39 protein-coding genes and 1 pseudogene are annotated in these 50,489 nt (G+C 61.1%); 25 read left to right on the top strand and 15 right to left on the bottom strand.

Annotated features, from left to right (window positions below; genetic code table 11):
* The first annotated feature begins 90 nt into the window (after positions 1-90).
* The 6 genes from recC to yfiB all read left to right on the top strand — a co-directional run bounded on the left by recC (position 91) and on the right by yfiB (position 11,659).
* Entirely contained in the window at positions 91-3,543 is a 3,453-nt protein-coding gene (gene recC / locus DYL61_RS22425; protein ID WP_135310141.1) for an exodeoxyribonuclease V subunit gamma, read from the top strand.
* On the top strand, positions 3,540-7,214 hold the full coding sequence (recB, locus tag DYL61_RS22430) for an exodeoxyribonuclease V subunit beta (RefSeq protein ID WP_135310142.1): 3,675 nt from the start codon (positions 3,540-3,542) through the stop codon (positions 7,212-7,214). The genes recC and recB overlap by 4 nt, the downstream gene beginning before the upstream one ends.
* Positions 7,211-9,259, top strand: a complete 2,049-nt coding sequence (gene recD, locus DYL61_RS22435; RefSeq protein ID WP_135310143.1) for an exodeoxyribonuclease V subunit alpha — start codon at positions 7,211-7,213, stop codon at positions 9,257-9,259. The genes recB and recD overlap by 4 nt, the downstream gene beginning before the upstream one ends.
* 69 nt (positions 9,260-9,328) lie before the next feature.
* Complete coding sequence (yfiR, locus tag DYL61_RS22440; RefSeq protein ID WP_135310144.1) at positions 9,329-9,904, top strand: regulatory sequestration protein YfiR; 576 nt, start codon at positions 9,329-9,331, stop codon at positions 9,902-9,904.
* Positions 9,901-11,163 (top strand): diguanylate cyclase DgcN/YfiN, encoded by a 1,263-nt coding sequence (dgcN, locus tag DYL61_RS22445; RefSeq protein ID WP_135310145.1) that lies wholly within the window; start codon positions 9,901-9,903, stop codon positions 11,161-11,163. Before yfiR ends, dgcN begins: the two co-directional genes overlap by 4 nt.
* A 4-nt stretch (positions 11,164-11,167) precedes the next feature.
* The gene (yfiB, locus tag DYL61_RS22450; protein ID WP_105700128.1) at positions 11,168-11,659 is read left to right on the top strand and encodes an outer membrane lipoprotein YfiB; all 492 of its coding nucleotides are present in this window, start codon (positions 11,168-11,170) and stop codon (positions 11,657-11,659) included.
* A 142-nt stretch (positions 11,660-11,801) separates the two neighbouring features.
* Here yfiB and DYL61_RS22455 read toward each other — a convergent pair whose 3' ends face one another.
* Positions 11,802-12,749, bottom strand: a complete 948-nt coding sequence (locus tag DYL61_RS22455; RefSeq protein ID WP_135310146.1) for a LysR family transcriptional regulator — start codon at positions 12,747-12,749, stop codon at positions 11,802-11,804.
* 132 nt (positions 12,750-12,881) lie between these two features.
* Between DYL61_RS22455 and DYL61_RS22460 the strand changes: the two genes are divergently transcribed.
* A complete protein-coding gene (locus tag DYL61_RS22460) occupies positions 12,882-14,399 on the top strand; it encodes a CoA-acylating methylmalonate-semialdehyde dehydrogenase (protein ID WP_135310147.1) in 1,518 nt (505 codons plus the stop codon).
* Between the two features lie 15 nt (positions 14,400-14,414).
* Positions 14,415-15,302 carry a 3-hydroxyisobutyrate dehydrogenase gene (mmsB, locus tag DYL61_RS22465; protein WP_135310148.1) on the top strand — a complete coding sequence of 296 codons (888 nt, stop codon included), beginning with the start codon at positions 14,415-14,417 and terminating at the stop codon, positions 15,300-15,302.
* A gap of 40 nt (positions 15,303-15,342) precedes the next feature.
* Here mmsB and DYL61_RS22470 read toward each other — a convergent pair whose 3' ends face one another.
* Positions 15,343-15,687 (bottom strand): cupin domain-containing protein, encoded by a 345-nt coding sequence (locus tag DYL61_RS22470; protein WP_105700132.1) that lies wholly within the window; start codon positions 15,685-15,687, stop codon positions 15,343-15,345.
* 374 nt (positions 15,688-16,061) lie between these two features.
* Between DYL61_RS22470 and kynB the strand changes: the two genes are divergently transcribed.
* On the top strand, positions 16,062-16,712 hold the full coding sequence (gene kynB, locus DYL61_RS22475; RefSeq protein ID WP_135310149.1) for an arylformamidase: 651 nt from the start codon (positions 16,062-16,064) through the stop codon (positions 16,710-16,712).
* Positions 16,709-17,566, top strand: coding sequence for a tryptophan 2,3-dioxygenase (kynA, locus tag DYL61_RS22480; RefSeq protein WP_135310150.1), 858 nt, complete (start codon positions 16,709-16,711; stop codon positions 17,564-17,566). Before kynB ends, kynA begins: the two co-directional genes overlap by 4 nt.
* Positions 17,567-17,709: 143 nt before the next feature.
* On the opposite strand, the gene DYL61_RS22485 is transcribed toward kynA, so the two are convergent.
* From DYL61_RS22485 to antA, 4 genes are all read right to left on the bottom strand, one after another.
* On the bottom strand, positions 17,710-19,113 hold the full coding sequence (locus DYL61_RS22485; protein WP_135310151.1) for an amino acid permease: 1,404 nt from the start codon (positions 19,111-19,113) through the stop codon (positions 17,710-17,712).
* A gap of 71 nt (positions 19,114-19,184) precedes the next feature.
* A complete protein-coding gene (gene antC, locus DYL61_RS22490) occupies positions 19,185-20,192 on the bottom strand; it encodes an anthranilate 1,2-dioxygenase electron transfer component AntC (RefSeq protein WP_135310152.1) in 1,008 nt (335 codons plus the stop codon).
* Between the two features lie 148 nt (positions 20,193-20,340).
* Positions 20,341-20,832: an anthranilate 1,2-dioxygenase small subunit gene (gene antB, locus DYL61_RS22495; protein WP_135310153.1), complete on the bottom strand. Its 492-nt coding sequence runs from the start codon at positions 20,830-20,832 to the stop codon at positions 20,341-20,343.
* Positions 20,832-22,223, bottom strand: coding sequence for an anthranilate 1,2-dioxygenase large subunit (antA, locus tag DYL61_RS22500; protein WP_135310154.1), 1,392 nt, complete (start codon positions 22,221-22,223; stop codon positions 20,832-20,834). The genes antB and antA overlap by 1 nt, the downstream gene beginning before the upstream one ends.
* 195 nt (positions 22,224-22,418) lie before the next feature.
* Between antA and DYL61_RS22505 the strand changes: the two genes are divergently transcribed.
* On the top strand, positions 22,419-23,405 hold the full coding sequence (locus DYL61_RS22505; RefSeq protein ID WP_135310155.1) for an AraC family transcriptional regulator: 987 nt from the start codon (positions 22,419-22,421) through the stop codon (positions 23,403-23,405).
* Here the strand turns inward: DYL61_RS22505 and DYL61_RS22510 are convergent.
* On the bottom strand, positions 23,402-24,277 hold the full coding sequence (locus tag DYL61_RS22510; protein ID WP_135310156.1) for a LysR family transcriptional regulator: 876 nt from the start codon (positions 24,275-24,277) through the stop codon (positions 23,402-23,404). The genes DYL61_RS22505 and DYL61_RS22510 overlap by 4 nt on opposite strands.
* A 114-nt stretch (positions 24,278-24,391) precedes the next feature.
* Here DYL61_RS22510 and DYL61_RS22515 point away from each other — a divergent pair, with 114 nt between their 5' ends.
* The 3 genes from DYL61_RS22515 to catA are packed head-to-tail and all read left to right on the top strand — an operon-like array spanning position 24,392 to position 26,793.
* A complete protein-coding gene (locus DYL61_RS22515) occupies positions 24,392-25,519 on the top strand; it encodes a muconate cycloisomerase family protein (RefSeq protein WP_135310157.1) in 1,128 nt (375 codons plus the stop codon).
* Between the two features lie 12 nt (positions 25,520-25,531).
* On the top strand, positions 25,532-25,822 hold the full coding sequence (gene catC, locus DYL61_RS22520) for a muconolactone Delta-isomerase (RefSeq protein ID WP_135310158.1): 291 nt from the start codon (positions 25,532-25,534) through the stop codon (positions 25,820-25,822).
* 41 nt (positions 25,823-25,863) lie between these two features.
* Complete coding sequence (gene catA, locus DYL61_RS22525; RefSeq protein ID WP_135310159.1) at positions 25,864-26,793, top strand: catechol 1,2-dioxygenase; 930 nt, start codon at positions 25,864-25,866, stop codon at positions 26,791-26,793.
* Positions 26,794-26,856: 63 nt separating this feature from the next.
* Here the strand turns inward: catA and DYL61_RS22530 are convergent, their stop codons facing one another.
* Positions 26,857-27,330: an Lrp/AsnC family transcriptional regulator gene (locus DYL61_RS22530; RefSeq protein WP_003176072.1), complete on the bottom strand. Its 474-nt coding sequence runs from the start codon at positions 27,328-27,330 to the stop codon at positions 26,857-26,859.
* A gap of 144 nt (positions 27,331-27,474) precedes the next feature.
* Between DYL61_RS22530 and kynU the strand changes: the two genes are divergently transcribed.
* Both kynU and DYL61_RS22540 read left to right on the top strand, forming a co-directional pair.
* On the top strand, positions 27,475-28,725 hold the full coding sequence (gene kynU, locus DYL61_RS22535; protein ID WP_135310160.1) for a kynureninase: 1,251 nt from the start codon (positions 27,475-27,477) through the stop codon (positions 28,723-28,725).
* A 49-nt stretch (positions 28,726-28,774) separates the two neighbouring features.
* A complete protein-coding gene (locus DYL61_RS22540; protein ID WP_135310161.1) occupies positions 28,775-30,181 on the top strand; it encodes an amino acid permease in 1,407 nt (468 codons plus the stop codon).
* Here the strand turns inward: DYL61_RS22540 and DYL61_RS22545 are convergent.
* On the bottom strand, positions 30,127-31,017 hold the full coding sequence (locus DYL61_RS22545) for a LysR family transcriptional regulator (protein WP_135310162.1): 891 nt from the start codon (positions 31,015-31,017) through the stop codon (positions 30,127-30,129). The genes DYL61_RS22540 and DYL61_RS22545 overlap by 55 nt on opposite strands.
* A 206-nt stretch (positions 31,018-31,223) precedes the next feature.
* Between DYL61_RS22545 and DYL61_RS22550 the strand changes: the two genes are divergently transcribed.
* The 4 genes from DYL61_RS22550 (at position 31,224) to DYL61_RS22565 (ending at position 35,270) form a co-directional block, all read left to right on the top strand.
* Entirely contained in the window at positions 31,224-31,988 is a 765-nt protein-coding gene (locus tag DYL61_RS22550) for a sulfite exporter TauE/SafE family protein (RefSeq protein ID WP_135310163.1), read from the top strand.
* 116 nt (positions 31,989-32,104) lie between these two features.
* Entirely contained in the window at positions 32,105-32,695 is a 591-nt protein-coding gene (gene mdaB, locus DYL61_RS22555; protein WP_135310164.1) for an NADPH:quinone oxidoreductase MdaB, read from the top strand.
* 30 nt (positions 32,696-32,725) lie between these two features.
* Positions 32,726-33,622 carry a LysR family transcriptional regulator gene (locus tag DYL61_RS22560; protein WP_135310165.1) on the top strand — a complete coding sequence of 299 codons (897 nt, stop codon included), beginning with the start codon at positions 32,726-32,728 and terminating at the stop codon, positions 33,620-33,622.
* A 202-nt stretch (positions 33,623-33,824) separates the two neighbouring features.
* The gene (locus DYL61_RS22565; RefSeq protein WP_135310166.1) at positions 33,825-35,270 is read left to right on the top strand and encodes a SulP family inorganic anion transporter; all 1,446 of its coding nucleotides are present in this window, start codon (positions 33,825-33,827) and stop codon (positions 35,268-35,270) included.
* A 114-nt stretch (positions 35,271-35,384) separates the two neighbouring features.
* Here the strand turns inward: DYL61_RS22565 and DYL61_RS22570 are convergent, their stop codons facing one another.
* Entirely contained in the window at positions 35,385-35,765 is a 381-nt protein-coding gene (locus DYL61_RS22570; RefSeq protein ID WP_135310167.1) for a lysozyme inhibitor LprI family protein, read from the bottom strand.
* Positions 35,766-36,013: 248 nt separating this feature from the next.
* Between DYL61_RS22570 and DYL61_RS22575 the strand changes: the two genes are divergently transcribed.
* From DYL61_RS22575 to DYL61_RS22590, 4 genes are read left to right on the top strand one after another with little or no spacing between them, the layout of a single operon-like run.
* Positions 36,014-37,363, top strand: a complete 1,350-nt coding sequence (locus DYL61_RS22575; protein WP_135310168.1) for a GntT/GntP/DsdX family permease — start codon at positions 36,014-36,016, stop codon at positions 37,361-37,363.
* Between the two features lie 12 nt (positions 37,364-37,375).
* Entirely contained in the window at positions 37,376-38,236 is an 861-nt protein-coding gene (locus DYL61_RS22580; RefSeq protein ID WP_135310169.1) for a MurR/RpiR family transcriptional regulator, read from the top strand.
* Between the two features lies 1 nt (position 38,237).
* Positions 38,238-39,701 (top strand): N-acyl-D-amino-acid deacylase family protein, encoded by a 1,464-nt coding sequence (locus DYL61_RS22585; RefSeq protein WP_135310170.1) that lies wholly within the window; start codon positions 38,238-38,240, stop codon positions 39,699-39,701.
* A 29-nt stretch (positions 39,702-39,730) separates the two neighbouring features.
* On the top strand, positions 39,731-40,093 hold the full coding sequence (locus DYL61_RS22590; protein ID WP_135310171.1) for a glyoxalase superfamily protein: 363 nt from the start codon (positions 39,731-39,733) through the stop codon (positions 40,091-40,093).
* A 613-nt stretch (positions 40,094-40,706) separates the two neighbouring features.
* On the opposite strand, the gene DYL61_RS31950 is transcribed toward DYL61_RS22590, so the two are convergent.
* The 3 genes and pseudogenes from DYL61_RS31950 to DYL61_RS22600 all read right to left on the bottom strand — a co-directional run bounded on the left by DYL61_RS31950 (position 40,707) and on the right by DYL61_RS22600 (position 48,487).
* Complete coding sequence (locus DYL61_RS31950; RefSeq protein ID WP_420825087.1) at positions 40,707-41,570, bottom strand: methyl-accepting chemotaxis protein; 864 nt, start codon at positions 41,568-41,570, stop codon at positions 40,707-40,709.
* A pseudogene (locus tag DYL61_RS31955) lies at positions 41,562-42,887 on the bottom strand (methyl-accepting chemotaxis protein); the annotation flags it as partial. The pseudogene DYL61_RS31955 and the gene DYL61_RS31950, both read right to left, overlap by 9 nt.
* Positions 42,797-48,487 (bottom strand): membrane-targeted effector domain-containing toxin, encoded by a 5,691-nt coding sequence (locus DYL61_RS22600; RefSeq protein ID WP_135310173.1) that lies wholly within the window; start codon positions 48,485-48,487, stop codon positions 42,797-42,799. The pseudogene DYL61_RS31955 and the gene DYL61_RS22600, both read right to left, overlap by 91 nt.
* Before the next feature lie 208 nt (positions 48,488-48,695).
* On the opposite strand from DYL61_RS22600, the gene DYL61_RS22605 reads away from it, so the two are divergent.
* Entirely contained in the window at positions 48,696-49,313 is a 618-nt protein-coding gene (locus DYL61_RS22605; protein WP_017477811.1) for a BamJ family beta-barrel-assembly machinery protein, read from the top strand.
* A gap of 181 nt (positions 49,314-49,494) precedes the next feature.
* Here the strand turns inward: DYL61_RS22605 and DYL61_RS22610 are convergent, their stop codons facing one another.
* Both DYL61_RS22610 and DYL61_RS22615 read right to left on the bottom strand, forming a co-directional pair.
* Positions 49,495-49,752, bottom strand: coding sequence for a PA4570 family protein (locus tag DYL61_RS22610; protein ID WP_017735021.1), 258 nt, complete (start codon positions 49,750-49,752; stop codon positions 49,495-49,497).
* A gap of 159 nt (positions 49,753-49,911) precedes the next feature.
* Positions 49,912-50,253, bottom strand: coding sequence for a zinc ribbon domain-containing protein YjdM (locus DYL61_RS22615; RefSeq protein ID WP_027617845.1), 342 nt, complete (start codon positions 50,251-50,253; stop codon positions 49,912-49,914).
* Positions 50,254-50,489: the final 236 nt, after the last annotated feature.

Below are 50,489 nucleotides of genomic sequence, written 5' to 3' on the forward strand. Positions count from 1 at the left end.
GCGAGAAAAGTGAGACAGTTCTCCGTCAACAGTCATCGCCCACAATGCTAAAGTCGCTCCCTCGATTTTGCTTTTCCCAAGGAAGCCGTTATGCCGGATGCGACGTCCCTCAGTGCTGGATTCATGGTGGTTCACGGTAACCGCCTGGACGAGCTGCGCAGCCTGGTGGTCAGTTGGATGCGTCGCTACCCACTGGCGCCCTTGGAAAACGAAATAGCTCTCGTACAAAGCAACGGCATTGCCCAGTGGCTCAAGTTGGCTCTCGCCGAGGACCCGGAAGAAGACGACATGGGCGGTTGCGGCATTGCTGCGGCAATCGATGTGCAACTCCCTGGCAGCTTTATGTGGCAGCTCTATCGTATGGTCCTGGGCCGTGACGAAATTCCGCCCAAGTCCCTGCTCGATAAGGCTCCATTGACCTGGCGTCTGATGCGTCTGCTCCCGGAGCTTATCGACCAACCCCACTTTGAACCGTTGCAGCGCTTCCTTACCCATGACAGCGACCTGCGCAAACGCTACCAACTCGCCGAACGCCTGGCCGACCTGTTCGACCAATATCAGGTCTACCGCGCAGACTGGTTGGAAGACTGGGCCGCAGGCCGTCACCAATTGCGCAACGGTCGTGGCGAGTCAAAACCGCTCAATCCAGCCAACTGCTGGCAAGCCGAATTATGGCGCGCACTGTTGCTGGATGTGGGGGAGGAGGGCATGGCCGAAAGCCGCGCCGGCGTACACCAGCGCTTCATCGAACGTATCAATGCTCTTGAGAAAGCACCGACGGGGTTGCCATCCCGGGTGATCGTTTTCGGCATATCTTCATTGCCTGCGCAGGCACTGGAGGCGCTCGCGGGGCTTGCCCGATTCAGCCAAGTCCTGCTGTGCGTTCACAACCCTTGCCGCCACCACTGGTCCGATATCGTGGCCGACAAAGACCTACTGCGTAACGAATACAAGCGCCAGGCGCGCAAGGCCGGTATGCCGGTCACTATCGACCCGCAAACCCTGCATCAGCATGCCCATCCGTTACTGGCCGCCTGGGGCAAGCAAGGTCGCGACTACATCAGCCTGCTGGACAGCTACGACGACCCCAATAGCTACCGCGCCGCTTTTCGTGATGGGCGCATCGACCTGTTCAGTGACAGTGAGCCCACCACGCTGCTCAACCAGCTCCAGGACGATATCCTCGAACTGCGCCCCCTCAACGAAACCCGCGACCTTTGGCCCGCCGTCGATCTGGAGCAGGACACCTCCATCCGTTTCCACATCGCCCACAGCGCCCAGCGCGAAGTGGAAATTCTCCACGATCAACTGCTCCAACGCTTCAGCGCCGACCCAACGCTGCGTCCTCGGGACATCATCGTCATGGTTCCCGACGTCGACAGCTACGCGCCGCACATTCGTGCTGTATTCGGCCAGCTGGAAAGAAGCGACCCACGCTTCATTCCGTTCACCCTTACTGACCAAGGCCAGCGCGGTCGCGACCCTTTGCTCATCGCCGTCGAGCACCTGCTTAAACTCCCGGACAGTCGTTTTCCGGTCAGCGAGATCCTCGACCTGCTCGACGTCCCAGCCCTGCGCGAACGTTTCGCCATCAAGGAGCGCGACCTGCCCACGCTGCACCGTTGGATCGAAGGCGCCGGTATCCGTTGGGGCCTCAATGCCGAGCAGCGCGCCGGCCTTGGCCTACCGGGTGAACTGGAGCAAAACAGTTGGCGATTTGGCCTGCGTCGGATGCTGTTGGGCTATGCGGTCGGCACCGGTGCCGCCTGTGACGGTATCGAACCTTACGACGAAATCGGCGGCCTTGATGCTGCGCTTATTGGCCCACTGGTCGCTTTGCTCGACGCCCTCAATGACGCACACCAAGCCCTGTCCCAACCCGCCGTGCCTCAAACCTGGGGCGAACGCTTGCAACGCTTGATGCAACTGTTCTTCCTGCCGAGTAGTGAGCATGACGACTACCTGCTCGGCCAACTCGAACAACTCAGGGAAACCTGGCTCGAAACCTGTGAGTCCGTGGGACTACAGGATGAGTTACCGCTCACCGTGGTCCGTGAAGCTTGGCTGGCGGGACTGGATCAAGGTCGTCTGTCCCAACGCTTCCTCGCCGGAGCTGTCAATTTTTGTACCCTGATGCCCATGCGGGCGATCCCGTTCAAACTGGTTTGCCTGCTGGGTATGAACGACGGTGATTACCCGCGCGCCCAACCCCCGCTGGACTTCGACCTGATGGGCAGCGACTACCGCCCAGGCGACCGCTCACGTCGAGAAGACGACCGCTACCTGCTGTTGGAAGCCTTGCTCTCCGCCCGCGATCAGCTCTACATCAGTTGGGTGGGGCGCAGCATCCGTGACAACAGTGATCGCCCGGCCTCGGTGCTGATCGGTCAACTGCGCGATCACCTCGCCAGTGGCTGGCACCCCACAAACAGTGATGAACCGCTGATCGAAGCCATGACCCAGGAACATCCACTGCAACCCTTCAGTGCCCGCTACTTCCACGAGGGCGATTCGTTGTTCAGCTACGCCCGCGAGTGGCAGTTGCTCCACGAAGCACAGGAAGCGACGCCACCTGACGATCAACTCCCGCAGCACCTGCAAGAGGAGCCCTTGACCCTGGGCCAATTGCAGGACTTCCTGCGCAACCCGGTCAAACATTTCTTCAGCCAACGTCTGAAAGTGTTCTTCGAGGCAGCCGAAGCGCCTTTGGCCGATGAAGAGCCTTTCGTCCTCGATGCCTTGCAACGCTACAGCCTGAGTGACAGCCTGCTCAACGCCGCATTGAGCCAGCCCGAACACCTCGATCAGGCCCTGAATGCCCAGGCCCGGCGCCTGCAAGGCAGTGGCCTGTTGCCCATGGTTGGCTTCGGTGAGTGCCTGCGCAACGAATTGATCGAGCCCTTGCCGGATCTGTTACAGCGCTATCAACACCTGCTTGCCCTCTGGCCAACCCCACACACAGGGGGCGAGCCGATCAGTTTTGAGCATCAGGGGGTTCAGCTGGAAGGCTGGATCAGCGGCCTGCATCAGCGCAGTGATGGAGGATTGCTCAGTGTGACCACCATCCCCAACAGCATTGGATCGATCAAGAGCCGCAAATGGCATCGCCTGATTCGCCCTTGGGTCAACCACGTGGTCGCCTGCGCCTGCGGTCTGCCGTTGAGCACAGGATTGGTTGCCAGCGACGACACATTGTTACTGTCCCCATTGGATAACGCCGTTGCGAAAGAGATCCTCGGCAACCTATTGCTGGCCTGGCATTCCGGGATGAACACGCCGCTGCCTGTGGCCGTTAAAACCGCCTTCGCCTGGCTCGGTCAAACCGATCCAGCCAAGGCACACGCTGCGGCCCAGAAAGCCTACGAAGGTGATGGGGTGAACACCGATGGCGAGCGCCGTGAAACCCCAGCGCTCACCCGCCAGTTCCCCGACTACGCGGCACTCATCGACAGCGAAGAGTTCGAAGGCTGGTGCGAAACCCTGTATCGCCCCCTGATCAACGCCCCTTGGCGATCACTGACTAGCGAGGAGGCCGGCGCATGAGCAGCAAACCCTTGGCGCTGGCCTTCCCGCTAAAAGGCAGCCAACTGATTGAAGCCAGTGCCGGCACTGGCAAAACCTTCACCATTTCGGCTCTGTACCTGCGTTTGGTACTCGGAAACGGCGGCGATGAGTCCGGTTTTGGCCGCGAATTATTACCGCCGCAAATCCTCGTCGTGACCTTCACCGACGCGGCCACCAAGGAGCTGCGTGAACGCATTCGCATCCGTTTGGCCGAAGCCGCGCGGTTCTTCCGTGGCGAAATCGAAAAACTCGACCCGCTGATCACCGACCTGCGCGACCAATATCCACAGGATCAATGGCCCGCCTGTGCCAACCGCCTGGACATCGCCGCACAATGGATGGACGAAGCCGCGGTCTCGACGATCCACAGTTGGTGCCAGCGTATGCTGCGCGAACACGCCTTCGACAGCGGCAGTTTGTTCACCCAAACCCTGGAAACCGACCACAGTGACTTGCTCGGCGAAGTGCTGCGCGACTACTGGCGGCTGTTCTGCTACCCGATGCACGACGATGCGCTGAACTGGGTGCGCAACAACTGGGGCGGTCCGGCAGCGTTGATGCCTCGAGTGCGCGCACTATTCGGCAGTGATCGGCCAACCGATGAAACCCGCGAACCGGCCGAGCTGATCAACGCTTGCCTGCAAGAACGCCGTGAAGCGCTGATACAACTCAAGGCCCCTTGGCTGCAATGGGCCGCCGAGCTGCGCGATATCTGCCTGCAAGCCGTGGCCGCCAAAGCCGTCGACGGGCGCAAGATGCAAGCGCGCTACTTCGAGCCCTGGTTCGAAAAAATCAGCGCCTGGGCTGCGGACGAATCCCTCGAACAACTGGACATCGGCACCGGCTTTACCCGCCTGACGCCCGACGGCATGGCCGAAGCCTGGAAGGGCGAGCCGCCGCACCACCCTGGCATCGACGCAATGGCCGGCCTCAAGGCTGCACTCGACGCACTGCCAACCCCCGACGCCGCCGTGCTGCAACACGCCGCCGGTTGGGTGGGCAAACGCTTCGAAGAGGAAAAACGCCGTCGCGCCGAAATGGGGTTCGACGACATGCTGATCCGCCTCAACGCCGCTCTGCAATCCGAGGGCGGCGAGCGTCTGGCCAGTGTGATCCGCGAGCAATTCCCCGTGGCGCTGATCGACGAATTCCAAGACACCGACCCAGTGCAATACAGCATCTTCGACAGCATCTACCGCATCGAAGAAAACCACCTCGACAGTGGCCTGTTCCTGATCGGCGATCCCAAGCAGGCGATCTACGCCTTCCGTGGTGCCGACATCTACACCTACCTGCGCGCTCGCCAGTCCACCACCGGTCGTCACCACACCTTGGGCACCAACTTCCGCTCCAGCCATGCGATGGTCGAGGCGGTGAACCATGTGTTCCAGCGTGCGGAAACGGGCCGTGGTGCATTCCTGTTTCGCGAGCCGGATGGGACAAATCCGGTGCCGTTCCAATCGGTGCTGTCCCAAGGCCGCAAGGAGCAGTTGCAAGTTGATGGCCAAACGCTGCCTGCGATGAACCTCTGGCACTTGCCCACCGACCAGCCGGTCTCCAACGTGGTGTATCGCCAGCAATTGGCCGGCGCTTGCGCCACGCAGATTGTTGAATTGCTCAACGGCGGACAACAGGGCCGTGCCGGTTTCCTACAGCCTGACGACAGTTTTATCGGCGTACTCCCGTCAGACATCGCCATCCTCGTACGCGACGGCAAGGAAGCTCAGGCCGTGCGCGCCGAACTGGCCGCGCGTGGTGTGCGCAGCGTGTACCTGTCCGATAAAGACTCAGTCTTCGCCGCCCAGGAGGCCCACGACTTGCTGGCCTGGCTCAAAGCCTGTGCCGAGCCGGATGTGGAGCGCCCCCTGCGCGCCGCCCTCGCGTGCGTCACCCTGAACCTGTCACTGCCCGAACTTGAGCGTCTGAACCAGGACGAACTGGCGTGGGAAAGCCGCGTAATGCAGTTCCGTGGCTACCGTGCGATCTGGCGCACCCAAGGTGTGCTGCCGATGCTGCGTCGCCTGCTCCACGACTTCAAACTGCCGCAAACCCTGATTGCCCGCAGCGATGGCGAACGCGTGCTGACCAACCTGCTGCACCTCAGTGAACTGCTGCAACAGGCTGCATCGGAGCTAGATGGCGAACAGGCCTTGATTCGGCATCTTGCCGAACACCTGGCGTTGTCGGGCCAGGCCGGCGAGGAACAGATCCTGCGCCTGGAAAGTGATGAGCAACTGGTCAAGGTTGTCACCATCCACAAATCCAAGGGTTTGGAGTACGACCTGGTCTTCCTGCCCTTCATCTGCTCGGCCAAACCGGTGGACGGCAGTCGATTGCCCCTTCACTACCATGACGAAAACGGTAGATCCCAAGTCAGTCTGCGCCCGACCGCCGAACTGATCGCCCAGGCCGACGATGAACGTCTCGCCGAAGACCTGCGCTTGTTCTACGTGGCCCTGACCCGCGCCAAACACGCCTGCTGGCTTGGCATCGCCGACCTCAAGCGCGGCAACAGCAACAGTTCGGTATTGCATCTGTCAGCCCTGGGCTACCTGCTCGGCTTCGGCGCTTCACTGGGTGAGTCCGCCGGCCTGGCACGCTGGCTGCTGGACTTGCAGGACGGCTGCCCGGCCATCCATTACGCACAGGTGCCCGATGCACAAGACACCGTGTTCCACCCGCCGCGTAACCAAGCCACCTTGCTTGCGCCTTTGCTGCCCAAACGCAAGGCCGCCGAAAACTGGTGGATCGCCTCCTACAGCGCCTTGCGCATCGGCGACAGCATGAGCGCCGCGACCCTTGAAGCCCCCGAAAGCCCCCAGGCGCAGAAGCTGTTCGATGACGAACGCCTGGACCCCGACGCACCGCGCGAAGTGGCAGCGTCCGGCGGTGATATTCACCGTTTCCCACGCGGGCCGAATCCCGGCACCTTTCTCCACGGCTTGCTGGAATGGGCGGGCGGGGAGGGCTTCACTGTCAGTCCGCAAGACATCGAGAAAGCCGTAGGCGCCCGCTGTAACCGCCGCAATTGGGAGGGCTGGATCACCACCCTCAGCGGCTGGCTGGGCCACTTGCTGCAAACGCCATTGCCGGTGGATAACGATCAGGTTGCCCTCAGCGATTTGCAGCATTACCAGATCGAAATGGAGTTCTGGTTCGCCAGCCACAAAGTCGATGTGCTGGCCCTGGACAAACTGGTGTGTCAGTACACCCACAACGGCGTGTCCCGCGTCGCCGCCGAACCGGTGCTGCTCAACGGCATGTTCAAGGGCTTTATCGACCTGACCTTCGAGCATGACGGGCGCTACTACGTGGCCGACTACAAATCCAACTGGCTCGGCCCTGACGATTCGGCCTACACACAGGACGCCATGGAACAGTCGATCCTTGATCATCGGTACGACCTGCAATACGTCCTTTACCTACTGGCCCTGCATCGCCAGCTCAAGGCCCGGTTGCCGGATTACGACTACGACCGGCATGTCGGCGGTGCGCTGTATCTGTTCTTGCGCGGTACGCAGTCCGTCAGCCAAGGCGCGTATTTCACCCGGCCGCCACGGGAATTGATCGAAGGCCTGGACTTGCTGTTCCAAGGCAAACCCATCCCGCCCAAGGTTGAGCCCGCCTGGGAACAAGGAGTGCTGTTATGAGCCTGTCGCCACTGCCGCTTGATGAGCTGGCCCCGCTCAGTCGTGCAGCCGACTTGGTGCAATTGCTTGAGCGTTGGGTTGACCGCGGCTGGCTGCGGGCCTTGGACAAGGCCTTCGTCGGCTTCCTGTATGAGCTTGACCCGCAGGCTGACCCATTGGTGCTGTTGGCGGCAGCATTGACCAGTCACCAATTGGGCCACGGCCACGTGTGCCTCGACCTGTTCGAAACCCTCAATGCGCCGGACTTTGCGCTGTCCTTGCCGCCCGAAGGTGATTTGCAGACCGGCGCCATGTTGCTGCCGTCCCAATTGCTTGATGGCCTCGACGGCGCTCACTGGTGCGAGGCGCTGGCGTCCAGTCGTCTGGTCGCGCTGGCCACAGATGCCAGTGAGTCTGCCCAAAGCCGCCCTCTGGTGTTGTCCGGCAAACGCCTGTACTTGCGGCGCTACTGGACCTACGAGCGGCGCATCGACAGCGCCCTGCGGTTGCGGCTTGCCACCCAGGAAACCGTCGCGGCCGATTTGCCCCAGCGCCTGAACAGCCTGTTCGACCAAGCGCCGCCCGATGGGGTGATCGACTGGCAGAAACTCGCCTGTGCCCTGGCCACGCGCGGCGCCTTCAGTATCGTCACCGGCGGCCCCGGCACCGGCAAGACCACCACCGTGGTGCGCTTGCTGGCGTTGCTGCAAGCACCTGCCGTGGAAGCCGGCAGCCCGTTGCGCATTCGCCTTGCCGCGCCTACCGGCAAAGCGGCCGCGCGGCTTACCGAGTCCATCAGCCAGCAAGTGCAGTCGTTGACTGTGCCGGACAGCGTGAAGGAAAAAATCCCGACCCAGGTCACCACGGTTCACCGCCTGCTGGGTAGCCGTCCCGGTACTCGTCACTTCCGCCATCACCTCGGCAACCCGTTGCCTTTGGATGTGCTGGTGGTGGACGAAGCCTCGATGATCGACCTGGAAATGATGGCTAACCTGCTGGACGCCTTGCCACCTCATGCCCGACTGGTGCTGTTGGGGGACAAGGACCAACTCGCCTCGGTGGAGGCCGGTGCCGTATTGGGCGACTTATGCCGCGACGCCGAGGCGGGTTGGTACAGCGCTGATACGCGCCAGTGGCTGCAAGCCGTCAGCGGCGAAGACCTCGGCGCGAGCGGACTGCAAGAAGACCTCGACGGCACCCATCCTCTGGCCCAACAAGTGGTGATGCTGCGTTATTCGCGGCGTTTCGGCGAAGGCAGCGGCATTGGCCAGTTGGCACGCTGGGTCAACCAGCAGAACGCCGAAGCAGCCCGTAAGTTACTGGCCGCACGCAGTCACGATGACCTGTTCTGCGTCAGCCTCAAGGGTGAACACGACCACGCGTTGGAGCGCCTGGTACTGGACGGGCAGGGCGATGGCGCCCAGGGTTATCGCTATTACCTCAACCTGCTGCACAGTGCGCGGCCAACCCTCGACACGCCGCGCGACGATCACGCCTGGACGCATTGGGCGCAACAATTGCTGCAAGCCTTCGATGCGTTCCAACTGCTTTGCGCCGTACGCAAAGGCCCGTGGGGCGTGGAAGGCCTGAACTTGCGCATCACCGCGGCCCTGCGCAAAGTGCGCCTGATCGAAGGAGACGAGCAGTGGTACGAAGGCCGCCCGGTGCTGATGACCCGCAACGACTACGGCTTGGGCCTGATGAACGGTGATATCGGCATCGCCCTTAAACTGCCGGAAAGCGACGGCGGCCCGCAGGTGTTGCGTGTGGCTTTCCCACGTAACGACGGCCAGGGCGGCGTGCGATTTGTGCTGCCCAGCCGTCTGAATGATGTGGAAACCGTGTATGCCATGACCGTGCACAAGTCCCAGGGCTCGGAGTTCACCCACACCGCGTTGATCCTGCCGGATGCCTTGAACCCGGTGTTGACCAAAGAGCTGATCTACACCGGTATCACCCGGGCCAAACGCTGGTTCAGCCTGGTCGAACCCCGTGGCGGTGTGTTTGAGGAAGCGGTGCGGCGCAAGGTCAAACGCCTGAGTGGGTTGATGCTGGAGTTGGGTTAGAAGTCAGAAAAATCTTACGCTGTGCTATCGTTGCGGCATCACTCCTAAAACACCTGAGAGAATCGCTGCATGAACGTGGCTGTCTCGCCCACAGAGCGTAGTTTGAGCTGGAGACGCAGGCTGCTGATGGCGCTTCTATCGATGGTTGCGCCGTGTGCCTTCGCACAAGCGCCCGACCCGGTAGGCATGGCCGATCACCGTGCCCAGGCGGTCACGCAGGTGGTGCTGGGCATTCTCAGTTATGCCCGTTGGCCGGTGGAGCCCGCGCAGTTGCGCTTGTGCATCGTCGGCCCGACCCAATACACCGACGACTTGATCAAGGGCACCACCCAAGCCACCGGCCGCCCGGTGGTGGTGCAGCGGCTGTTGGCGGATCACCCGGACATCGTCAAGGCGTGCGACGCGGTGTATATCGGCAAACTCACCGCCGATGAACGCAGCCAGTTGTTCGCCTCGTTGATCGGCCACCCGGTACTCAGCATCAGCGAAGGCGGCGACCAGTGCACCGTGGGTAGCCTGTTTTGCCTGCGGGTAGGCGATGAGCAGGTATCGTTCGAGGTCAACCTCGACTCCGTGGCCCGCAGCGGCGTGCGCATTCACCCGAGCGTGCTGCAACTGTCCCGTCGTCGAGCGCCTGCCTCATGAGCGCCGTGAAAGTGCGACCGACCTTGCGCTCGGTCATTGGCCGGGGGCACCTGATCCTGGCGCTGGTGGCGGTGACTCTGGCCAGTGTGTCCTTGACCCTGCTCGGTGTACTCGCGCTGCGGGTGTACGCCGAACACAACCTGCACCTGATCGCGCGCTCCATCAACTACACCGTTGAAGCCGCCGTAGTGTTCAACGACAGTGCGGCGGCCACCGAATCCCTGAGCCTGATCGCGTCCACCGAAGAGGTAGCCCAGGCCGAGGTATTCAACGCCGACGGCAAAATGCTTGCGCAGTGGACGCGCCCTGAAAACGGCATGCTGTCGCGCGTCGAACTGGCGTTGGCGCATACCCTGCTCGAACAGCCTATCGACCAACCGATCCTCCACCAGGGCCGAGCCATCGGCAGTATCCACCTGACTGGCCATGGCGGCAGCCTGTTGCGCTTCCTGCTTAGCGGGTTGGCCGGGATCCTTATCTGCACCGCCCTCAGCGCCTGGGTTGCGCTGATTCTGGCGCGGCGTCTGTTGCGCGGTATCACCGGTCCATTACAGAGCCTTGCCGCCGTCGCCCACGCCGCGCGCAGCGAGCGTGATTTTGACCGTCGCGTACCACCGGCAGAAATCGCCGAACTGCACAGCCTGGGCAGTGACTTCAACGCCTTGCTCGGCGAAATGGAAGCCTGGCAAAGCCACCTGCAAAGCGAAAACGAAACCCTCGCGCACCAGGCCAACCATGACAGCCTCACCGGCTTGCCCAACCGTGCCTTCTTCGAAGGCCGCTTGATCCGTGCCTTGCGCAGCGCTGCCAAGGCCCGGGAGCAACTGGCGGTGCTGTACCTCGACAGCGACCGCTTCAAAGAGATCAACGACAACTTCGGCCATGCCGCCGGCGACGCCGTATTGGTGGCCGTCGCCGACCGCGTGCGTGCGCAATTGCGTGAAGATGACCTGGTGGCGCGCCTGGGCGGGGATGAATTCGCCATTCTGCTGGCGCCGTTGCACAAGGTCGAAGATGCCCAGCGCATCGCCGACAAAATCATCGCCAGCATGGACCAGCCGATCCCCGTGCCCGGCAACACCCAGGTATTGACGTCCCTCAGTATCGGCATCGCCCTCTACCCCGATCATGGCGCCACCCCCGGCACCTTGCTCAATGCCGCCGACGCGGCGATGTACCAGGCCAAGCGTTTGGCCTCGGGTGGCCAGCACACGGCGGAGTCGGAGACTCCCGTCGTCAACGTTCAACACAGGAGTTGATCCCTTGTTCTCGACCGCGCGTTTTATGTTTATCACCTTGCTGGTGGCCCTGCTCGCCCTCGGCGGCTGCCAGACCGCGCCCCCCAAAGGCCTGACTCCGGCGCAGATCGCCGTCCTCAAGCAACAGGGCTTTGAACTGACCGACGAAGGCTGGGCGTTTGGCCTCTCCGGCAAAGTGCTGTTTGGCAGTGACGTTGAGTCACTCAACAAACCCAGCACCGACATCGTCGAGCGCATCGGCAAGGCCCTGCTCGGCGTGGGGATCGAACGCGTGCGCGTGGACGGCCACACCGACGCCTCCGGCAAGGAAACCTACAACCAGCAACTGTCCCTGCGCCGTGCCAAAAGCGTGGCGGCGGTGTTGAAAGGCGTAGGCATGAAAGAAGAAAACATCCAGTTGCGCGGCCTGGGCAGCAGCGAGCCGGTGGCGCCGAATACCACAGCGGCGGGGCGTACGGAGAATCGGCGGGTGTCGATTGTGGTGATGTCGGACTGACCGGTTTCACCCAATCCTGACTTGAAATGCAATCAAAGTGTGGGAGGGGGCTTGCCCCCGATGGCGGTGTGTCAGTCAACCAATACAAGCTGCCCCACCGCTATCGGGGATCGTCGCACCGCCCCTCCCACATTAGAGCGGGCTAGTCGGCAAACCGCATCTCCCGCGTCTCCCCCATCAACAACCCCTGGTTCTGCTCCGTCACTTCACGGATGTAGTCCCACAACAGGGTGATCCGCTTCAGCTTCCTCAGATCCTCGCGGCAGTACATCCAAAATTGGCGAGTGATCGTTATCTCCTCCCCCAACACCGGCAACAACCGCGGATCCTGCGCCGCCAGAAAACACGGCAATATCGCCATCGACCGCCCCTGTTGCGCCGCCACGTACTGCGCAATCACGCTGGTGCTGCGCAAGCTGGCGCTGGCGCCGGGCACCACGTTCGCCAAGTACAGCAACTCCGAGCTGAACGCCAAATCATCCACATAGCTGATAAACGGATGCTCGGCCAAGTCCGCCGGGCGTTGGATCGGCGGGTGTTGGTCGAGGTATTCCTGGGTCGCGTACAGCTGCAGCTTGTAGTCGCACAGTTTGCAGCACACATACGGCCCGTGTTCCGGGCGTTCCAGGGCGATGACGATGTCGGCTTCGCGCTTGGACAGGCTGATGAAGTGGGGCAGCGGCAGGATATCCACCGAGATCGCCGGGTAGGTGTCGACGAAATGGCTCAATTGCGGGGTGACAAAGAAGCTGCCGAAACCCTCGGTACAGCCCATGCGCACATGGCCGGACAGCGCCACGCCGGAGCCGGACACCTGCTCGCAGGCCATGTGCAGGGTGCTTTCGATGGACTCGGCATAGCCCAGCAGGCGCTGGCCTTCGGTGGTGAGGACAAAGCCGTTGGTCCGGGATTTTTCGAACAGCAACGTACCGAGGGACACTTCCAGCGAACTGATGCGCCGCGACACGGTGGTGTAGTCCACCGCCAGGCGCTTGGCCGCGACGCTGGCCTTGCGGGTGCGGGCCACTTCGAGGAAAAACTTCAGGTCATCCCAGTTCAGGGAACCCAGTGATGTGATGTTTTTTTGCATATTGGACCGGATTTTATGTGCGTTCTTATTAGAAGTTTGCACATCTATACTCCAAAAACAGTCCGAACGCCTCATTCTTCAAGGCGATTCAACGCCTTGGTTCTCTGCATAACTATAAGATTTGGAGACCACATGAACGCATCTGCCGATATTTCCGTGCAGCAGGTCAAGTTGCTGATCAACGGCGAGTGGGTCGAGTCCAGGACCACCGAATGGCAAGACATCGTCAACCCCGCCACCCAAGAAGTGCTGGCCAAAGTCCCGTTCGCCACCGCCGATGAAGTCAACGCCGCCATCGACGCCGCCCACCGCGCCTTCCAGACCTGGAAGCTGACGCCCATCGGCGCGCGCATGCGCATCATGCTCAAGCTGCAAGCCCTGATCCGCGAACACTCCAAGCGCATTGCCGTGGTCCTCAGCAATGAGCAAGGCAAGACCATCGCCGATGCCGAAGGCGATATTTTCCGGGGCCTGGAAGTGGTCGAGCACGCCTGCTCCATCGGCACCTTGCAGATGGGCGAGTTCGCCGAGAACGTGGCCGGTGGCGTCGACACCTACACCCTGCGCCAGCCCATCGGCGTGTGCGCCGGGATTACTCCATTCAACTTCCCGGCGATGATTCCGCTGTGGATGTTCCCGATGGCGATTGCCTGCGGCAACACCTTCGTCCTCAAACCGTCCGAGCAGGACCCGCTGTCAACTGTGCTGTTGGTTGAGTTGGCGCTGGAAGCGGGCGTTCCTCCGGGTGTTCTGAACGTGGTTCACGGCGGCAAGGACGTGGTGGATGCGCTGTGCACCCACAAAGACATCAAAGCCGTGTCCTTCGTGGGTTCGACCGCTGTCGGCACCCACGTCTACGACCTGGCCGGCAAACACGGCAAGCGCGTGCAATCGATGATGGGTGCCAAGAACCACGCCGTGGTGCTCCCGGATGCCAACCGCGAACACACCCTCAACGCCTTGGTCGGCGCCGGTTTCGGCGCGGCGGGTCAACGGTGCATGGCCACCTCGGTGGTGGTGCTGGTGGGCGCGTCCAAGCAATGGCTGCCGGACCTCAAGGCGCTGGCGCAGAAGCTCAAGGTCAATGCGGGCAGTGAAGCGGGCACGGATGTCGGCCCGGTGATCTCCAAGCGTGCCAAGGCGCGCATCCTGGAGTTGATCGAAAGCGGCGTGAAAGAAGGCGCCAAGCTGGAACTGGACGGCCGCGACATCAAGGTGCCGGGCTTTGAACACGGCAACTTCGTTGGCCCGACCCTGTTCTCGGGCGTGACTACCGATATGCAAATCTATACACAGGAAATTTTCGGCCCGGTGCTGGTGGTGATCGAAGTCGCCACCCTCGACGAAGCCATCGCCCTGGTCAACGCCAACCCGTTCGGCAACGGTACGGGCCTGTTCACCCAAAGCGGTGCGGCGGCGCGTAAATTCCAGAGCGAAATCGATGTAGGCCAAGTCGGCATCAACATCCCGATCCCGGTGCCGGTGCCGTTTTTCAGCTTTACCGGCTCCCGTGGCTCCAAGCTCGGTGACCTCGGCCCGTACGGCAAGCAAGTGGTGCAGTTCTACACCCAGACCAAGACCGTCACCAGCCGCTGGTTCGATGACGACACGGTCAACGATGGCGTCAACACCACCATCAACCTGCGCTGATTCCGGGAGACGACCATGAAGATTGCATTTATCGGCCTGGGCAACATGGGCGCGCCCATGGCCCGCAACCTGATCAAGGCTGGCCATGCGCTGAACCTGTTCGACCTGAACCAGACGGTACTCAAGGAACTGGCGGAACTGGGCGGCAGCATCAGCGAGTCACCGCGCCACGCAGCTCAAGGCGCCGAGTTGGTGATCACCATGCTGCCGGCCGCCGCCCATGTGCGCAGCGTGTGGCTGAACGAAGACGGTGTACTCGCCGGCATCGGCCAAGGCGTGCCGGCGGTGGATTGCAGCACCATCGATCCACAAACCGCGCGCGACGTTGCCGTGGCCGCCGCCAAGCAAGGCGTGGCCGTGGCTGATGCACCGGTGTCCGGCGGCACCGGCGGCGCCCAGGCCGGGACGCTGACCTTTATGGTCGGCGCCACCCCGGAACTGTTCGCTACCCTGCAACCGGTGCTGGCGCAGATGGGCCGCAACATCGTGCACTGCGGTGACGTGGGCACCGGGCAAATCGCCAAGATCTGCAACAACCTGCTGCTGGGCATCAGCATGGTGGGTGTCAGCGAGGCAATGGCGTTGGGCGATGCGCTGGGCATCGACACCCAAGTGCTGGCGGGGATCATCAACAGCTCCACCGGGCGCTGCTGGAGTTCGGACACCTACAACCCATGGCCTGGCGTGATCGAAACTGCACCAGCGTCTCGCGGTTACACCGGCGGCTTTGGGGCCGACCTGATGCTCAAGGACCTGGGCCTGGCCACTGAAGCGGCACGCCAAGCGAAACAGCCGGTGATTCTGGGCGCCGTGGCGCAACAGTTGTACCAGTCGATGAGCCAGCGCGGGGAGGGGGGCAAGGACTTCTCGGCGATTATCAACAGTTACCGAAAACCCAAGTAAACACTGTGGTGAGGGAGCTTGCTCCCTCGCCACAAGGTGTTTAGGCAAACACAAAATACTTACGCACCGTCTCAACCACTTCCCACGTCCCCTTCATCCCCGGTTCCACCACAAAAATGTCCCCAGCCCGCAGGTGAATCGGCTCCAGGCCTTCGGGGGTGATGATGCAGTAGCCTTCCTGAAAGTGGCAGTATTCCCACTTCACGTAGTCCACGTACCACTTGCCCGGTGTGCAGATCCAGGTGCCCATGATCTTGCTGCCGTCTTCGCTGGTGTAGGCATTGAGGTTGACGGTGTGCGGGTCGCCTTCGAGCTTTTCCCATTTGCAGGCGTCCAGGACCGGCAGGGGGTGGGTGTCGCGCAGTACGGTGATGGGCTTGGCCATGGTGTCTCCGAGGCAGGGAATTCGAAGGTGAACCCTAAGGCCTTGGGCGCGGTGACAGTGGTCTGAACTCGACATCCGGATGCCCAGAAGCGCAGCCGAGTACGATTCCTCTGACACCCAGAGAACCAATGTGGGAGGGGGCTTGCCCCCGATGGCGGTGTACCAGCCAATAAATAAGTTAGCAGGCACACCGCATTCGCGAGCAAGCCCGCTCCCACAGAGGTTCTGTGTTGACTGGGCGTGAAATTTTCAATCACAAATCTTCAAGTTATTCGCAGTAAGTGCGAAAGATCTCCCGTCTCACGCCAGATTTCGCAAGAAAATTCGCAGCAGGCCCTCGTATCATTCACCCAAGAACGAGTGAGAGCCTTGCAATGAACCCTATAAAAACGTGGTGGGATATCAGCCCGCCCTTGAGTACGGCGACCCCGACCTGGCCGGGAGATACGCCGTTCCAGGAAGAGCGCGTGTGGCAGTTCGGCCCGGAGTGTCCGGTCAATGTGGGGCGTATCACCTTGTCGCCGCACACCGGCGCCCATGTGGATGCGCCGCTGCATTACAGCGCGGATGGCGCGCCGATTGGCGAGGTGTCGCTGGATGTGTACATGGGCCCGTGCCGCGTGCTGCATTGCCTGGACAGTGGTGCACTGGTGCAACCCCATCAACTGGAAGGTCGTGTGGATAACCTGCCGGAGCGCGTGCTGCTGCGCACTTATCCACACGCGCCTCTGACCGAGTGGGATTCGAATTTCACCGCCATCGCGCCGCAAACCGTTGAGCTGCTGGCCAGCCTGGGTGTGCGTTTGATCGGTATCGACACGCCCTCCCTGGACCCGCAACAGTCCAAGACCATGGACTCCCACAACGCCGTGGCGCGTCATGGCATGGCGATCCTCGAAGGCATCGTGCTCGATGATGTACCAGAGGGCGACTATGAACTGATCGCGCTGCCGCTGCGTTTTGCCAACCTCGACGCGAGCCCGGTCCGCGCCATTCTCCGCCCGCTCAAGGAGCCCACGCGATGAGCCAATGTCCCTTCTCTGCTGACTACCAACCCCCGGAAGAATGGCATAACGCCGAACTGAATTTTTCCGAGTCCATGAGCTACGGCGACTACCTGGACCTGGGCAAAGTCCTGAGCGCCCAGCACCCGCTGTCGCCGGACCACAACGAAATGCTCTTCATCATCCAGCACCAGACCTCCGAGCTGTGGATGAAACTGATGCTCCACGAACTCAAGGCCGCCCGCGAACATGTGCGTCTGGGCGAGTTGCCGCCAGCGTTCAAGATGCTGGCGCGGGTGTCGCGGATCTTCGATCAACTGGTGCACGCCTGGGCGGTGCTGGCGACGATGACACCGTCAGAGTACAAGTCGATCCGCCCGTTCCTGGGGCAGTCGTCGGGGTTCCAGTCGTTCCAGTACCGCGAGATCGAATTTATCCTCGGCAACAAAAGCGCGGCGCTGTTGCGGCCCCATGCCCATCGACCGGAGCTATTGAACGAGTTGAAAGTGGCGATTGCCACGCCGTCGCTGTATGACGAGGCGATCAACCTGATGATCAAGGCGGGCCTGGCGATTGATCCACAGCGTGCCGAGCGCGACCCCACGGCGGCGACGGTGCACGATGAGTCCGTGGAGGCGGCGTGGCGTGAGGTGTATCGCGATCCAAGCCGATATTGGGATTTGTATCAGCTGGCCGAGAAGTTTATCGACCTGGAGGACTCATTCCGCCAGTGGCGCTTTCGGCATGTGACCACGGTGGAGCGGATCATTGGTTTCCAGCCGGGAACGGGCGGCACCGAAGGCGTGGGTTATCTGCGCAAGATGCTCGACACCGTGCTGTTCCCCGAACTCTGGCGAGTGCGCTCCACCCTCTAAACGAAAAGCCCCGGATCACCGGGGCTTTTCATTTGGAATGCATTCAACTGTGGGAGCTGGCTTGCCTGCGATAGCGGTGTATCAGCCAACACATCCAGCGCCTGACCCACCGCCATCGCGGGCAAGCCCGGCTCCCACAGGTATCACTGTGCGTTCACTACCGCGTTGCTTTTACGAACGCGCAACCGATACGCCACATAGATAATCCCCACCCACACTGGCATCGCATACACCGACTCGCTGATCCCGGGAATCGCCAGCATCACGCTGATGATCATCACCATGAACGCCAGGCACAGGTAGTTGCTGAACGGGAACCAAAAGGTCTTGAACGACGGCGTCACGCCTTGCACGCCCATGGCCTTGCGGAATTTGATGTGGGTGATGCTGATCAGCGCCCAGTTGATCATCAGCGAGGCAACCACCAGCGCGAACAGCAGTTCCAGCGCGCTTTGCGGTGCCACGTAATTGACCACCACGCACAGCATCGTCACCAACGCCGAAATCGCCAGGGCGCGGATGGGCACACCTTGCTTGTTCAGCTTCATCAGCGACTTGGGGGCGTCGCCTTGCTCGGCCAGGCCGAACAGCATGCGGCTGTTGCAGTACACGCCGCTGTTGTACACCGACAGCGCCGCGGTCAGCACCACGAAGTTGAGGATGTGCGCCGCGGTGTCGTTACCGATCAGCGAGAAGATCTGCACGAACGGGCTGCCGCTGTAGGCGTCGCCCGAGGCGCCGAGGGTTTGCAGCAGTTGGTCCCATGGGTACAACGACAGCAGCACGGTCAGGGCGCCGACGTAGAAAATCAGGATACGGTAAACCACCTGGTTGATCGCTTTCGGGATCACCTTGCGCGGCTCGCTGGCTTCGGCGGCGGTGATACCCACCAGTTCCAGCCCACCGAACGAGAACATGATGAACGCCATCGACATCAACAGCCCCATGCCGCCATTCGGGAAGAACCCGCCGTGGCTCCACAGGTTGCTGATGGATGCCTGCGGGCCGCCGGTGCCGCTGAACAGCAGGTAGCAGCCGAGCACGATCATGCCGACAATCGCCACCACCTTGATGATCGCGAACCAGAACTCGGCCTCACCGAAGAACTTCACGTTCAGGGTGTTGATCAGGTTCACCGCGACAAAGAACACCAGGGCGCTGACCCAGGTCGGGATCTCCGGCCACCAGAACTGGATGTACTTGCCCACCGCCGTCAGTTCGGCCATGCCCACCAACACGTAGAGCACCCAGTAATTCCAGCCCGCCAGGAAGCCCGCGTAACCGCCCCAGTATTTGTGGGCGAAGTGGCTGAAGGAACCGGCTACCGGCTCTTCGACGATCATCTCGCCGAGTTGGCGCATGATCAGGAACGCGATGAAACCGGCAATCGCGTAGCCCAGGATCATCGACGGTCCCGCCGATTTGAGCACCCCGGCCGAGCCGAGGAACAACCCCGTGCCGATCGCCCCTCCCAAGGCGATCAACTGAATGTGCCGGTTCTTCAGGCCACGCTTGAGGCCTACCGGGTTAACCATGTCATCCGCCATTAACATTCCCTTCTACTTGTTTTTCTTGAGGGTGAGTGCACGCCGCATCAGCCCCTCAGAACTGCTGAGGGTCAGATATTACTCTGCGTAAACTTTTCGTAATACAGTTGAACGCCATCAAGTGCCTGATTCGCCAGCCATTGCTGGACGGATTCGACCATTGGAGGGGGGCCGCACAAGTACATATCTGCCGATCTGCCCCGCAATTCGGCCAGGTCGAAATGCTCGGTGAGATAGCCGCGCTTGCCGGGCCAATCGTCGGACGGTGCGCTGAGGACTTCGGTGTAGCGAAAATCCGCAATTTTCGAGGCATAGGCCCGGATGCGCGCTGCTTCGCACAAGTCCTCGGCACCCCGCACACCGTAATACAGGTGCACCGGCTGGTTGCAACCCTTGGCGGCCAGTTCATCGAGCATGCCCAGCAAGGCCGATAACCCGGTGCCGCCTGCCACTAACACCAATGGCTGGGTGACGTGGCGCAGGTAGAAAGCGCCGAGGGGCGCCTCCATCAACAGCTCGTCGCCCACTTGGCAGCGCTCGCGCAGGTAGTTGCTCATCACGCCGTCGGGCAGTAGGCGCACCAGGAATTGCAGGTGATTGCCCGGCAGGTTGGCGAAGGAATATGACCGCCAACTGTCCGTGCCAGGCACCGACAGGCGCGCATACTGGCCCGGCAGAAAATCCAGCGCCTGATCCAACTGCACCCGCAGAATCGCCGTGCTGGCCGACACCTTCTCCACCGCGCTCACGGTGCCCTTGACCTGAACCGGCCCCGGCGCATTGCACAGGCTCGAATCAAAGTCGAAGTAAAACGTCGCGTCGGACTTCACACGCGTCTGGCAGCTGAGCATCTTGCGCTGTTGCAGGTCGAGGCTGGACAGGGCTTCTTCGTCCACATAGTCCTGGCTGTAATCGCCGGATTCGCAGCGACCCTGGCAGGTGCCGCAGACCCCTTCACGGCAATCCAGCGGGATTTTGATGCCGTTGCGCAGTGCCGCATCCAGCAGGATTTCATGGGTGCCGACGGGGAAGAACAGGGTCTTGCCGTCGGCAAAACTGAAGGCCACTTTGTGATTCATTCGCGAAACTCCACGCATGTATTGCTGGCGCATAACTTGTGGCGAGGGAGCTTGCTCCCGCTGGAGTGCGCAGCGCTCCCACGATTTTGGGGCCGCTGCGCAGCCCAGCGGGAGCAAGCTCCCTCGCCACCGGGTGTGATGCGCTGGATTAGAGGTGATAGAAATCCAGCACCGAGTTGATGGTGTCGTTGAGCAGCAACGCGTGCTTGCGGGTGATCAACCAGCTGTCGCCATAGGGCTTGAGGGTGTAAGTGGCGTGGCCGTAAAACTGCTCCGACATAGCCAGGCGATAAAACAACGTGTGCCAGTTCAAACGCACCTCCAGCATTCCATCCGCCTGCCCGGCAATGCGCACGTTATTGATCAGGTGCAAGGTGCGCGGCATCGGTGTCGCGGACGCGGCCTTGCCGGTGCGCAAGCGGAACACGCGGTCTTCCAGGCCCGAGCGGTTGGCGTAATAGATCAACGACATTTCACGCTTGGGATCACGGGTGTACACATGCTCCGAGTCCCATTGCGGCAGGTGGAACTCACTCTGGGGGTCGAACAGCTGCACATAGGCGTCCCAGTCCTGGGCGTCGCACAGCTCGGACTTGCGGTAGAAGAACTGCTCGATCTGGTACTGCAATTGCGCATTCATCACTTCACCTCCCGCAGTGTCAGCGCCTGTTTGTCCAAACCATTGAGCAGGAACTGCTGCCAGTTGCGGTGCTGGTTCACGTAAAGGCCTTCATGGGTGAACTCGGTGCCGGTCATGGCCGGTTGGATACCGATGGCTTCGCTGTTCGGCGTGGGGCCGGTTTCCCAGCGGTGGCTGCCACGGGAGATATCGCTCCAGCGCTCCAGGCGGCCCTGGAAACCGCGCTGGGCTTCGCGAAATTCCACCAGGTCATCCGGCGTGCCCATGCCGGAGACGTTGAAAAAGTCCTCGAATTGGCGAATACGGTTTTCGCGGTCCGCGTCGGATTCGCCCTTCACCCCCAGGCACTGGCTGATGATCTCGGTCTTGTTCCACGCCACCGGGCGGATAATGCGCAGCTGCGAGCTGATCTGGTCGAGGAAGAACAGGCTTGGGTAGATATTCAGGTTGCGCAGGCGATGCATCATCCACTCGGCCTTTGGCTGGCCGTGTTCTTCCACCAGGCGCGGCATGATGGTGGCGTAGCCGGAGCGCACGCTGGGGTTGGGCATGTCGCTGAACAACACACTGTGGCCATTGTGGAAGGCGAACCAGCCGTCGTCGGTGTTGGCATCGCCGGCGCCGAGCTTGCTGTAGTCCAGGGTGCCGCCTGCGCCCGCGCCATTCTCGGTGTTCACTTGCTGGCGATGCTGCACCGTGGCCACGTAGTTGTAGTGCACGGTGCTGACGTGATAACCGTCCAGGCCGTTCTCGTTTTGCAGCTTCCAATTGCCGTCGTAGGTGTAGGCGGATTTGCCCGGCAGCACCTCCAGCTCACCGGTAGCGGACTGGGCGACCATCATGTCGAAAAACACTTTGGCGTCGCCCAGAAAGTCTTCCAGGCTGTCGGTGCCGGCCACATCCAAACTGATGAACACAAAGCCCTTGTAGCTCTCGATACGCGCTTTTTTCAGCCCGCGCGTCGCCTTGTCGAACCCCTCCGGGTATTCACCCGGCGCCTTGACCTTCACCAGTCGGCCATCGCTCTTGTAGCACCAGGCATGGAACGGGCAGGTGAAGGTGGACTGGTTGCCCTTGCCGACACGGGTGAGGGTGGTGCCGCGATGCTGGCAGGCATTGATCAGCGCGTTGAGTTGGCCCTCGCCATCGCGGGTGATGATCATCGGCTGGCGCCCGGCGCGCATCGTCACGAAGTCGTGGTTATTGGCCAGTTCGCTTTCGTGGCAGGCGTAGATCCAGTTTTTTTCGAAGATCAGTTCCATCTCCAGATCGAACAGTTCCGGCTCGGTGAACATGTCGCGGGCGATGCGGAACACTTCATCCGCCGGGCGAAAATCCAGACAACCTTCGATAAACGTTTTCCACTGCTCGACGCTTTTTGCACCACTCATGGGAGGCACCTTTTTAATTTGGGCTAATCGGTGGCTCATTTAAAACAGTGCGATCGGGCGTGGGCTATCCGCTTAGTCGGGGAAGCTGGGCCAAATAATTGGGGTAGGTGCCGGGCGGCGGCGCAATGCGCTACTGTGCTTGAACAGACGCGCCGCCAGAGCGCGCAACAGCCTGACCGCCGTGGGTGCACCCTGATGAGCAGCCAAACGATTCAACGCTTCGACCTGGAAGGCGCCCGCAGCTGGATGTCCGGCATCTGCGGGCCCCATCGCCTGGCCACCACCACGCCCGAGCGCTTGCGTTTCCACCACAGTGCCAACATGTTCAAGTCCCGCGCCACCACCTTGGGCGTGATCGAATACGGCACCGACGTGACCATCGACATCGAAGACGCCGAGCACTTCAGCAGCTACAGCCTGAGCCTGCCGTTGGTGGGCGAGCAGGAGCTGAGCAAGAACGGTGAACGCCTGAGTTCCAACCGCGACCAGGGCGTGATCATCTCGCCCAACGAGCATCAGGTGCTGGCGATTTCCGGCGACTGCCGCAAGTTGCAGGTGGTGATCACGCGGGCGGCGATGAGCGAGTCGCTGGAAGGTTTGCTGCAACGGCCGCTGGATGCGCCGCTGCGCTTTGAGTCGGTGATGGACGCGGTGGACGGTGCCTCGGCGGCGTGGTGGCGCATGGCGCGCTACTTCATTGCGGAGTTGGAACACGGCAGCGAGTTGTATGAACAGCCGGCGTTTACCCGCGACCTGGAAAGCTCGCTGATCAAGGGCCTGATCCTGGCCCAGCCGAACAATTATTCCGAAGAACTGCGCGATGTACTGGGCGTGAAACTGCCGCATTACCTGATCCGTGCGCGCCAGTACATCCATGACAACGCCCGCGAAGCCGTGCACCTGGAAGACCTGGAAGCCGCTGCGGGTGTGTCGCGGTTCAAGTTGTTCGATGCCTTTCGCAAATACTTCGCCCTGTCGCCGATGGCCTACCTGAAGAAGCATCGGCTCTCTGCGGTGCGCCAGGCAATCCTTGAGCACGGCTCCACCCGCACCATCTCCGAGATCGCCCTGGGCTGGGGCTTTACCCACCTTGGACGGTTTTCGGCGGAGTATCGCAAGCTGTTCAATGAGTCGCCGAGTCAGACGCTGCAACGCAATGAGGCGCGGCGCCTGCGTGGCTAGATCAACTCCTCTATCAATTGCAGGCAATGACTGAGCCCCGGCGACTGGTCATTCACCCGTCGGCTGAGAATGATCGGCGAGGTCGCCGTGGCTTCCACCACCGGCGTGTAGCCGATGTCCGCGCGGTGCAGCACTTGCACCGAGGCGGGCACCAGTGTCACGCCCATGCCGGCGCCGACCAGGCCGATGGCGGTCTGCAACTCGTTGGTCCACTGCGCCACCTTGAGGCTCAAGCCATGGGCGTCGAACAGCGCGATTACATGGTCGGCGTAGCTCGGGCGTGGGTTGCCGGGGTAGAGCACAAACGGCTCGGCGGCCAGTTGGGCGAGGGTGGCGGGCGCGCCCAACAGGGGATGACCGGCGGGCAGCACCGCGACCAGCCGATCCTCCACCAGCACGCGCTGGACGATGGCCGGGTCGTCGATGCGAATTCGCCCGAATCCCACATCAATTCGACCGGCCTTGAGGGCTTCGACCTGCTGCAAAGTGGTCATTTCCGACAACCCCAACTCCAGCTCCAGCGCCTCATGGGTGCGCAGCCTTCGGATCAGTTCTGGCAACACGCCATACAGCGTCGACGGCGCAAAACCGATACCGAGCCAGGTCTTCTCGCCCTGACCGATGCGTCGTGTGTTGTCGCAGACCTTGCTCAGTTGTTCCAGCAACACATTGGCGTGTTCATAGAAAAACCGCCCGGCCTCGGTCAGCCGCAGCGGTCGGCCACGCTCCAGCAGGATCACGCCCAACTCATCCTCCAATTGCTGGATCTGTCGGCTCAACGGCGGCTGGGCGATGTGCAGGCGTTCGGCGGCGCGGGTGAAGTTGAGGGTTTCTCCCAGCACCTGGAAGTAGCGCAAGTGACGCAGTTCCATGACGGCTCCTTTCATACCTTGAGGGTATTGCTCGAGACTAATTCTATATTGGAAGCCAAGAAAGATGGGGAACAGAATCGGCTCAAACCTACAAAGAACCCAACGGGTATTGCCATGCCGATTTGCGCCATCGAGTCGATCGACACGATCATCGTCGACCTCCCCACCATTCGCCCGCACAAGTTGGCGATGCACACCATGCAAAACCAAACCCTGGTGATCATCCGCTTGCGCTGCGCCGACGGCATCGAAGGTATCGGCGAAGCCACCACCATTGGCGGTTTGAGTTACGGCAACGAAAGCCCCGACAGCATCAAGGTCAACATCGACCGCCACTTTGCGCCGCTGCTGATCGGCCAGGACGCCAGCAATATCAACGCGGCCATGTTGCGCCTGGAGCGCAGCATTCGCGGCAACACCTTTGCCAAGTCCGGTATCGAAAGCGCCTTGCTCGACGCCCTGGGCAAACGCCTGAACCTGCCGGTCAGCGAACTGCTTGGCGGTCGCGTACGCGATGCCTTGCCGGTGGCCTGGACCCTGGCCAGCGGCAACACTGAAAAGGACATTGCCGAAGCGGAAAAGATGCTCGATCTGCGCCGCCACCGCATTTTCAAGTTGAAGATCGGCGCGGGGGAGGTTAGCCACGACCTGGCCCATGTGATCGCGATCAAAAAGGCCCTGGGCGACCGCGCCAGTGTGCGCGTCGACGTCAACCAGGCCTGGGATGAAGCGGTGGCACTGCGTGCCTGCAAGGTGCTCGGCGACAACGGCATCGACCTGATCGAACAACCTATTTCACGTAACAACCGTGGCGGCATGGCACGGCTCAACCTGTCGAGCCCGGCGCCGATCATGGCGGATGAGTCCATCGAATGTGTCGAGGATGCCTTCAACCTGGCCCGCGAAGGCGCGGCCACGGTGTTCGCCCTCAAGATCGCCAAGAATGGCGGTCCGCGTGCCGTGTTGCGCACCGCCGCGATTGCCGAGGCGGCAGGTATCGGCCTGTACGGCGGCACCATGCTCGAAGGCGGCATTGGCACCCTGGCGTCGGCGCATGCCTTTCTCACGCTGAACACGCTGGCGTGGGACACCGAGCTGTTCGGCCCGTTGCTGCTCACCGAGGACATCCTCACCGAGCCGCCGGTTTACCGCGATTTCCAGCTGCATGTTTCCACCGCACCGGGCCTGGGCCTGGCCATCGATGAGGAGCGCCTGGCGTTCTTCCGTCGTGACAAATACTAAGAGGCGCCTGCCATGTTGTTCCACGTAAAAATGATCGTGAACCTGCCCCTCGACATGCACCCCGAGCGCGCAGCCGGCCTCAAGGCCGAAGAAAAAGCCTTGGCGCAGCGCCTGCAACAGGAAGGCAAATGGCGCCACCTGTGGCGTATCGCCGGGCATTACGCCAACTACAGCGTATTCGATGTCGACAGCGTGCAGGACCTGCACGATTTGCTGATGCAACTGCCGCTTTTTCCCTACATGGCCATCGAAGTGAACGCCCTGTGCCGTCACCCTTCGTCGATCCATGAGGACGACCGCTAAGCCGGTTTTCAAACGAATAACTACAAGATGAGGAATGCACCATGTCCGTCCGACTGTCCCAGACTGCCCATGCCCAACAGTTTCTCGAAGAAGCCAGCGGTAACCTCAACGACGGCGGTAACCCGCGTACCAAGGCGCTGATCTACCGGATCCTGCGCGACACCGTGAACATCATCGAAGACCTGGAAGTGACCCCGCAAGAGTTCTGGAAGGCGGTCAACTACCTCAACGAGTTGGGCACGCACCAGGAAGCGGGCTTGCTCGCCGCAGGCTTGGGCCTGGAGCATTACCTGGACTTGCTGATGGACGCCGCTGATGAGCAAGCCGGCAAAACCGGTGGTACGCCGCGCACCATCGAAGGCCCGTTGTATGTGGCCGGGGCGCCGCTGTCGACCTACGAGGCGCGGTTGGATGACGGCAAGGATGACGCGGTGCCGCTGTTCATGCGCGGGCAGGTGCGTGACACCGAGGGCAAGCCGCTGGCGGGGGCGATTGTGGACGTGTGGCAGGCCAATACCGGTGGCACCTATTCGTGGTTCGACCCGACGCAGTCCGAGTTCAACCTGCGCCGACGCATCGAGACCGATGCTCAGGGCAACTACCGTTTCCGTAGCATCGTACCGTCGGGCTACGGCTGCCCGCCGACCGGGCCGACCCAGCAACTGCTCGATCAATTGGGGCGCCACGGGCAGCGGCCGGCGCATATCCATTTCTTCATTTCGGCGCCAGGGCATCGGCACCTGACCACGCAGATCAACCTGTCGGATGACCCGTACCTGCATGATGATTTTGCCTATGCGACGCGGGATGAATTGATTGCCGAGATTCGCTTCAGTGAAGATCCGCAGTTGGCCCGCGAGTTTGGCGTGGAAGGGCGTTTTGCACAGATTGATTTTGACTTTGAGTTGCAGGTGGCAGATGCGCCGGTAGAGCAAAAGCGCATGCAGCGCGTGCGCGCCCTGGAAGATTAAAACACGGTCAAACAATGTGGGAGGGGGCAAGCCCCCTCCCACATTTGACCGGTGATGCTATTTCTATTTGCGTACGACCAGATCCAGCACCTCATCCCGATCCTTGATCTTTTGCAGCACAATCTCCGAACGGATATCCATCACCCCCGCCGTGCGGTTCAGGTGGTTCACGATAAAGTCCGAAAAGTGCTTGAGGTTGCGCGCCTGCACCCGCAGCACATAGTTGCTGGCGCCGGTGATCACGTAGGCGCTGGCCACTTCTGGCCAGCCCTGCACCTTCTTGATGAACGTCTCGTGCCAATCCTCCACGTCCTGGCGCAAGGACAGGTGGACGATGGCCTCCAGCTCGATCCCCAATTGCTCGGCATTCAGTACGGCGCGGTAGCCGCTGATGATGCCCTCGCTCTCCAGCAGGCGCAGGCGGCGCAGGCAGGCGGACGGCGACAGCGCGACTTTCTCCGCCAGTTCCTGGTTGCTGATGCGGCCATCCTGTTGCAGGAAATGCAGGAGGCGCAGGTCGGTGGCGTCGAGAATCATGGTTAGAATAAATCCGCGTGTTTGGGGGTTAAATTCGAATTTCCTACAGCTTAATTAGCCTGTTACCCACCACTTTGCACGAAAATTCTCTAAAATTTCGTTCATTATTTGGTCCATTCCTACTTATAAAAACCAGGACAACCCATGACCACTCGAAGCCATTGCCAAGCCCTCGACGCTCAGGACCCGCTGGCGCCCTTGCGCAGTCAGTTCGCCTTGCCGGAGGGCGTGATCTACCTCGACGGCAATTCCCTCGGCGCACGCCCGGTAGCGGCGTTGGCGCGGGCACAGGCGGTGATTGCCGAGGAGTGGGGCGACGGTTTGATCCGCAGTTGGAACAGCGCCGGCTGGGCGGACCTGTCCCAACGCCTGGGCAATCGCCTGGCCCCGCTGATCGGTGCGCGCGACGGCGAAGTGGTGATCACCGATACCACCTCGATCAACCTGTTCAAGGCCCTCAGCGCCGCGTTGACCGTGCAGCGCCAACGTCAGCCGAATCGCAAGGTGATCGTCAGCGAAGCGAGCAACTTTCCCACCGACCTGTACATCGCCGAAGGCCTGGCCGAACTGCTGCAACAGGGCTATTCCCTGCGCCTGGTGAACAGCCCCGACGAACTGCCCCAGGCCATCGACCAGGACGTGGCGGTGGTGATGCTCACCCACGTCAACTACAAGACCGGCTACCTGCACGACATGCAGGCGTTGACCGCCTTGAGCCATGAGTTCGGTGCGCTGAGCATCTGGGACTTGGCGCACTCGGCGGGCGCGGTCCCCATCGACCTGCATCAGGCCGGTGTCGACTACGCGATTGGCTGCACCTACAAATACCTCAACGGCGGCCCGGGCTCCCAGGCGTTTGTGTGGGTCAACCCAGCGTTGGTGGATGTGGTGCGTCAGCCGTTGTCAGGCTGGTTCGGGCACACCCGGCAGTTTGCGATGGAATCGACCTACGCGCCGAGTGCCGGCATCGCTCGCTACTTGTGCGGCACGCAGCCGATCACTTCACTGGCCATGGTTGAATGTGGCCTGGAGATTTTTGCCCAGACTGATATGGCGAGTTTGCGCAGCAAGTCCCTGGCGTTGACCGACCTGTTTATCGCATTGGTCGAAGCCCGTTGCGCCGCCCACGACGTGACGTTGATCACCCCACGTGAGCACGCCAGGCGCGGTAGCCATGTGAGCTTCGAACACCCCGAGGGCTACGCGGTGATCCAGGCCTTGATCGCCCGTGGTGTGATCGGTGATTACCGCGAGCCGCACATCATGCGCTTCGGATTTACCCCGCTATACACCAGCTTTACCGAGGTATTCGACGCCGTGGAGATCCTTGGCGAAATCCTCGACAACCACACCTGGGACCAGCCGCAATACAAGGTGCGCAACAGCGTGACCTGAGGCACCTACTGACCACCTGTGCAATCACAATAATAAAGGGGCACACCACGTGACCACGCCAGACAACGGCTTTGCAGAGATCACCCACCGCGAACTGGGCCTGCGGCGCCAGCTCACTTCCGGCCAGATGAGCATGATCGCCATCGGCGGCGCCATTGGCACCGGGCTGTTCATGGGCAGTGCCTACGCCATCGGTTATGCCGGGCCCAGTGTCTTGGTGAGCTACGCCATCGGCGCGTTGATCACCTTGCTATTGATGGGCTGCCTGGCGGAGATGACGGTGGCTCATTCCACCTCGGGCTCCTTTGGTGCGTACGCCGAGTTCTACATCAGCCCGCTGGCCGGGTTCCTGGTGCGCTATGCCTACTGGGCGGCGATTGTGCTGGCGGTGGGCGCCGAGGTCACGGCGGTGGCGATGTACATGAAGTACTGGTTCGCCAACGTGCCGGAATGGGTATGGATCGTGTCGTTTTCCAGTGTGCTGATCTTGCTGAATGCGATCAGCGTGAAGACCTTCGGCAACTTCGAATACTGGTTTTCCACGATCAAGATCAGCGCGATTGTCGGCTTCATCATCCTCGCTGTGTACGTGGTGTTCGGCTCCGGTAACCCGGAGTACGGCGTGCAAAACTACACTGCCCACGACGGCTTTTTCCCCCATGGCCTGAGCGGCATGTGGATGGCGGTGATCGTGTCGATCTTCAGCTATCTGAGTGTGGAAATGATCGCCGTGGCTGCCGGTGAAGCCGCTGACCCCGAACAGGCGGTGAAGAAAGCCTTCCGCGCGACCATCGTGCGCCTAGTGGTGTTTTACCTGTTGACCCTGGCGCTGATGCTGGCCATCGTGCCGTGGAACCAGGCCGGGCAAACCCAGAGCCCGTTTGTCACGGTGATGCAGACCATCGGCATTCCCGGCGCCACGGGGGTGATGAACTTCGTGATTCTGATCGCGGCGCTCTCGGCCATGAACAGCCAGCTCTACATCACGACTCGCATGATGTTCAGCCTGTCCCGCGCCGGCTTTGCGCCCAGGTCCATGGGCGCCCTGAGCAAGAGTGGCATTCCACTGAACGCGCTGTTGCTGTCCAGCTCAGGCATTGCGCTGGCGACGTTGCTGAACGTGGTGTACCCGGAAAGCTCGTTCACCCTGATGATGGCGATCTCGATGTTTGGCGCGATCTTCACCTGGTTCATGATTTTCCTCACCCACCTGTTCTTCCGGCGCTACCGCAAGCGCCACGGCGGGCCGAAATTGTCGTTCCAGCTGCGGCTGTTTCCCTACAGCACGCTGTTGGGGCTGGTGCTGATGGGGGCGGTGATGATCACCACCTATTTCACCGAGGCGTTCAAGATGACGTTGGTATTTGGTGTGCCGTTCCTGCTGATTCTGTCGGCGGTGTATTACGCGTTCTTCCGCAAGGGCAGGGCCAAGGTGTCGAACAAGGCCTTGGCATAGCCGGGCAGCTGTTCGAACGAGCGCGCACTTAGCAGCAGTGTCCGGCAGGCCCACTCTTCTTGCAGGCGGTGGGCCTTGAAGCGGCGTTCCAGTGGCCAGCGCTCCAGTGCGGCCTGGGGCACGATACCCAGGCCGGCGCCACGGGCGACCATGCGAATCACCCCGTCAAAACCCTCGGCACGGATGCGCGTCTGCAAGCGAAAGCCAGCGTGCAGCGCCTGTTCTTCGAGGTAAACCGTCAATGCGCTGTGCGGGGCGAGGCCGACAAAGTCGTGTTGCAGGCTATCGACAAAACTCCCCTCGGTGAACGGATGATCCAGCGGCGCGATCAGCACCAGCGGGTCATCGCGAAAGGGCAGGGTCTGCAGGCCGTGGGTGTCCACCGCGTCGGAAATGATCCCAAGATCTGCCGTGCCCTGGCGCAAGGCCTGGGTGATACGCAGGCTCGGCAGCTCCTGCAGGTCGATATCGAGGTTGGGATGCTCGCATAGAAAGTCCGCCAACAGTTCCGGCAGGTATTCGCTGAGGGCGGTGGTGTTGCACAGCAAGCGCACCTGGCCTTTGATGCCGTTGGCGTATTCCGCGAGGTCCTGCTGCAGATGTTCGGCCTGTTGCAGCAACAAGCGTGCGTGGCGGGCCAGGGCTTTGCCGGCGGGTGTGGGGGTGACGCCTCTACGGTTGCGCTCCAGAAACTCGATACCCAACGAAGCCTCCATCGCGCGGATGCGCGCGCTCGCGGCGGCCAGGGATAAATGGCTGCGGGCGGCGCCGGCGGTGATATTGCCGGTGTCGAGGATGTGCAGGTAGAGGCGCAGGTCGGTCAGGTCAAAGTGCATGGTTGGGGTTCTCGGGTGGCTGGGCTGGCCTCATCGGGGGCAAGCCCCCTCCCACACTGACTGTATTCACACATCTAGAAAGGTGAATGCAGTCAAATGTGGGAGGGGGCTTGCCCCCGATGGCGGCCTCAGCCTCACACAAAACAAGAGGCTGCCTCAGTATATGGCGAATTTCCAACCTCATCCCAACCCTCCACAATCCCCCCATGAATACCTTCCTCGCGTTCTACCAAGACATCGGCCCAGCCCTGACTCTGCTGGTGTTCGGCACCTTCCTGCTGGCCGGCACCGTCAAGGGCGTGATCGGCCTGGGCCTGCCCACCGTTGCCATGGGCTTGCTCGGCCTGGCTATGTTGCCGGTGCAGGCTGCGGCGTTGCTGATCATTCCGTCGACCGTCACCAACCTGTGGCAACTGGCATTCGGCGGCCATCTGCATGCACTGATCAAACGCCTGTGGCCGATGCTGCTGTTGATTTTCCTTGGCACCGGCCTCGGCACGTTATGGCTGGGCATGGACAGTGGCGGTTGGGTAACGCATGCATTGGGTGGCGCGTTGCTGGTGTACGCGCTGAGCGGATTGTTCCTGCCTACGTTCAAGGTGAAGCCCGCAAATGAACGCTGGCTCGGCCCGCTGTGTGGGCTGATCACCGGGGTGATCACCTCGGCCACCGGCGTGTTCGTGATTCCCGCGGTGCCGTACCTGCAAGCCCTGGGTTTGAATCGCGATCAACTGGTGCAGGCGCTGGGGTTGTCGTTCACCGTGTCGACCCTGGCGCTGGCCGCCGGGCTTGCGTGGCGCGGCACCTTGGGCGGCGGCGAGGTCAATGCGTCGCTGGTGGCGTTGGTGCCTGCGCTGCTGGGCATGTGGCTGGGCCAAGTGGTGCGTCAGCGCATCAGCGCGGTGTTGTTCAAGCGCGTGTTTTTTATCGGCATGGCCTTGCTGGGCGGTCATCTACTGATCAGCGGGTAACAATAGCGTTGTATTCGTGATTTTTGATCAAAGGTATTTTGCGGCGCTGCCGGTTATTCCCAGAGGCCAAGATCGATAGTCTGCACTCATCGATTTCAACCTCTTGGATACCTCCCATGAAAAAAGTACTCCTGCTCAACGGCGGCAAACAGTTCGCCCACTCCGATGGCCGTTACAACAACACCCTGCATGATGCCGCCGTGGCCGTGCTGGACCGTGGCGGTATCGACGTCAGGGTCACCCATATCGACGCCGGCTACGACGTGGCCGAAGAAGTCGCCAAGTTCCTCTGGGCCGACGTGATCATCTACCAGATGCCGGGCTGGTGGATGGGCGCACCCTGGATCGTCAAGAAATACATCGACGAAGTCTTCACCGAAGGCCACGGCAGCCTGTACGGCAGCGATGGCCGCACCCGCTCCGATGCCTCGCAGAAATACGGCAGCGGCGGCCTGATCCAGGGTAAGCAGTACATGTTGTCGCTGACCTGGAACGCGCCGCAGCAAGCGTTCGACGACCCGACTGACTTTTTCGAAGCCAAGGGCGTGGACGCGGTGTACTTCCCGTTTCACAAGGCCAACCAGTTCCTGGGCATGACCGGCCTGCCGACGTTCCTGTGTGTGGACGTGATGAAACGCCCGGCCATCGAAGCCGACGTGGCGCGCTACGAACAGCATCTGGCGCAGGTGTTCAACCTCTCGGTGTAAGCTGCTGCAAACCAATAACGAGGACACCCTGTGAAAGCCCGATCCGATGAGCTGCAAATCTTCGTCAGCGTGATTGAGTGCGGCTCGATTTCCGCCGCGGCGGAGCAGGTCGGGCAGACACCCTCGGCGGTCAGCCGCACCTTGTCGCGACTGGAAGCCAAGCTCGACACCACGTTGATCAACCGCACCACGCGGCGCATGGACCTGACTGAAGAGGGCAAGTACTTCTTCGAGCAGGCCAAGGTGATCCTGGCGCAGATGGACGAGCTGGAAGAGCGCTTGTCGTCCCGTCACAAGAACCCGGCCGGGCGGCTGCGGATCAATGCGGCAGTGCCCTTTATGCTGCATGGGATCGTGCCGTACATCGCCGAGTTTCGCAGCCTGTACCCGGACATCCAGTTGGAGCTGAACAGTGATGACCTGATCATCGACCTGTTGGAGCAGAGCACCGATATCGCGATTCGCATCGGTGCGCTGGCCGATTCCACCTTGCATGCGCGGTCCCTGGGGTGCACGCCGTTGCATATCCTCGCCAGCCCCGCTTACCTCAAACAGTTCGGCGCACCGACCACGGTGGCCGAGTTGGCAGGGCACACCTTGCTCGGCTTCTCCCAGACCGAAACCCTCAACCACTGGCCGCTGCGCCATGTGGAAGGTGACCGCTGGCTGATCCAGCCGAGCATTGCCGCGTCCAGCGGTGAAACCGTGCGCCAGTTGGCGTTGGAGGGGCAGGGCATATGCTGCCTGTCGAACTTCATGACCATCGACGATATCGACGCCGGCCGCCTGGTGCCGGTGTTGGAAGGGTTCAACAGCGGTTATCGCCAGCCGATCCATGCGGTGTTCTACCGCAACTCGCAGTTGGCGTTGCGTATCCAGTGTTTCCTGGACTTTATCCAGGCCAAGCTTGTGCGGTATGCCTGTTAGGTGTGGCTTGAGACCGAGGTGGCTGCATCGGGGGCAAGCCCCCTCCCACACTGACAGTGTTCACAAGTCTAGAGATGTGAATGCAGTTAAATGTGGGAGGGGGCTTGCCCCCGATGAAGGCGACCCGGTCTTCGAGACTAGCCCCAACCCCCTCAATTCCGTACCATCCCCCGCCTTATCCCCCGCATTACCCTGGTACCTCATGAACCTCACCCGTCTGCGCGCCGATGCCCTGGCCGGCCTCACCACGTCGTTTGCGCTGCTGCCCGAATGCATCGCCTTTGCCCTGGTGGCCCACCTCAACCCGCTGATGGGGCTCTACGGCGCCTTTATCATCTGTACCCTCACCGCGTTGTTTGGCGGCCGACCGGGGATGGTCTCCGGTGCGGCGGGGTCGATGGCGGTGGTGATCGTCGCCTTGGTGGTGCAACACGGCGTCGAATACCTGCTGGCCACGGTGCTGCTGGGCGGGTTGATCATGATCGCCTTCGGCCTGTTGCGTCTGGGCAAGCTGGTGCGCATGGTGCCGCACCCGGTGATGCTCGGGTTCGTCAACGGCCTGGCGATCATCATTGCATTGGCACAGCTGGAGCATTTCAAGAGCGGTGAACATTGGCTCAGCGGCACGCCGCTGTACGTGATGGTCGGCCTGGTACTGGTGACCATGGCCATTGTCTACCTGCTGCCGCGCATTACCCGTGCGGTGCCGCCAGCCTTGGTGGCTATTCTCGGCGTAGGCCTGGCGGTGTACCTGCTCGGCCTGCCGACCCGTACCTTGGGCGACATGGCCCACATCGCCGGCGGCCTGCCGACCTTTGCCCTGCCGCAGATCCCGTGGACCCTGGAGACCCTCGGCATCATCGCGCCCTACGCGTTCCTGATGGCCATGGTCGGCCTGCTGGAAACCCTGCTCACCTTGAACCTCACCGACGAAATCACCGAGACCCGTGGCTATCCCGACCGCGAAAGCGTGGCCTTGGGCGCGGCGAACATGGTCTCGGGGGTATTCGGTGGCATGGGCGGTTGCGCGATGATCGGGCAGACCGTGATCAATCTCAGTTCCGGCGGGCGCGGGCGTTTTTCCGGGGTGTTTGCCGGGGTGATGATCCTGTTGTTCATCCTGTTTTTGTCGCCGTTTATCGAGCGCATTCCGCTGGCGGCGCTGGTGGGGGTGATGTTCGTGGTGTCCCAGCAGACCTTCGCCTGGGCCTCCTTGCGGGTGATCAACAAGGTGCCGTTCAACGATGTGCTGGTGATTATCGCGGTGACGGTGATCACGGTGTTCACCGACCTGGCCACCGCCGTGCTGTGCGGGATTGTGATTGCGGCGCTGAACTTCGCCTGGCAACAGGCGCGTGAGCTGTATGCCGATGAACATCTGGAAGCTGATGGCAGCAAGCTGTATCGCCTGCACGGAACGTTGTTCTTTGCCTCGACCACGCCGTTTCTGAACCAGTTCGATCCGGCCAACGACCCGGCCCAGGTGACGCTGGATTGCCGCCACCTGAGCTTTGTCGACTATTCGGCTATTGCCGCGCTGATGACCCTGCGCGAACGCTATACCAAGGCTGGCAAGCACCTGCGGGTGCTGCATTTGTCGGAGCGCTGCAAGAAGCTACTCAAGCGCGCCAAGGTACATCACGACTGATTGTGGAACTTTCTGGCGAGGGAGCTTGCGCCCGCTGGCGTGCGTAGCGCGCCCAAGATTTTTGCGGCCGCTACGCAGCCCAGCGGGAGCAAGCTCCCTCGCCACAGGAAGTCATTACGGCCCGACCAGGTTTTCCAGCTCCTGGGCGCGGGTCTGGGTCATGTCCAGCACGCAGCCGGAACCGTTGACCTGGTCGAGGGTGCCGCCGGTGGCACTGCCGGCAAATGCGCAATTGGCGTCGCGGTACTTTATCCACAGGCGCTGCACGTCTTGCAGTTGTTGCTTGCGCGCACCTTGCTGGGCGGCGAGGGCGGTCTTGTAGGCGGCGTTCAGGCGCTTGTCCTGCACCTTGGTTTCCTTGACGTTGCAACCGACCATGTCGGCGGTGGTGTTGGCGGTGTCCATGCATTTTTTCAACGCCGGGTTATCGGCGGCCGACGCGCTGCCGCACAGGGCAAGCAACAGGGCGCTGGCAACAAGAGAAGTGCGAATCATGCTCGGTTTTCCTGGGCGTGAGTGGATGTGCAGTCTAAGACTCGATGGCGCCGCTTGTGGTTCCGGCATCGTCTGATCCTCATGTAAGAACACCCCCTGAATTTTCATCGACCGCTGTCGGGCATATCCCAGTGCGACAGCGCTTATCCGTGGGCGAAAATTACTTTCATAAAATTTGAAAAGACTGCTCGGTAATGATTTATGAGTTTCACAACTAATTCGACGTGACCCTTTCCGAGGAGTACCGCATGGCCGCATCACCGGGCTTCGGGCTATTGGCATACGCTGCCATCGCCATCATCGCTTTGATCGTGCTGATTGCACGTTATCGACTCAACCCCTTTATCGTCATCACCCTGGTGTCCATTGGCCTGGCGCTGATGGCCGGGATGCCGGCGGACACCATCATGGGCTCGTACGAGGCGGGCGTCGGCAAGACCCTGGGGCATATCGCCCTGGTCGTTGCGCTGGGCACCATGCTCGGCAAGATGATGGCCGAATCCGGCGGCGCCGAGCAGGTGGCGCGCACGCTGATCAACCGGTTTGGCGAGCGCAACGCGCACTGGGCGATGGTGTGCATCGCGTTCCTGGTGGGGCTGCCGTTGTTTTTCGAGGTGGGGTTTGTGTTGCTGGTGCCCATCGCCTTTACCGTGGCGCGCCGTGTGGGAGTGTCGATCCTGATGGTCGGCTTGCCGATGGTCGCCGGCCTGTCGGTGGTGCATGCGCTGGTGCCGCCGCACCCGGCGGCGATGATGGCGGTGCTGGCGTATAACGCGTCGGTGGGGCAGACCGTGCTGTATGCGATTTTGATCGGTATTCCTACGGCAATCATCGCCGGTCCCGTCTACGCCAAATACATCGTGCCGCGTATCCACTTGCCGGCGGAGAACCCGCTGGAACGCCAGTTTATCGACCGCGAGCCACGCACCCGTTTGCCGAGTTTTACCCTGACCATGGGCACCATCCTGTTGCCGGTGGTGCTGATGATGATCGGCGGTTGGGCCAACCTGCTGTCCACACCGGGCACGGCGTTCAACCAATTCTTGCTGTTTATCGGCAACTCGGTGATCGCGCTGTTGGTAGCAACCCTGGTCAGCTTCTGGACCTTGGGCCTGGCCCAGGGCTTCAACCGCGAGTCGATTCTCAAGTTCACCAATGAATGCCTGGCGCCGACCGCGAGCATCACCTTGCTGGTGGGCGCAGGCGGCGGCTTGAATCGTATCCTCGTGGATGCGGGCGTCACCAACGAAATCCTCGGCCTGGCCCATGCGTTCCACTTGTCGCCGCTGGTGATGGGCTGGTTGTTTGCGGCGTTGATGCGTATCGCCACCGGTTCGGCGACGGTGGCGATGACCACCGCGTCCGGCGTGGTCGCGCCCGTTGCATTGGGCCTGGGTTATCCACACCCCGAACTGCTGGTGCTGGCGACTGGGGCTGGCTCGGTGATCTTTTCCCACGTCAATGACGGCGGCTTCTGGCTGATCAAGGAATACTTCAATATGACGGTGATCCAGACCTTCAAGACCTGGACCGTGTTGGAGACGTTGATTTCTGTGGTCGCCTTCGCTCTGACGTACGGTCTGTCCTGCCTTTTGTAATACGGAGAACCCATGGACATCCTCTACCAGATCCGCGCCCGCCAGGACTCGTTCAGTGCCGGCGAAGGGCGTATCGCCAAACTGATGCTGGATGACGTGGGCTTTGCCGCGTCGGCCAGCCTGGAGGAATTGTCCCAACGGGCCGAAGTGAGTACGGCCACGCTGTCGCGCTTTGCGCGCAGTGTTGGCTGCCGCGATTTACGTGATCTGCGCCTGCAATTGGCGCAGGCCAGTGGCGTCGGCAGCCGTTTTCTGGACCCTGCCGGACTGCCGGAACAATCGGCCTTTCACCGGCAGATTCTGGGCGATATCGAAGCGACCCTGCGCCAGCATTTGTCCGGGTTCAACCAGGCGAGTTTTGCCGATGCGGTCAGCCTGCTGGCCAAGGCGCGGATGATCCATGCGTTCGGCATGGGCGGACCGTCGAGCCTGTGCAGCGATGAATTGCAGGTGCGTCTGGTGCGCCTGGGCTATCCGATTGCCGCCAGCCATGACCCGGTGATGATGCGGGTCACGGCGGCCACATTGGGCGCGGAGCATGCGCTGATTGTTTGCTCCCTCACCGGCCGCACGCCCGAACTGCTCGACGTTGTCACGCTGGCGCACAACTACGACGCGCGCGTCATCGCCATCACCCTGGCCGACTCCCCGTTGGCGCAGTTGGCCGACGTGGTGCTGCCGCTGCAACCGGCCGAAACCAGTTTTATCTATAAACCCACCGCGGCGCGCTACGGCATGCTGCTGGCCATCGACCTGCTTGCCACTGAGTTGGCGCTGGCCATGCCGGACGACAACCAGGAACGCCTGCGCCGCATCAAGCTGGCCCTGGACGATTATCGCGGCGGCCCCGACAGCCTGCCGCTTGGAGACTGAGATGAAGTACGACACGCTGATTCGCCACGCGCTGATCATTGATGGCAGCAACACACCCGGCTATGTCGCCGATGTGGGGTTGCGTGCGGGGCGCATCGAGACAATCGGTGATTTGTCGACGGCCACGGCCGAGCATGAAATCGACGCCACCGGTCGGGTGCTGGCACCTGGGTTTATCGACGTGCACACCCACGATGACACGGTGGTGATTCGTCAGCCGCAGATGCTGCCCAAGCTCAGCCAGGGCGTGACCACAGTGATTGTGGGCAATTGCGGCATCAGCGCATCGCCGGTGAGTTTGCGCAGCGATCCACCAGACCCGATGAACCTGCTGGGCTCGCGTGCGGCATTCACTTATCCACGGTTCGCGGATTATCGCTCGGCGGTGGAAAGCGCTCACCCAGCGGTCAACGTTGCCGCATTGATCGGTCACACGGCACTGCGCAGCAACCATATGGACGACCTGCACCGCACTGCAACGCCGGATGAAATCGCCGCCATGCGCAGGCAACTGCAAGAGAGTCTTGAAGACGGCGCCCTCGGGTTATCCACAGGCCTGGCCTACGCCAGTGCGTTCAATGCCGAGACCGATGAGGTGCTGCAACTCAGTGAGGAACTCACCGCGTTCGGTGCGGTGTACACCACCCATCTGCGCAGTGAGTTCGAACCGGTGCTGGAAGCGATGGACGAGGCATTCCTGATTGGTCGGCATGCCCAGGCGCCGGTGATCATTTCCCACCTCAAGTGTGCCGGTGCGGGGAACTGGGGGCGTAGTCCGCAGCTATTGGCTTCGTTGGAGGCGGCGGCGAAAAACCATCCGGTGGGGTGTGATTGTTACCCCTATGCGGCGAGTTCTTCGACATTGGATCTCAAGCAGGTGACTGACGCGTTTCGTATCACCATCACCTGGTCGACGCCGCACCCGGAACAGGGTGGGCGCGACTTGCAGGACATTGCCGCCGAGTGGAACGTTTCGCTGATGGATGCTGCACGCCGCCTGCAACCGGCGGGGGCGGTGTACTACGGCATGGATGAGGCCGATGTGCGACGCATCCTCGCGCATCCGCTGTCGATGGTGGGGTCGGATGGGTTGCCGGAAGACCCGTTTCCCCATCCACGCTTGTGGGGCGCGTTTCCACGGGTGTTGGGGCATTTTAGCCGGGACGTGGGGTTGTTTCCTCTGCATACCGCTGTGCACAAGATGACCGGGTTGTCGGCGGCGCGATTCGGGCTGGCCGAGCGTGGCGAAATTCGCGAAGGGCATTGGGCTGACCTGGTGCTGTTCGATCCTTTGCGCGTGCGCGATGTAGCGGACTTCAAGGAGCCCCAGCGAGCGGCGGAAGGCATCGACGGTGTTTGGGTCAACGGCGTGTTGAGTTACAGCGAAGGCCAGGCGAACGGTCAGCGACCGGGCCGCTTCCTGGCGCGCAGCGGGGATTTGCGTCGGGGTTTTTCGTCCCTATAGTGGGCGCTCTCAACAACGGAGCGGTTGCCATGCACTTAGGAAAAGTTATCCCCATCCTGCGGATTTTCGACGAGGCCAAAGCGTTGGAATTCTATGTCGATTTCCTGGGGTTCACGGTGGATTGGCAGCATCGTTTCGAGGCGAATTTCCCGTTGTATGTGCAGGTGTCGTTGGGCGAGTGCGTGCTGCATTTGTCCGAGCATCACGGCGATGCGTCGCCGGGTGCGGCGATACGGATTCAGGCGCAAGGGGTGGAGGCGTATCAGCAGCAGTTGTTGGCCAAGGATTACCGGTATGCCAAGCCTGGGGTTGAGGACACGCCTTGGGGCTCGCGGGAGATGAGCATCAAGGACCCGTTTGGGAATCGGGTGGTGTTTGTTGAGGAGGGCTGAGGGGTAAATCGCAGGCAATAAAAAACCGCCTTAGTAGGGCGGTTTTTTATTGCAAGCCCAGTTAGTGGCTGGGGTTGCTATCTCACTGGAAGCGATGACCTGTGACGAGATACTAATGCCGGTTATCGTTTTTCGCAAGGTTAGAGCACGGCCGGATCTATTTAGCTGCCTTTGCCATTCCCTGCTGCAAAATCACGGCAAAAAATTGCAATAAATCAGTCGGTCTAAACCACGTGTTTTTCGTCCTCTGTCACACCTTCGCTCAGGATGTTGGTTAGTATCGCCCCCGTTCCAAGTATGTCGTTTTGCAGGTGGCTGGGTATGCGCGCGGAATTATGGACCGAACGCCACGGGCTAGTAATCCGTGCCGGATTTATGCGGGAGGAACCAAAGCCCGGCCGCCTCACTGGAAGCGATGACCTGCTTCCGAAGGCCCACGTGTTCCGGTAAGTGCGCTGGAGGTAAGGCCCAACTCACGGAGGGCCGAGTATGTCTAAGTTTGCCTGTGGCGAGGGAGCTTGCTCCCGCTGGAGAGCGAAGCTCTCCCAGAAATACTGGGGCCGCTATGCAGCCCAGCGGGAGCAAGCTCCCTCGCCACAGTGATTTCCAGGTCCTACACCCGGAAATGACTGACCATCTGCTGCAACTGGCTGCCCAAGCGCGCCAGCTCCACACTCGACTTGGCCGTCTCGTCACTCGCCGTTGCGGTCTGCTCCGACACATCGCGCACATTCACAATGCTGCGGCTGATCTCTTCCGCCACGGCACTCTGCTGTTCGGCCGCTGCTGCAATCTGTTGGTTCATCGACTGGATATTCGACACCGTACGGGTGATGTTCTCCAGGGACAGACCGGCCTTGCGCGTGAGGTCGACGCTGCTGTCGGTGAGGCTGCGGCTGTTGTTCATCACCGTGGCCACTTGCTGGGTGCCGTTCTGCAAACCGGCTACCAGGCCTTCGATTTCCTCGGTGGACTTTTGCGTGCGTTGCGCCAGGCCGCGCACTTCGTCCGCGACCACGGCAAACCCCCGGCCGGCTTCACCGGCACGCGCGGCTTCAATCGCGGCGTTGAGCGCCAGCAGGTTGGTTTGTTCGGCCACGGCCTTGATCACATCCATCACGCTGCCGATCTTGTTGCTCTCTTGTTGCAGGTGCGACATGGCGTCGGTGGAACGTGCCACTTCGGCGGCCAGGCGCTCGATCTGGGCGATGGCTTCAGCGACCACTTTGTCGCCTTCACGGGCCTGGCCGTCGGCGTCGGAAGCGGCTTGGGAGGCCTGCTCGGCGTTGCGTGCGACTTCCTGCACGGTGGCAGTCATTTCGTGCATGGCCGTGGCAACCTGATCGGTCTCGATCTTCTGGCTGTTCACACCGGCACTGGTCTGCTCGGTCACGGCTGACAGTTCTTCAGCGGCGCTGGCGATCTGGGTCACGCCGTCGCGAATACCGCTGATCAACTCACGCAAGGTGGTGCCCATGCGCTGGATGCCTTGTTGCAACACGCCCAGTTCATCGCGACGGGTGACCTGGATGTTGTGGCTCAAGTCGCCGGAAGCAATGCGCTCCACCACGGCCAGGGTTTCTTGCAGTGGACGGGTGATCTGGCGGGTGATGACCAGCGCGGCGATGATGCCCACCAGCAGGGCCAGCAACGTGCTGATCAATTGCAGGCTGCGGGCCTGGGCGCTTTCGGCATCGCGACGGTCAAGCTGAATGTCGTAGAGCTGTTCGCTGATGCTGACAATATCGTTGCCTTGTTTCGTCATCTCGGCACGGGCGGTGACGATATCGGCGTTGGCCGCCTTGTAATTCTGCACGGCGGTGCGATAGGCACCCAGGGCGGTTTCCAGCGACGTCAGTGCGCTCTGCTGGCTGGCGCCGAATACGGCGCTGAGGTCTTTCAAGCCGTTGATGGTTTTTTCGATCTGTGCGGCGGCGCGGGCTTCGGTATCCGGGTTGACGTTACCGGTGTACCCACGCACTTCATAGCGAGACAGCTGGAACTGCATCTTGGCATCGGCCACCGCCTGGAACTGGGCCAGGTGCTCCGAGCTGTCAGACTGCTGTTTGACGCCGGCTTCCAACGTGCTGATCTGGGCGTTGGCGATGTCGGCCTTGTCACCCATGGCTTGTCGCGCTGTGTTGCCATTACGGTAGGCCTCACGCATTTTGTTCAAGGACTGCTGGTAGGCCGTAATGATTGCCTTTTGCTCATTGAGCAGCTTGAGGTTTTCCGGGCTCTTGAAGGTGGTCAGCAGTTTTTGCTGTTGAGCAATGAAGGCATCAAGGTTGGTCTGTACGTTCTGCGCCGTGGTTTCGTCGCCGTTGGCCAGCATGTATTGCAGGCGTGCTACACGCAGTTTGGTCAGGGCAGAATTGAGCTGGGTAATGTCGCTCATCCAGTTGCTGCGGTCGATCAGGCCGCTCAGGCTGGTCCAGCCGGTGAGGGCCAGGATCGAGGTGAGAACCAGCACCAGGCCGAAGCCCAGGCCGAGTTTGAGGTTGACGCTGATGTTACCGAACCAGCTGTTCATCGAAAGCTCCGCGAAAGTTAAATCTGAATGCTGGGCGGTGTTGTTGTTTGAGCCAGCCGAGGTGTACAGGGCCATATCGGCGGCGGAGACTGAATCTGAAATGCCTTTTGTCCGGTTCTTTGTAACAAAACCCGACCCGCTGTGCGGGCCGGACAGCGTGCACGGGGTGATTAGGGCACAGGTGTCAGGTGGATCTGGAATTTGAGCGCTTCTATCAATTGGGATTGCAGCAGAAAGCGCTGGTCTCGAAGCTGTGGCCATCGATCAATGAAAAACTGGCCTTTATCGTCGATCTGAATCGGTGTGACGACGATGTCGCCCGTATTGGAATGGTGCACCAGGTTGGTTTCATTGGCGGACGGGTGCTCGATCAGAAATTGCCCCTTGGTGCGCAGACTTGCGCGGCTGGGAGGGGCGGGCGGGCGTATGAAGGGTCTGCCGGGGATGCCGATTTCCAAGGTGAAGTCGCTGTACAAGGCTAGCGTGGTGAACTCATCGACGACCCAGCCTCCAGGTTTCAACAAGCGCGCCGAGGACGCCGCGGCGTCGCGTACATGCAGGCTGACCGCGTCTTGCAATTGGGCGATTCCGGGTACCCGCTCATTGATATCGGTGTGCGCGCTGCCCATGAGCGCCACCCATTTATGCGGACCATGGGCGGCTTGGTCGGCCTTGATCACTTCGTTGGCGAAGTAACTGAAGAGCGTATTGCGTGGGCTGGCTCCCCGTGCACCCTTGACGTTGTAGCTGGCCGTACAATCCAGCGCCCGTACCCGAATCCCGTATTTGTTGGCGGCCTTGATTACATTCGTGAAGGTATGGGGCCCTTGGTAGTTGAGCATATGGCCCCCGTCCTGCCGTTTCAGATAGGCCTTGAGGTCCTCCGGCATTTTCAAGCGTTTGTGGAAGATATCCAGCTCATGCTGATGCAGGTCGGTCAGCAAATGCTCGAAGTAAAGCGTTTGGACGCCCTGCTTTTTTAACAGCTTCATATGCTCGATCAAGAATTGCTTGCTCGATGACGCCGTGTGGGCTTCGCCAATCACCAGGCCGAGCTTTTGCTGATAGACGCGCTCGATAAAATTCTGCTCGCTGGTGGCTGCGGCAAAGTGAGCCAGGGACGGGCGCGGCGGTGGTGTGTAGCCGGCCAAAAAAGTCTCGGCGCGTTGCAATAGTCGTTGGCGAGTACGCACGAACTCATTGAATGCGGCTTTGTGCGGGCTTTCGTCTCGCATCGAATAGCGGGTATCCAGGCCACGGTGGGAAGCGTCCAGGTGCCGGATATCATTGCGCAAGGCCTCTGGTATATCGAACTCGCTGTAGTGCGTAGCGCCAACAGCGGTCGATGATGCTTGCGCCGTCCCGGGCCTGAGACGCATGTGATGGGGCGTCGACAATGCAAGTGTGTAGTGCCCGCGAGACAACCCGGCCGGCAAGGTGTCGATCGCGACGCCCACCGGCTGACCCGGTGCTGCATCTTCAACCCGCAACGCCAAGGTGTTTTGCAGATCCGGCAGGCCGGGAATCTGCTCATAGGTACCCAGTCGGTCTTGGTCCACCAGGGCTATCCAGCCTTCACCCGGGTTCTTCGCAGCATTGCGCTCGATGACCTTGTGCGAATAGAAGTTTCTGACGCGGCTGTTTCGAGGGATAAAACGCTCGCCGTCACTCAGCGCCAGCAGATGCTCCATGTGGTAACTGCTGGCCACGTCCAATCCCTCCACCTCGATATTGCATTGATGCGCTCGCAGCATCAGGTTGCGATAGGTGAAGGGCGCAGAGCGGGTGTAGCCCATCGCCAGATCGACCCGTGCCAGATGGTCTTCGATGTGCAACAGCGCTGGTGCGATGTTGCCTTCGGCTTGCCGGTTGATAATCGCCAGTTTGTTGCGAAACAGGTCGGCTGGCATGTTTTCGATGTACAGGCGCTTGACCCCCAGGTCGGCCACGGCTTGCATGTTTTCGATCAACAACTGTTTGCTGGCGATGGACGTGTTGGGTGCCCCGATGACCAGGCGCTTGTTTTGGCCGAGCAAGGTTTCAAGCAGTTCCGCGGGGGGCGCCTGTGCCGGTAGCGGAGTTATGGCCGCCCTGGCAGGTAGCGCGGGTGGCGCCTGGAAGAAAGTGTTGGCGTCCTGGATGAGCTTTTCTACCTGGCGGTTATAGCTGGCGCGCAGCGGCCGTAGCTGCTCATGGGCAATGGTTTGAGCCACTGGTGCGGTGGAGGCTTCCCAGTCATGACTGATCCGTGCCTTGAAACCCGGGTCGAGCAGGGCCCTGAAAGTTTTGCTCTGGTCGGCGGGTGTCTCGTAGATCGCCAAGGCGCTGTCAGCTTCTTCGACCAAAGGTTGGTATTTTTTGCGGCCACCTCCGGCGATGCCTGAGCGTACCCAACGCCCCTCGGCTTCCTGATTGACCAGGCGTCCAGTGGAGAGCATTTGTCCGCTCGCCGGGTCGCGTCGGTACAGCAAATGCCGGCCCAGAGCGTCTGGGGTTTGAGGTGTCCAGAGGGGCTGACCTTCGAATATCACCGGTTTCATGGGCTCGGGGGCGCGGCTTTGCAGGTGCTGGAGATTGGCCGTGTCCACGGCGTGGCGCCCCGTCCTGATCATCGGGCGTGCGGGCGACAGCGTGTTGAACGGGCCTGTGAGCGCTGGGCGCAAGTCAAACAGCAGGGCGCCGCCGAGGTTGGCCAGATAGCCGATGTAATGCTGCAAGGCACTATTCTTGTCGCCCTGGTAGTAGGCGCTGAGGGCGAGCATGGCGTCTTTGAATGCCAGTAGCCCGCCCAGGCTCAGGCTCAAGGCCGGGAAGGGAATGGTTGCAATGGCAGTGACCCATTCCACGCAGGTCCACACGATGCCGGTGATCATTTGCGTACGGTTGACCGTGGTTGCCTGCACATCGTCGATCTTGCGTTGCAGGCGCATGTTGTAGAGGTCGTGGCGCAGGTCTGTCAGTGGCATCGCGTGTACGATGGCGTCGTGACGCGCTGGGCTGGGAGTGCTGCGGTTGATGTCATCGGGCAGGCCCTTCTTGGCGCTTTGCAGGAACTGGCTGACGCGGGTCTGGGATTGCACCGGTACGCGTTCGTTGAAGTACGCCAGCAGGCCGTTATCTTTTTTCACCAGGTAATTGAACAGCCGGGCTTCACGAAAGCCGACGCCATCCGGGGCGTTGGGGGTATAGAGCAGCACGGGATAGCTGGCATGTCGGAACAGGTAGCAGCCTGCGACCCAATCGCCATCAATGGACAGGCGATGCACCTGATAGGTGTTGCGTGATGGGGTCCCTGTATCGCCCAGGCTATCGATGGCACGTTCCAGCCACGCCAGGTCGAGACTGGCGATGTGGCCTTGCAGCCGCGACTCCAGGGCCGCGCTTTTCATCTGCAATTGGGTAATTTTCAGGACTGCGTTCCGGCGAGCGACGTAGCCAGGGCTGTCCACCGCTTGCAGGCGTTTGCGCACCTCGTCGGTATAGCGCTGGCCGATCCATACGCCGGTTACCGAACGGGCAACGTTCTGCGCAGTCAGCGCAGTCAAATCGACACCGGGAGGCCCACGAAAGGTCGCACTTGCAGAGAATTTCTCATTCAGGAAACCGATGCCGTCTTCATAGCCGTCACGGTACAGCTGGGTGTAGGACAGCGGCAGCGGCGGGGGGCCGAGCAAGGTCTTGGGGGCGTAGGCAAACACGCTGTCCGGGTCTACATCGTTTTTTGGGCGGCCCAACAGCGTATTGAGGCTGAGCCTGGCGTTGTCGTGCAGGAAGGTTTCGAAACGGCTGAAGCTCGCTTCAGAATCAGGCTGTGAGTTGTAGGTGTTCAGCGCGCCGACCGCGTCATCGCTGAGGGTAACCAGGCGAGTTCGGTCCACCGCCGAGGCCGCGTGGTACCACGGCGGTGTGCCATGTTGATAATCGTCCACGAGCTGGCGGTCGAGCAGGTGTACCACCATGGCGTCCAGGCATTCGGTATGGCTACAGGAAGTGCCGAAGGTGATTTCGAGATGCTCGTTGGCATCGGGCTTGAAACTTAATGCGCGAAGAAATACCGCCATTTTCGCCCGGAAGCGCAGCGGCACCTGGTCCATCAAATAGTCGCCCATGGGCTGGGCGTTGCCATCGGCCCAGCCGAGGATATGCGTCTGGCATTCACGCTCACTGTTGAATGCCACAAACTGTTGTGCGCGGGGCGCCTGTGGCGTGCACAGGATCAGGCGCCTGGTAGTGCCGGTGGCGTCTTCGTCGCGCAGCAGCCACAAGTCCTTGAGCTGGGCGCCATGGAGGGAAACGGTGTGCGCACGCAGGTGCTGCTGGGGCTGTTCACGCAATTGTACGAACAGGGCATGGTCGGTCGGGCTCAAGTGACCTTGGCGCCGGGCGATCAGGGCCAGGGTCACCAGGCGTTGGTCCAGCATGTCGCGGGCGGCCAAACGAACGATCGGTTTGGTCTGCATGGCTTTCTGGGCGTTGGCAAAGGTCAGGCGCGGTTGCAGGCCTTGCAGCAGTGTCAGCAGGCTGGCAGTTGTCAGCTCGGCGTGCGCGGCCGTCAAGGCTGCCCCCGCATAGGTGAGCTGGGTATGTTTGATAAAGGCGGAGCCCGGTAACCCATCATCGGTATGCAGGCCGCTCAGGCTCAGTTCGGTCAGGCTGTGGCGTTGTTCGTAAGTACCGACATCGGGGACTGTGCGGCGGGTGGTGACGATTAGTTGGTCAGGGTCCAGGTCGTGGATATCCAACTCATCGGCCAGTTGCTCCACCAACTGAAAATGCGCCAATGAATGCGGGGTCGCGGCTGGGCCAACCCCATCGATAAACCGCTGGCGTGCCTGGTTGTAAACACGTAGTTGTTGCACCAACGCCGATTGTTGTTCGATGGTGGCGTTTCGATACCAGTCTGGCAGGCTGTTATACAAGTCCCGTTCCAGCAGCCGTTGCCCGCGTAAGTCCAGGCGTAGCGTCAGGTCGGGCATTGCATCGGCCAGTGCTTTGTCCAGGGCGGCGATTAATTGGTCTACGTCGTGGGTCAATTCGAGCGCGCGCTCGACGTCCTGGCGACGCTTGTCGAGGATGGCATTCCAGGCATGTTCGAACAGGGGCCGTTGCTCGATGGGTTGCAGTTCCAACGGCCAGATCCCGGCAACATCCAGTGCCTGGTAACGCAAGGGCAAGTGCCGGACAAATTCCGCATGCCCAGGCGGCGTGGACAGGATCGTCAGCAGGCTGTGATCCAGTTCGCGCAACGATGCAAATGCTTCCAAGCCACGGGACGGGGTAAAGAGCAGGGCCGGGCCGGTATTGTCGCTGGTCGTCAGGCTGGTCACCACGGGGCTGGCTTGTCGGGTAAGTACAAAGGCGCCTGCGAATTCGACGGTGTTGTCCTGGTAGGTGAATGTCAGGGCGTACATGCCGGGACGAAATTCTGGCCCCAGAGCGCAGTCTTCGACCATGCGTTGATCCGACGGGTCCAGCAGGTGGTCGCTGACGTTGAGCCTGGTCTCCTGTTCCAGTGCGGCGCTGCCGGCGGCCACGCTCATGAACGCCTTGCGGCTCTGGCCCTCGAGGGTGCTGGTTTCCTCTAGGTGTGTGAGCTTGCCCGGGAGGTCGGCGAGGCGTTTTTTTCCAGCCTCTGAGGTGAGATCGGCTTGATTCAAGTCTTGATACAGCGCGTGGGACTGGGTGAACAACGTCGCGTTGGCATGCATGAGGGTGGTGTTGAGTTTTTCCAGATCCTGCAGCGTTTGCGGCAATGTGACCGGACGCTGGGTACGGCTACGCAGGGTAGGGTCGATTTCCAGCAGATGGGCTTGGAGTGTCTGGAGCGAGGGTGCAGCAGGTTGGATGTTCGTTGTGCTCATCGGCACAGCCCCCATGAGGATGAAATGAATCCTCAGCTTGAGAGGAGGGGGATGTGACGCGGCTGTAGATAGGTAGAGCGCGGCGAGGTGCGGGGCTCATCAACGAGCAATGTTCTGTGCTAGTCTGCGGGCCCCTTTAGTTCAGGATGGCAAGGGAAACTCGGTGTTCTTGCCGGTATTTCCGTGCCGCCCTACAGCGGAGCCTGTTATGTCCGAAGTTAATCTGTCCACCGACGAAACCCGCGTCAGCTACGGCATTGGCCGTCAACTGGGCGACCAACTGCGCGACAACCCGCCACCGGGCGTGAGCCTGGACGCGATCCTGGCCGGCCTGACCGACGCCTTCGCCGGTAAGCCAAGCCGTGTGGACCAGGAACAAATGGCCGCCAGCTTCAAGGTGATCCGCGAAATCATGCAAGCCGAAGCGGCTGCCAAGGCAGAAGCGGCTGCAGGTGAAGGCCTGGCTTTCCTGGCTGAAAACGCCAAGCGCGACGGCATCACCACCCTGGCTTCCGGCCTGCAATTCGAAGTGCTGACTGCCGGTGACGGCGCCAAGCCGACCCGTGAAGACCAAGTGCGTACTCACTACCACGGCACCCTGATCGACGGCACTGTGTTCGACAGCTCCTACGAGCGCGGCCAGCCTGCGGAATTTCCGGTTGGCGGCGTGATCGCCGGTTGGACCGAAGCCCTGCAATTGATGAATGCCGGCAGCAAATGGCGCCTGTACGTGCCGAGCGAACTGGCTTACGGCGCTCAAGGCGTTGGCAGCATCCCGCCGCACAGCGTTCTGGTGTTCGACGTCGAGTTGCTCGACGTTCTGTAAGACCTGCTGGTAGCTGCGCCTGACTTTATGTGGGCGCTGGCTTGTAGTGGCGAGCAAGCTTGCTTGCGCTGGGGTGCGAAGCGCCCCTAAAAGCTTACGACTGCTGCGCAGTCGAGCGGGAGCAAGCTCCCTCGCCACAACAAGACCGCTCCCACGTAAAGTTCGCTTCCACCGGATTGGCTCATGGATGGAACTTGCCATGCAGCTCAGTGGCCGGGCGCAACGCTCGGGCGTAGCAGAACAGAAACAGATTGCGCACCACTTCCTTCAACACCCCAGGTTCACTCGAACTCAAGCCATTCACGTCCAGGTCGCCCTGGTCTTGCAGCTCATTGAGCGCTTCCTCTTCCAGCACCGCACAGACTTCACCGGTTTCCCTATGCAGGATCCGCAGGTAAGGGTGTGGCCGGTCCAGCCAGGCATCTATCAAATAAGTCATGGTCGTTCTCCTTGATAAGTTTCAATGAGAATAATTCTTATTCGTAGAATAGCAAGTGCCTATTGGCGGTTTATGGGATTTTCTGTGTGGACATTGCGCGGGGTCAACGTAGAGGGCGAAACGCCATCCCGCGGCGGGCGCGGGATGGAGGCAACAGATTCAGACCTTGCGTACGAACTCGGACTTGAGTTTCATCGGGCCGATTCCGTCGATCTTGCAATCGATATCGTGGTCGCCGTCGCACAGGCGGATGTTCTTGACCTTGGTGCCGACCTTCACAACAAGGGAAGTGCCCTTGACCTTGAGGTCCTTGATCACAGTGATGGTGTCGCCGTCCTGCAGGACGTTGCCCACAGAATCCTTCTTCACGGTTTCATCGCTGGCCGCTTCGGCCTCGCCATTGGCGGACCACTCATGGGCGCATTCCGGGCAGATCAGCTGGGCGCCGTCTTCGTAGGTGTATTCGGAATTGCATTTTGGGCAGGGTGGCAACGTGCTCACTAAGGCTCCTTGAGAGTCAGGGATGGCTAAAGGGCGCACATTATATAGGGTTTTGTGGCGGGGCAGGGCAGGCACGATCTTGAATTGGCAATCCAAACCAAATGTGGGAGGGGGCAAGCCCTAATGCCAGTCAGTTAAGGAAACAGCAGATGAGCGGCTTTCTGTAGTGAGCGGGCTTGCCCCGCGCTGGGGGGCGAAGCCGCCCTAAACCCTGGTTCTGCGGTGCTTCAGACAGA

Source organism: Pseudomonas nabeulensis (assembly GCF_004682045.1).
Taxonomy (GTDB): domain Bacteria; phylum Pseudomonadota; class Gammaproteobacteria; order Pseudomonadales; family Pseudomonadaceae; genus Aquipseudomonas; species Aquipseudomonas nabeulensis.

Excerpts from the sequence above, each read along its gene's own strand:
- recC (WP_135310141.1), top strand. The coding sequence starts at position 91 with ATGCCGGATGCGACGTCCCTCAGTGCTGGATTCATGGTGGTTCACGGT.
- recB (WP_135310142.1), top strand. The coding sequence starts at position 3,540 with ATGAGCAGCAAACCCTTGGCGCTGGCCTTCCCGCTAAAAGGCAGCCAA.
- recD (WP_135310143.1), top strand. The coding sequence starts at position 7,211 with ATGAGCCTGTCGCCACTGCCGCTTGATGAGCTGGCCCCGCTCAGTCGT.
- yfiR (WP_135310144.1), top strand. The coding sequence starts at position 9,329 with ATGAACGTGGCTGTCTCGCCCACAGAGCGTAGTTTGAGCTGGAGACGC.
- dgcN (WP_135310145.1), top strand. The coding sequence starts at position 9,901 with ATGAGCGCCGTGAAAGTGCGACCGACCTTGCGCTCGGTCATTGGCCGG.
- DYL61_RS22455 (WP_135310146.1), bottom strand. The coding sequence starts at position 12,749 with ATGCAAAAAAACATCACATCACTGGGTTCCCTGAACTGGGATGACCTG.
- DYL61_RS22460 (WP_135310147.1), top strand. The coding sequence starts at position 12,882 with ATGAACGCATCTGCCGATATTTCCGTGCAGCAGGTCAAGTTGCTGATC.
- mmsB (WP_135310148.1), top strand. The coding sequence starts at position 14,415 with ATGAAGATTGCATTTATCGGCCTGGGCAACATGGGCGCGCCCATGGCC.
- DYL61_RS22470 (WP_105700132.1), bottom strand. The coding sequence starts at position 15,687 with ATGGCCAAGCCCATCACCGTACTGCGCGACACCCACCCCCTGCCGGTC.
- kynB (WP_135310149.1), top strand. The coding sequence starts at position 16,062 with ATGAACCCTATAAAAACGTGGTGGGATATCAGCCCGCCCTTGAGTACG.
- kynA (WP_135310150.1), top strand. The coding sequence starts at position 16,709 with ATGAGCCAATGTCCCTTCTCTGCTGACTACCAACCCCCGGAAGAATGG.
- DYL61_RS22485 (WP_135310151.1), bottom strand. The coding sequence starts at position 19,113 with ATGGCGGATGACATGGTTAACCCGGTAGGCCTCAAGCGTGGCCTGAAG.
- antC (WP_135310152.1), bottom strand. The coding sequence starts at position 20,192 with ATGAATCACAAAGTGGCCTTCAGTTTTGCCGACGGCAAGACCCTGTTC.
- antB (WP_135310153.1), bottom strand. The coding sequence starts at position 20,832 with ATGAATGCGCAATTGCAGTACCAGATCGAGCAGTTCTTCTACCGCAAG.
- antA (WP_135310154.1), bottom strand. The coding sequence starts at position 22,223 with ATGAGTGGTGCAAAAAGCGTCGAGCAGTGGAAAACGTTTATCGAAGGT.
- DYL61_RS22505 (WP_135310155.1), top strand. The coding sequence starts at position 22,419 with ATGAGCAGCCAAACGATTCAACGCTTCGACCTGGAAGGCGCCCGCAGC.
- DYL61_RS22510 (WP_135310156.1), bottom strand. The coding sequence starts at position 24,277 with ATGGAACTGCGTCACTTGCGCTACTTCCAGGTGCTGGGAGAAACCCTC.
- DYL61_RS22515 (WP_135310157.1), top strand. The coding sequence starts at position 24,392 with ATGCCGATTTGCGCCATCGAGTCGATCGACACGATCATCGTCGACCTC.
- catC (WP_135310158.1), top strand. The coding sequence starts at position 25,532 with ATGTTGTTCCACGTAAAAATGATCGTGAACCTGCCCCTCGACATGCAC.
- catA (WP_135310159.1), top strand. The coding sequence starts at position 25,864 with ATGTCCGTCCGACTGTCCCAGACTGCCCATGCCCAACAGTTTCTCGAA.
- DYL61_RS22530 (WP_003176072.1), bottom strand. The coding sequence starts at position 27,330 with ATGATTCTCGACGCCACCGACCTGCGCCTCCTGCATTTCCTGCAACAG.
- kynU (WP_135310160.1), top strand. The coding sequence starts at position 27,475 with ATGACCACTCGAAGCCATTGCCAAGCCCTCGACGCTCAGGACCCGCTG.
- DYL61_RS22545 (WP_135310162.1), bottom strand. The coding sequence starts at position 31,017 with ATGCACTTTGACCTGACCGACCTGCGCCTCTACCTGCACATCCTCGAC.
- DYL61_RS22550 (WP_135310163.1), top strand. The coding sequence starts at position 31,224 with ATGAATACCTTCCTCGCGTTCTACCAAGACATCGGCCCAGCCCTGACT.
- mdaB (WP_135310164.1), top strand. The coding sequence starts at position 32,105 with ATGAAAAAAGTACTCCTGCTCAACGGCGGCAAACAGTTCGCCCACTCC.
- DYL61_RS22565 (WP_135310166.1), top strand. The coding sequence starts at position 33,825 with ATGAACCTCACCCGTCTGCGCGCCGATGCCCTGGCCGGCCTCACCACG.
- DYL61_RS22570 (WP_135310167.1), bottom strand. The coding sequence starts at position 35,765 with ATGATTCGCACTTCTCTTGTTGCCAGCGCCCTGTTGCTTGCCCTGTGC.
- DYL61_RS22575 (WP_135310168.1), top strand. The coding sequence starts at position 36,014 with ATGGCCGCATCACCGGGCTTCGGGCTATTGGCATACGCTGCCATCGCC.
- DYL61_RS22580 (WP_135310169.1), top strand. The coding sequence starts at position 37,376 with ATGGACATCCTCTACCAGATCCGCGCCCGCCAGGACTCGTTCAGTGCC.
- DYL61_RS22585 (WP_135310170.1), top strand. The coding sequence starts at position 38,238 with ATGAAGTACGACACGCTGATTCGCCACGCGCTGATCATTGATGGCAGC.
- DYL61_RS22590 (WP_135310171.1), top strand. The coding sequence starts at position 39,731 with ATGCACTTAGGAAAAGTTATCCCCATCCTGCGGATTTTCGACGAGGCC.
- DYL61_RS31950 (WP_420825087.1), bottom strand. The coding sequence starts at position 41,570 with ATGGGCACCACCTTGCGTGAGTTGATCAGCGGTATTCGCGACGGCGTG.
- DYL61_RS22600 (WP_135310173.1), bottom strand. The coding sequence starts at position 48,487 with ATGAGCACAACGAACATCCAACCTGCTGCACCCTCGCTCCAGACACTC.
- DYL61_RS22605 (WP_017477811.1), top strand. The coding sequence starts at position 48,696 with ATGTCCGAAGTTAATCTGTCCACCGACGAAACCCGCGTCAGCTACGGC.
- DYL61_RS22610 (WP_017735021.1), bottom strand. The coding sequence starts at position 49,752 with ATGACTTATTTGATAGATGCCTGGCTGGACCGGCCACACCCTTACCTG.